This is a genomic window from Arthrobacter bambusae (assembly GCF_022606295.1).
Taxonomy (GTDB): Bacteria; Actinomycetota; Actinomycetes; order Actinomycetales; family Micrococcaceae; genus Arthrobacter; species Arthrobacter bambusae_A.
This window is the reverse complement of record NZ_JAHHZS010000034.1, coordinates 1-45284: the sequence shown is the minus strand read 5'-3', so window position 1 is coordinate 45284 and position 45284 is coordinate 1. Positions and strand designations below refer to the sequence as shown.

Sequence of the window (45284 nt, the reverse complement as noted above, 5' to 3'; positions counted from 1 at the left end):
GAAAGGCCGCGAAATCCCCGCGCACCTCGCCCACATCGCCGAAGGCATCCAAGACTCCGGCACCACCCGCCAGGAAGCCCGCACCCTCCTCGCACACCACGCATAGCACGTCGGCAAAAGCACGGTCAAAGGACCGGATCCCGGACAAATCCGGCGTCCGGTCCTTTGGCATAAATCACGTAGAATTAAGGCACTATGGCGAAATCCCCTGATTCCAGCAACTCGACAACATCGGCTGCCGACGCTCCCAAGCGCGGCTTGTTTTCCCGCAAGCCCAAGGAAGCCAAGGCCAAGAAGCCGAGCCAGCTGAAGCAGATCGGCGAGGTCTTCAAGATGACCCGCCGGAACGACCCCATCGTCGTGTGGCTCATGCTGCTGGCGTTCCTCGGCGTCGTTGCTGTCAGCCTCATCGTCGGGCTCCTCCTGAACAACTGGATCACTGGCTTGATCATCGGCATCCCCTTGGGCCTGCTGGCAGCTGTCTTCATCCTCTCGCGCCGCGCGGAACGGGCTGCCTTCGCGCAGATCGAGAACCAGCCCGGAGCATCCGGTGCGGCGCTGGGGACCCTGCGCCGCGGCTGGATCACGGAAGACCAGCCGGTCGCCGTCAACCCGCGCACCCAGGACGCCGTCTTCCGCGCCATCGGCCGTCCCGGCGTCGTGCTGGTCAGCGAAGGACCTTCGCACCGCGTCAAGCCGCTGGTCGACGCCGAGCGCAAGAAGCTCTCCCGCATTCTGCCGAATGTCACCATTCACGTGATCGAAAGCGGCCGAGGCGAAGGCCAAGTGCCGATCAGCCAGATCGCAAAGACGATGAACAGGTACAAGAACGAGCTCACCAAGGTTGAGGTCGGCGCTGTCAGCAAGCGGATCTCTTCGCTGGGCAACCGCCTGCCGATCCCCAAGGGAATCGACCCCTACAAGGCACGCCCTGACCGCAAGGCAGCACGCGGACGCTAACTACAACGCCAGCCGCCCGTTCCTGGAATCCCCAGGAACGGGCGGCTTTATCGTCTGCTGTTATTCTTTGTCGCCGTAAAAGTTACATCCGAATGAGGATGGTATTCATGGCCCGGTCGTGGAGGCCGCGTTGGTCGGGGTCGAAAACGACCGCAGGAATCACCAGGCACAGGAGGACCGTCCTGACGAAGGCGGCCAAGGGCCCCGCTTGTGATCCTCCGAGCCGTACGACGTGGATCCCGGCCACCCGGTGCCCGATGCTGTAGCCCAGCGTGCCGATGAGAAGGATCTGCTCCACCGCAAACACTGCAAGCGTTGCCCATTGGTTGCCGCTGAAGGCAAAGTTGCTGATCGCCAGGGCAATGACCCAGTCAATGCAGATCGCCAGGATGCGGCGACCGGCCCGGGCCATGGAGCCGGGACCGGACTCGGGCAGGCCGAGCCGCGCTCCCGGGTACTTGGAAATTCCGGACGTGTCCGGCCCTGTGAGCCAAGAACCAATATCTTTACGATCAACCACACGTCAAGCTTACGGCTTCACTGCCCGATGCCCGGCGGCGGGGGCCGCGGGCAGTGGATCGTTCACGGTGCTCACAAGGAAACGGACACACGGACGAAAGACATAGACTGGCACTGCAGTAGACAAGTAGCGTTTACACGGCAGGCAGTTCTGTAACCTGCTCGAAACAATACTGACACTCCGGGGAAATCCCATTTCCCTATGGTTGGAGAAGTTGCTAGCCGCCGCTTCGGGGATACTTTTTTGTTTCCCTGCTTTCGGTTTGCGCTGGATCAGACGGCCCAAGGGCCTGTTACCTGTATGCGTTAGGAGCATAGATGTTCAAGACTGCGGACGAAGTCCTCAAGTTCATCAAAGACGAAGACGTAAAGTTCGTCGATATCCGCTTCACCGATCTTCCGGGCGTCCAGCAGCACTTCAATGTGCCGGCCAAGAGCGTCGACGCTGACTTCTTTGTCAACGGCCAGCTCTTTGACGGATCTTCCATCCGCGGTTTCCAGGGCATCGCCGAGTCCGATATGCAGCTCATCCCGGACGTCACGACGGCCTTCATCGACTCCTTCCGCATCGAGAAGACCCTCGCGTTGAACTTCTCCATCGTGAACCCGCGCACTGGCGACCCGTACCACCGCGACCCTCGAGGCGTTGCCGAAAAGGCCGAAGCGTACCTGGCCTCCACGGGCATTGCCGACACGGCATTCTTTGCCCCCGAAGCCGAGTTCTACGTCTTCGACAACGTCCAGTTCGAATCCTCCCCGCAGGGTTCCTTCTACAAGGTCGACTCGATTGAAGCCCCGTGGAACACGAGCCGCGAAGAAGAAGGCGGCAACCTCGGTTACAAGACCCCGTTCAAGGGCGGCTACTTCCCGGTTGCGCCGGTTGACCACCAGGCCGACCTCCGCGACGCCATGTGCATCGCCCTGGACGAAGCAGGCCTCGAAGTCGAGCGCTCCCACCACGAGGTCGGTGCCGCCGGCCAGGCAGAGATCAACTACAAGTTCACCACGCTGGTGCACGCAGCCGACGACCTGCAGAAGTTCAAGTACGTCATCAAGAACACCGCATGGGAGTACGGCAAGTCCGTAACCTTCATGCCGAAGCCGATTTTCGGTGACAACGGCTCGGGCATGCACTGCCACCAGTCGCTGTGGAGCAACGGCGATCCGCTGTTCTACGACGAGAAGGGCTACGCCGGCCTCTCCGACACCGCGCGCTGGTACATCGGCGGTCTGCTGAAGCACTCCTCTGCCGTGCTCGCGTTCACCAACCCGACGGTCAACTCCTACCGCCGCCTGGTCAAGGGCTTCGAAGCTCCGGTCAACATGGTCTACTCGCAGGGCAACCGCTCCGCCGGTATCCGCATCCCGATCACGGGTTCCAACCCGAAGGCCAAGCGCATCGAGTTCCGCGCTCCGGACGCCGCGTCCAACCCGTACCTGGCGTTCTCCGCCCAGCTCATGGCCGGCATCGACGGCATCCGCAACCGCATCGAGCCCCCGGCTCCGATCGACAAGGACCTGTACGAACTGCCTGCCGAGGAAGCCAAGGACATCCCCAAGGCTCCGGGCTCCCTTGAGGAAGCGCTTGAGGCCCTGCGCGAGGACAACGAGTTCCTGCAGGCCGGTGGCGTGTTCACCCAGGACCTGATCGACACCTGGATCGAGTACAAGTACGAGAACGAGATCCGCCCGCTGTCGCTGCGCCCGAACCCTTACGAGTTTGAGCTCTACTACGGCGTCTAGCCGGATCACGCGGCGAAATCGGGCATAGTCCGCAGACAGTCCGCAAGAATCCGCACACAGAAAAGCCGGCCTCAGGTTTCATCACCTGGGGCCGGCTTTTTCGTATGTCGGGGCTCGTTCGGACCACCTCGACGTTCCCGCCTGGAGCGCCGCCCACGGCTCCTTCCCCCACGTGCCTTGGGAGCAGCGTGACGACTCTGGAAGCCGTGCATGCCAGACGGCCTGTGGCGCATGAGTCTTGCTCTACGATGCATCCATGACTCAACAACTCTGGCGCCGCTACATGGAGTGGCCGCTCATTGTGGCAGCCCTGGTTTTCCTCGCGGCCTACTCCGTCCAAGTCATCGGCAACCTTCAAGAACGCGCATCCGGCGTGGTGGACACGATCGTCTGGCTTACGTGGGTGCTGTTCGTTGTGGACTATCTGGCAAACCTGGTCCTCGCGCCGCAGAGGGGACGGTGGTTCATCAGGAACCTTCATGAGCTCTTGATCCTCGCACTGCCTGTCCTGCGTCCTTTGCGCCTACTCCGGCTGGTGACCTTGTTGCGGGTGCTCCGAAAGACTGCCGGGACCGCGCTGAGGGGACGGATCGTCACCTTCGTGCTCGGAGCCGCCCTGCTCCTGACCTATTGCGGAGCGCTGGCTGTTCTCGATGTCGAAGAAAACGCTGACGGTGCAAATATCCGTAATTTCGGAGATGCCCTGTGGTGGGCGCTGGTCACAATTACCACTGTTGGGTATGGGGACCACTATCCGGTCACGTTCACGGGTCGATGCGTGGCGGCCGGCCTCATGGTCTGCGGCATCGCGGTCCTCGGAGTGGTCACAGCATCGGTCGCATCATGGCTGGTGGAGCAGGTTTCCCAAGGGGCGGCAAGTGCAACGGCAAAGGCGGAAGAACCCCTTCGACTCGAAGTCCGGCGGCTTTCCGAGCAGGTGGAACGGCTCGCCGCCCTCATCGAGACAGAAGGCGCGGCGCCGTCGGATCATCCGCGTCCATAGCTGCTTTGGTCAAAAAGAAGAACGGCTGTGTCCGTTAAGACACAGCCGTCCTTGCCGTAAAGACCCCGGATCGCCGGGGCCGGACCCCAAATTTTTCCTACACCCGCCGGCGCCCGCTAATCAACCTGAAGAGGAAGACGATAATCGCCAAGACGATCAGTATCGGGGCGATCCACAGAAGGAATCCCAGGGCCTTTACGGTTCCGCCAATGATAAAGAAAACGATCGCGATGACCGCGACGATTCCGAGGATGACATTCATGATGTACCTTCCGTTTCAGTCGTAAACATTCTGATGATTGCCTTTATCGTTGTGCAAACCTCAGCAACCTTACTGTAAGTATGCTTATTATTCTAATCCGGCAAGACCCTTTGACCCGATTGACGGCATAGGTGAGCGGGGGTCCGGCCAAACACCCGCATAGGTGAGCGAGCGTCCGGTTCTGCCAATCCGACGGCACTGTCGCCGCTGAGGACACCGTGGTACGTTCGGCATGATCAGGATGCTCAAGAGAGTCCTCATCCCTTCCGGCTCCTGGCGAAACCACTCAAAGCGGAGGCATACGATGACAACCTTGGTGATCTTCCATGAGGTCGACGACGTTGAGCACTGGCTGGGCTCACCGAAAAGGCAAGAGATCTTCGGACCCATGGGCTTCACGGTCCGCACGTTCGTGGATCCGGCAAAAACCAACCGGGTCGGGCTGATCGTCGAAGTCCCGGACATGGAAACGTTCCAACGAATGATGGAGTCCGACGCTGCGGCCGAGGCGATGAAGTACGACGGCGTGCGCCCGGACACAATCGTGACGCTCGTCGAGTCCTAGATACGGCCTAGTCGCCGAAACCCCGGTACATGGTCCATTGCGGGCCGGCGGATCCGCCCAAGTACCTGCCCGCTTCGACAAAACCGGCCTTTGCGTAGGCAGCCTTGGCGGCGGGATTGCGTTCGTTGACGGAAAGCACGACGCCGGCCTGCCCGCCGCCCAGCCTCGCGGTCAGCTTCTGTGCTTCCCGGGCAGCGGCCGCAGCCGACAGGGCGCCCAGCCCCCTGCCTTGGTGCGGCCGGTCGATCAGGAAGCCACGCAAGAGCCAGGCCGAGTGGTCGTCGGGCCATCCAGCCAAGGTTGCGGCACACGCCTGCAAGGTGAAGACTCCTACGGCGGCACCGGCCGCTTCGATCACGTACGGCAGGCGGCTTTCGTCCTCCAGACCCATGATCATCATCGTGAACGGGTCCCCGACGAAGTCTTCCTGTCCCGCAGCCAGTTCCATGGTGGCGACGTCGCCCAGCGTGACGGCGCGGGCGTCGTCGTCGAGGTCCTTCAGGGGAATGAGCCACACGGTTTCCGGCATCCTTCGAGCTTAGCCGTCGCAGCGCACTCCACGGCGCGGCCCAGGCCGGCGCTCACTGGCCGTAGAAGTCCTTCTCAAAAACGGCCCGGGTCCGCCGACTCAGGCGCAGATAGTCTTCTTCGAACACCGCGGCTTGCCCTGGAGCGTAACCACACCATCTCGCGACGGCCTCCAGATCCCTGCGGGAGGCCGGGAGGAGATCGGAAGCGCGCCCGGTGCAGATCACATTCGCGGAGCGGATACGGCTCGCGAGGCGCCAGGCTTTGCGAAGCAACACGATGTCACCCTTGGCGATCAAGTCCAACGACTCGATCGCGTCGAGGGCCTGAAGGGTGGATGTAGTCCGGAGTTGCGGCTGCTTCCCTGCGTGTTGGAGTTGCAGCAGCTGCACAAGCCATTCGACGTCGCTGAGTCCGCCCCTGCCGAGCTTGACGTGCCTGGCCGGGTCGGCGCCCCTGGGGAGCCTTTCCGACTCAACCCGTGCCTTCACGCGCCGGATCTCCCGCACATCCGTCTCAGGGAGCGATTCCGGGTAACGGATCGGGTTGATCAGCCGGACGAACTCGGCAGCCAATTCGTCGTTGCCTGCCATGGGTTGCGCCCGCAACAACGCTTGTGCTTCCCAGATGAGGGACCAGCGACGGTAATACTCGGCGTATGACTCCAGGGACCGGACCATGGCCCCGTTCTTCCCCTCGGGGCGAAGATCGGCGTCGACGGCGAGGACCCGCTCGGCCAGGATGGCCGGTTTGAGGGGTTGGGTCAGCAAGGTGGAAATATGTCCCACAATGGCAAGGGCTTGTTGCTGGGCCTCGGCTTCAGTCGCACCGGGAAGTGCGCGATGGACGTACATGACGTCGGCGTCCGAGCCGTAGCCAATCTCCCGCCCGCCCTGCCTGCCCATGGCAACCACGAGCACCTGTGTCTTGAGGGGCCCGTCGGAACCCACGATGGCCTCGGCGACATGCAGCGCGCCCAAAACGGCGGCCCGGTCGGCATCGGCCAATGCCGCGCCCACTGCGTCTTGCTCCAGGAGGCCCGCACTGTCCGCGATGGCTATCCGGAGGATTTCCCGGCGCCTGATGAGCCGGATCAGCCGCATCGCGTTCGCGGGATCGGCATGGCGCGACATCTTGGACTGGATTTCCTGCCACTGGGCTTCGAAGCTGAGCGGCAGGAGTTCCTTGTCGGCGCCAAGCCAGGCAACGGATTCCGGGGACACCTCCAGCAGATCGGCGATCAACCGTGAGTTGGAGAGCACATGGCAGAGCCGCTCAGCTGCCGCTTGGGAATCCCGGAGCATCCCGAGGTACCAGTGGGTGGTTCCGAGGGCTTCGCTGACGCGCCGGAAGGCGAGCAATCCGGCGTCGGGGTCTACGCCTTCGGCGAGCCAGCCGAGCAGGATGGGAAGCAGTTGCCGCTGCAGGGCGGCACGGCGGCTGACCCCCGCAGTGAGGGCCTCGATATGGCGCATGGCGCCTTGCGGGTCGCGATAGCCGAGCGCCGCAAGCCTTCCTTGGGCGGCTTCCGGAGTGAGGCGGGCATCTTCGGTGCTCAACTTCGCGGCCGTGTTGAGGAGCGGCCGGTAGAAGATGCGGTCGTGCAGTTCTCGAACAGAGCGTTTTGTCTTCTGCCAGGTTTCGATCAGGGCGTCCGGATGTGGCCGCCCCGTGGAAAAGGGCCCCAGGACCGCCTTCGCAAGGAAACGGAGGGACTCTTGGCTCGTAGGCATGAGGTGGGTACGGCGCATCTGGAACAACTGGATGCGGTGCTCGAGAACGCGCAGGTAACGGTAGGCGGCGTCGAAGGCAGCGGCATCGACCCGTCCGATGTAGCCGCCCGCGGACAGCGCGGCTATCGCCGAGGTCGTATCCCGGCAGCGGAGCGTTTCGTCGGACTTTCCGTGGACGAGTTGCAGGAGCTGGACCGTGAACTCCACATCGCGCAGGCCGCCGGGACCCAGCTTGATCTGGCGCTGTTCTTCCGCGGGCGCAATGTTGTTCGTCACCCTCCGGCGCATCGCCTGCACCGATTCCACGAAGCCTTCCCGCCCGGCCGAAGCCCACACGAGCGGCTGGACGGCTTTCTCGTAACGCGAACCCAGATCCCGGTCCCCTGCGATGGTCCGGGCCTTGAGGAGGGCCTGGAACTCCCAGCTTTCGGCCCACTTCGCGTAGTAACTCAAATGCGAGGGCAACGTCCGGACGAGGGGTCCCGATTTCCCCTCGGGCCGGAGGTTCGCGTCCACTTCCCACAAACCGGGTTCGGTCCCCGTGGACGAAATGGCGCGGGAGATCCCGGCGGCCAGGGCAGTCCCGATCGTCGCGGCCTCGGCGTCCTCCAGGTCCGGCGCCTCAATCACGTAGATGACGTCGACGTCGGAAATGTAGTTGAGCTCCCGGGCACCGCATTTGCCCATTCCGATGACGGCCAGCCCGACGCCGGCAATATCGGCGGGGTCGAAAGTCGCCGCGGCTTCTGCCCTGGCAACCGCCAAGGCCGCTTCTATCGCCGCACCGGCGAGGTCCGCTAGTTCGGCGCCGACGGCGGGCATGAAGTCCTGGGGACTGGCTGCGCAAAGGTCCTTGATGGCCAGTTCGGTGAGCCCGCGCCGGTAGGCCGTCCGGAGGGCGGCATAGGCGGAGGCTCCCGTCGTCGCGGCAACGGGCCTGGGCGAGTTGGGATCTGCCTTCACCGATCGGAGAAGCTTCCTCCGCAGCTCACCCGCATCGGCGGACAAAGGTTCCGGGCTGACGCGGACATCGAAGACGTCCAGGTGTTCCGGATGCCTGATCAGGAACTCCCCCAAGGCCTCGGATGCCCCCAGCAAGCGGTAAAGCGGCTCACTGCGATCCGGGTGCTCCCCCGCGAGCTGCCTGAGCGAGGGATGCTTCTCAATCAACCGGACGAGCGACTGGAGCGCGGTGTCAGGGTTCGCGCTCAGGTGCAGACCGGCAAAGATCGTTTCCTGGTCGATGCCGTCGAGTTCACGCGCGGCAAGGAAACGTTCACCTTTCTCAAGATCGCTGAAGCCGGCCGAGATGAGCCGGCGGGCCAGGCTCACACTCACGGCTTAGAGAATGCCGAGATTGCGCTTGAGCTCGTAAGGCGTGACCTGGAGCCGGTAGTCCTGCCATTCCGCACGCTTGTTGCGCAGGAAGTGGTCAAAGACCTGTTCGCCGAGGATGTCAGCTACGAGTTCCGAATCCTCCATGGCGCGGATGGCATCGTGCAGGCTTGCCGGCAGCGGAGTGTGACCCATCGCCTTGCGCTCGGCCGAGGTCAGCGACCAGACGTCGTCTTCCGCGGCGGCCGGAAGGTCGTAGCCTCCTTCGATACCCTTGAGTCCTGCCCCGAGCAACACGGCGTAGGCGAGGTAAGGGTTGGTGGCGGAGTCAATCCCGCGGTATTCGATCCGTGCGGACTGGCCCTTGCCCGGCTTGTACAGCGGGACGCGAACCAGGGCAGAACGGTTGTTGTGGCCCCAGCTCAGGTAGCTGGGCGCTTCGCCGCCGCCCCAGAGACGCTTGTACGAATTGACGAACTGGTTGGTGACGGCGGTGAATTCCGGAGCGTGGCGCAGGATGCCGGCGATGAACTGGCGTGCCGTCTTGGACAACTGGAATTCGGCGCCGGCTTCGTAGAAAGCGTTCGTGTCACCCTCGAACAGCGAGAAGTGCGTGTGCATGCCCGAGCCAGGGTGGTCGGTGAACGGCTTCGGCATGAACGTGGCGTAGGTGCCCTGCTGCAGGGCCACTTCCTTGATGACCGTGCGGAAAGTCATGATGTTGTCCGCCGTCTGGAGGGCGTCCGCGTACCGGAGATCGATCTCGTTCTGGCCGGGTCCACCTTCGTGGTGGCTGAACTCCACGGAGATTCCCACGGATTCAAGCATGGTGACGGCCGTGCGGCGGAAGTCCTGTGCCACGCCGCCCGGCACGTGGTCGAAGTAGCCGCCCTCGTCAACGGGAACAGGGACGCCGTTGGCGTCGAGGTCCTGGGACTTGAGGAGGTAGAACTCGATCTCAGGATGCGTGTAGCAGGTGAAGCCCATGTCCGCTGCCTTGGCGAGGGTCCGCTTGAGCACGTTCCGGGGGTCGGCGGCCGACGGCTCGCCGTCGGGGGTCAGGATGTCGCAGAACATCCTCGAGGTCTGCTCGGTTTCACCGCGCCACGGCAGGATCTGGAAGGTGGAGGGGTCGGGCTGCGCCAGCATGTCGGACTCGAAAACCCTCGCGAGGCCCTCGATCGCCGAGCCATCGAAACCCAGGCCTTCTTCGAAGGCGCCTTCCACTTCTGCCGGCGCAAGAGCCACCGATTTCAGGGAACCGACGACGTCGGTAAACCACAAGCGTACGAAGCGCACATCACGCTCTTCGATAGTTCGCAGAACGAACTCTTGCTGGCGGTCCATGGGGCCTCATTTCCGGGTCAACGTCCATGCCGCGGATTCGGAATTCGAAGCCGACGACAACTCAGCATTCACTCTACTAAGCATTGGCCCGGATTGGCTGCACCCCTGGTTCGCGTAACACAGCGTTTACAAATGTGAGGCTCCCCATGCGCCGGTGGCTAGGACGGCCGGTACCGCATACGCTCTATTCATGGCCCCAAGCAACAGTTCCGATTCCAGCATGCCCGCCGAAATTCCTGCTCCTTACGGAACGGGACCTGCCGCTGCAGGTTCCGGGGCTTCAGCGGATGCTTCGACGCCGAAGCCCGCCGCAAGGATCCGCACCCATCACCTTCAACAGGCCAAGGCCAAGGGTGAGCGCTTTGCGATGTTGACTGCCTACGAGCAGTACACGGCAGAGATTTTCGACCAGGCCGGCATCGAGGTCCTGCTGATCGGCGATTCGGCTTCCAATAACGTCTTCGGGAACGAAACCAGCCTCCCCGTGACTGTCGACGAACTCCTCCCCTTGTGCCGCGCGGTGGCCCGATCCGCCAAGCGTGCCTTGGTCGTGGCCGATCTGCCCTTTGGCAGCTACGAAGTGTCACCCGAGCAGGCAGTGGCAACAGGCGTCCGCTTCCTGAAGGAAGGCTTGGCGCACGCTGTCAAGATCGAAGGCGGCGCGTTCTACGCCGGAACGGTGCGGGCCATGGTCCAGGCCGGCATTCCCGTCATGGCACACATCGGCTTCACTCCGCAGAGCGAACACTCACTGGGCGGCTACCGCGTCCAGGGCCGGGGCGAAGACTCCTCGCGCCTGGTCGAAGACGCCGTTGCCCTTGCAAATGCCGGAGCATTCTGTGTGCTCATGGAGATGGTCCCCGCGGACACGGCTGCCGCCGTCGACGCCGCGATCGAGGTTCCCACCATCGGAATCGGCGCAGGCAACGCGACCACGGGACAGGTTCTGGTGTGGCAGGACATGGCCGGGCTCCGCGGCGGCAAGATGGCCAAGTTCGTCAAGCAATATGCGGACCTGCGCACCACGCTGAGCGACGCTGCGAAGGCCTACGCCGACGACGTCAGGTCCGGCCAGTTTCCCGGCCCGGAGCACTCTTTCTAGGACCGGAACCGGCCCTCGTCGCCGCTAGTCCTCGTCGTCTTTGTCCCAGGCTTCGTTGCGGGCCTTGACCTTTTCGAGCGCGTGCTCCGCTTCTTCCCGGGTCTTGTAGGGACCGATCAGCTGGGACCAGTCGGACATCGCGTCCTCTTCGATTTGGTGCGTCTGAACGTTGTACCAGAACTCCGCCACTGTTTCTCCTTTGCGATTCCCGCCGTAACCCCGGCGGGCCGATTGCCCGTCGAACGGGCCGATATTTAGCTACTTAGTTACTTGCGTCTCGTGCGTCCCTTATATGATCAATCTATGCCTTCTCCCGCTCTGACCGCACCCATCGGCACGCTCACCCGTGGAACCGTCAGCCCGCAGCTGCCCGTACCGGCGTCCATCCCGCGCCCGGAGTATGTCGGCAAGCCAGGACCCGCGAAGTTCACCGGGTCGGAGGTCAAATCGGCGGAAACCATCGAGAAGATCCGCATCGCCAGCAAAATCGCGGCGCAGGCGATCGTCGAGGTCGGCAAGCACATCGAGCCCGGCATCACAACGGACCAGTTGGACCGGATCGGCCACGAGTTCATTCTGGACCACCATGCCTACCCGTCGACTCTTGGCTACCGCGGCTTCCCCAAGTCCCTGTGCTCCTCGCTCAACGAGGTCATCTGCCACGGCATTCCGGACAGCACCGTCGTGCAAGACGGCGACATCCTGAACATCGACATCACGGCCTACATCAACGGAGTCCACGGCGACACGAACTACACCTTCCTGGTGGGCGACGTCGACGACGAGTCCCGGCTGCTGGTTGAACGCACCCAGGAGTCGCTCAACCGGGCCATCAAGGCCGTAGCCCCCGGCCGCGAAATCAACGTGATCGGCCGGGCCATCCAGTCATACGCGAAACGCTTCGGCTACGGCGTGGTCCGTGACTTCACGGGCCATGGCGTCGGCGAGGCCTTCCACACGGGCCTGATCATCCCCCACTACGACGCCGCACCGGCCTACAACACCGTGATCGAAGCCGGCATGGTGTTCACCATTGAGCCCATGCTCACCCTCGGAACGATCGAGTGGGACATGTGGCCCGATGATTGGACGGTAGTCACCCGCGACCACAAGCGGACCGCGCAATTCGAACACACCCTGTTGGTCACCGAGACCGGCGCCGAAATCCTGACTCTTCCTTAAGCTCTCCGGAAGGTCACCTGCAGCCGTTCGTGCTGCGACCTGCCCACCCCTCCTGCCATGAACGGAAACGCATTGACCAAGAAGGATGAGAAGATCCACAAGAACGGCCCGCTGATCGGCATCGACGTCGGAGGCACCGGCATCAAGGGCGGCATCGTCGACCTCAAGAAGGGCAAGCTGCTCGGGGACCGCCTCCGTATTCCGACGCCGCAGCCCGCCACACCCGAAGCTGTCGCCGAAGTGATCGCACAGATCGTCGAGGAGTTGTCGGCACGCGAGGATGCTCCGGCCCAGGGTTCACCCGTGGGAGTCACCTTCCCCGGAATCATCCAGCACGGCGTGGTCCGCTCCGCCGCGAATGTGGACAAGTCCTGGCTCGACACGGACATTGATTCACTGCTCACCAAGCGTCTGGACCGTCCCGTCGAGGTAATCAACGACGCGGATGCAGCCGGACTCGCAGAAGCCCGCTACGGCGCAGGCGAAGGGGTCGACGGCACGGTCCTGGTGATCACGCTCGGTACGGGCATCGGCTCAGCCTTCATCTTCAACGGGCACCTGGTTCCCAATGCCGAGCTCGGCCACCTCGAGGTGGACGGCCACGACGCCGAAACGAAGGCATCCGCCGTCGCGCGCGAACGGGACGGCTTGAGCTGGGAAGAATACAGCGTGCTCCTGCAGCGCTATCTCTCCCACGTCGAGTTCCTGTTCTCCCCGGAACTCTTCATCATCGGCGGCGGCATTTCGAAGCGCTCGGACGAATACTTCCCCCACTTGGATCTGCGGACCCGCATCGTGACGGCGGAACTGAAGAACGACGCCGGGATCGTGGGGGCCGCGCTCGACGTCGCCCTCCACCACAAGCTGGCCAAGTAGGGTGGTGCCGGTGGTGGCTGCGGCTTCCCCTCCGCTGCCACCACCGGAGCTAAATGGGGCTCTTCTCGGAGCTCTTGCCCTTGGCGCTCTTCGCTGCATTCTCCGCCGCGACGCTTTCGGCCTCGTGCCGGAGCAGCGCAATGGCTGATTCGAAGTCCTCAAGCGATTCGAAGGCCTGATAGACGCTGGCAAAACGAAGGTAGGCGACTTCGTCCAGTTTCTGGAGTGGCCCAAGGATCGCCAAGCCGACCTCGTGGGCGTCGATTTCCGCCGCACCGGAAGATCGGATGTTCTCCTCGACTTCCTGGGCGAGCATCGCAAGGTCGTCCTCAGTCACGGGACGGCCCTGGCAGGCCTTGCGAACGCCGTTGATGATCTTGATCCGGCTGAAGGGCTCTCCCACGCCTGAGCGTTTGATGACGGAAAGGCTGGTGGTTTCCACGGTGGTGAAACGGCGTCCGCACTCGGGGCACTGGCGCCGGCGGCGGATGGCTGAGCCGTCGTCGGCCATCCGGCTGTCCACGACGCGGGAGTCGGGGTTTCGGCAGAACGGACAATACACGCTGGGCCTCCCCGCTTCGGTTCCGGCACGCTGTCCGCCGGGCGTGTGCCGGAAACGCAAAAGGTGCCGGAAGTTTGACTTCCGGCACCAGTTTACGGCTACATGAGTCCTAATGACAACACTGTAATTACTATATGTAGTGGTTGTGACCCATACATGTAGTGGTTCAGGCCCCCGCGAAACGAATCTTGACCGCGTCGCCGTGGCCAGGAAGGTCCTCGGCATCCGCGAGGCTCACGATGTGCCTGCTGACCTGTTCCAAGGCAGCCTTGTCGTAGTTGATCACTTGGACGGCACGCAGGAACGTTGTCACGTTCAGGCCGGAAGAGAAGGCTGCGGTGCCGCTCGTGGGCAAGACGTGGTTGGAGCCGGCACAGTAGTCTCCGAGGCTGACGGGGCTGTAGTCCCCCACGAAAATCGCCCCGGCGTTGCGGATCCGCGCGGCGACCGCGGCTGCGTCCGCCGTCATGATTTCCAAGTGCTCGGCCGCGTACGCATCGCAGACGGCGATGCCCTGCCCGAGGTCGTCTACCAGCACCACGCCCGACTGCGGGCCCGACAACGCCGTGGCAACCCGCTCGCCGTGCTTCGTGGTTCCGGCCTGCAGCGCCAGTTCCCGCTGCACCGCCGAGGCGAGTTCCTCCGAGTCGGTGATCAGGACCGACGCCGCCTTCGGGTCGTGCTCGGCCTGGCTGATGAGGTCGGCGGCGACGAGCGCGGGCCGGGCCGAAGCGTCGGCCAAGATGGCGATCTCGGTGGTGCCGGCCTCGGAGTCGATCCCCACGACGCCTTTCACAAGCCGCTTGGCGGTGGCCACGAAGATGTTTCCGGGGCCGGTCACGACGTCCACGGGCTCGATGGGCTGGTCCTCGCCGGTCCCGGGGATGCCGTACGCGAAGGATACGATCGCCTGGGCACCCCCGATGGCGTAGACCTCGTCGATTCCCAGCAGGGCGGCCGCGGCCAGGATGGTGGGGTGGGGCAAGCCGCCAAAGTCCTTCTGGGGCGGGGAAGCCAACGCGATCGAGGCGACGCCGGCAGCCAGCGCCGGAACAACGTTCATGATCACCGAGGACGGGTAGACGGCCAGTCCGCCCGGAACGTACAGTCCCACTCGCCCCACCGGTACCCAGTTCTGGCTCACGACGGCGCCGTCCCCCAGTTCCACATCGACGTTCGCCGGCCGCTGGCCGTCCGCAAAGCGCCGGGCACGCCTGATGGATTCCTCCAGGGCCGCCCGGACGGACGGGTCGAGGTTTTCAAGGGCTTCGGCAAGGGCCGTGGCAGGTACTCGGGGGTGGGATTGTTCCACGCCGTCGAACGCCAACGCGAACTCACCCAGGGCTTCGAAGCCGCGGGAGCGGACCGCCGCAATGATGTCCACGACCTTTTGCTCGGCGTCCGCCATGGTCTGATGCTTCGCCCGGGGCACCACGGCCCGCAGTTCCGCCAAGGTCAGGGACCGTCCGCGCAAGTCAATGCGGCGGAAGTCCAGGGACTGGGAAGCGGTGTCGGCAGGGTTCTCCGGAGAAATGGTCACCAGATCATTTTACGGGGCGAGCGGCGGTGCCTCGGGCTGCTTTCCCATCAAGCCGAAAAGAGTAAGGAGGAATGTCACGAGGGCGGTTGCTCCCGGCCACAGCAAGAGTGCCGACGCCGCCCGCAATGAGAAGCCTTCACCGCCGCTTGAGGCTGGACCCCACCACTGCGCGGCCAACAGGCCCACCTGCCAGGCCACGAGTGCCCCCACCGCGCCACCCAGGACCGCCAGGAAGGTGCGAATGCCGTGCCCCGGTTTCCGGACCTTGCTGTCGAGCAGGACTGCCGTGAAGCAGCCGGAAAGCAACAGCAGCCCGGCCAGGACCAGGTCCCTCGGAAGCCTGCCGGCCGAGGCTGTCGGATCGGCGAGGGCGGGATTTCCGGAGATCACGTTCAGGCCACCCGGAGCCAACAGCCACCACACCAGGCCAAGCCCAAGGCCGGAGGCGGCAGGCACGGCGAGCCAAAGCCACAATTTGCGGTCCCGACTGCCGGTGTCCGTGCCGGTGTCCGGATCCGTGTCCCGCGCGGGACCGGAGTCGAGAAGGTTCGATGTTGGCTTGGTCATGACACAAACATTAACAAACGTTTCTGGATGCTCAACAAGCAAGCGCCCAGGCGGGCAGCGGAATACGCTGAATCCACCAGCGTTATTACCAATAGCTCACTCAGGAGATCGGCAAAGTGGCTTCGGACAATTCGGCTTTTGAAGGAACATTCAAACAAATGTTCCGCCGGCATGCCGCCGGGGTGGCCATCATCACTGCCGACCTCAACGGCAAGCCTTTCGGCTTCACCGCGACGTCCGTGGCTTCGCTGTCCGCCGAGCCGCCACGCTTCACCTTCAACATGTCCCGCAGTTCCAGCTCCTGGCCGGCCGTGGCGAATTCGACGTATATCGGACTGCACATGCTCGGCCTCGAGAACCAGGCCCTCGCAGACCGCTTCGCCCGCACCCAGGAACGGTTTGAAGGCGACCACTGGGAACCAGGCCCCTTCGATGTCCCCATCCTGAAGAACGTGGCCGGCTGGTTGATCGGCAAGATCCAGATGCGCCTGTCCTTCGAAAACAACGCGATCGTCGTGGTGGAGGTTGTCGATGGGCTTGTCGGCGAGGATGACACCCCGCTGCTGTACCACTCGGGCTCCTACGGCCAGCCGGTCCCGCTCGACTATGAGATCTAGTTAGCTGTCCAGGCAGGTCGGGCCGAGCAGTACCTTGAGGTCGCCGAAAAGCGACGGTGTGGGGTTCACGCGCAAGTGCACCGGCAGGCCCATGACCTCGACCTTGGAGTCGCCCTGCAGGTGGAGCCTGACTTCGGAGTTTCCCCGGTGCGTTGTCAGGACATCGCGAAGATCGGTGACGACGGCCTCGGTTGCCTTGTAGGTGGGCATCGTGATGACCAACGGGCCGTTGGTACCCTCGCTGAGGTCCGGAACCGAAAGCTCCATGCAGTTCAAGGTGACCGCACCGTCGTCGCGCCGCTGCAAGCGCCCCTTGACCACGACGATCAGGTCCTCCGCGAGGACCGAAGCGATGGGGCCGTAGACCTGGCCGAAGAACATGACCTCGATGGAGGCACCAAGGTCTTCGATCTCGGCCCGCGCATAGGCGTTGCCGCTTGCTTTGGCGATCCTGCGGCTGAGCGAGGTGATCATGCCCGCGATGGTGACGATGGCGCCGTCGTGCGGTCCGTCTTCTCCCAGGATCGAGGTGATCGACTGCTCGGCATGCTGGCTCAGCACGCCCTCAAGCCCTTGCAGGGGGTGGTCCGAGACATAGAGCCCAAGCATGTCCCGCTCGAAAGCGAGCTTGTCCTTCTTCTCCCATTCCGGCAGGTCCGGGATCTCGGTACTCAAGGAGGCTTGCGGCTCCTGGTCCTCGAATCCGGCGAAGAGATCGAACTGGCCGATCGCCTCATTGCGCTTGAGCGTGATGACGGAATCGATCGCTTCTTCGTGGACCATGGCCAATGCACGGCGGTGGTGGCCAAGCGAGTCGAAGGCGCCGGCCTTGATGAGGGACTCGATGGTGCGCTTGTTGCAGACGACCGCCGGAACCTTCATGAGGAAGTCCTTGAAGGAGGTGTAATTGCCTTCGCTCCCCCGGGCGGCCACCATGGCTTCCACCACGTTGACGCCGACGTTGCGGATGGCCCCCATCCCGAAGCGGATGTCGGTTCCCACAGGGGTGAAGTTGAGGCTTGACTCGTTGACGTCCGGCGGCAGGACCGTAATGCCCATGCGCCGGCATTCATTGAGGTAGATGGCCGATTTATCCTTGTCGTCGCCCACGGACGTGAGCAGGGCCGCCATGTATTCGGGAGCGTAGTGGGCCTTCAGGTACGCGGTCCAGTAGGAGATGACCCCGTATGCGGCGGAGTGGGCCTTATTGAAGGCGTAGTCGGAGAACGGGAGCAGGATGTCCCACAAGGTCTTGACGGCATCCATGGAGTAGCCGTTGTCCTGCATGCCCTGGGAGAAGCCGGCGAACTGCTTGTCCAGTTCGGATTTCTTCTTCTTGCCCATGGCGCGCCGGAGGATATCGGCCTGGCCCAGAGAGTAGCCGGCAAGCTTCTGGGCTACGGCCATGACCTGCTCCTGGTACACGATCAGGCCATACGTTCCGCCGAGGATTTCGGATAGGGGTTCCTCGAGTTCCGGATGGATCGGGATGACCTCCTGGATCTTGTTCTTGCGGAGCGCGTAGTCAGTGTGCGCGTTGGCGCCCATGGGGCCGGGCCGGTACAGCGCCAATACGGCGGAGATGTCTTCGAAGTTGTCAGGCTTCATGAGCTTGAGCAGGGACCGCATGGGCCCGCCGTCGAGCTGGAAGACGCCCAACGTGTCGCCGCGCGCCAGCAACTCGTACGACGCCGGATCGTCCAACGCCAGGTGCTCGAGATCCAGGTCGATGCCGCGGTTCATCTTGATGTTTTCCAGTGCGTCGGAAATGATCGTCAGGTTCCTCAGGCCGAGGAAGTCCATCTTGATCAGGCCAAGGCCTTCGGACGTCGGGTAGTCGAACTGGGTGATGACCTGGCCGTCCTGGATGCGGCGCATGACAGGAATGACGTCGATGATGGGGTCCGAGGACATGATGACGCCTGCAGCGTGCACACCCCACTGCCGCTTCAGCCCCTCGATGCCCAGCGCGGTCTCGAAGACCTTGGCGGCCTCCGGGTCCGTGCTGATGAGCTGGCGGAAGTCTCCCGCCTCCCCATAGCGCTTGGCCTCCGGGTTCTGGATGTCCGCCAGCGGGATGTCCTTGGCCATCACCGCCGGCGGCAGGGCCTTGGTGAGCTGCTCACCCATGCTGAACGGGTAGCCGAGCACGCGGGAGGAGTCCTTGAGCGCCTGCTTGGTCTTGATGGTGCCGTAGGTGACGATCATGGCCACGCGCTCGTCGCCGTACTTCCGGGTGACGTAGTCGATGACCTCGGAGCGGCGCCGATCATCGAAGTCGACGTCGAAGTCGGGCATGGACACGCGGTCCGGGTTGAGGAAGCGCTCGAAGATCAGGCCGTGTGCCAGGGGGTCAAGGTCGGTGATGCGCATGGCGTACGCCACCATGGAGCCCGCACCCGAGCCACGGCCCGGACCCACCCGGATCCCGTTGTTCTTGGCCCAGTTGATGAAGTCGGCCACCACGAGGAAGTAACCGGGGAAGCCCATGGACGTGATGACGTCAAGCTCATAGTCGGCTTGCTTGCGCACCTTGTCCGGGACGCCATCCGGGTAGCGGTAATCGAGTCCCGTGGCCACTTCCTTGACGAGCCAGGAGGTCTCGTCCTCGCCGGGAGGACAAGGGAACCGCGGCATGTAGTTCGCGCCTGTGTTGAAGGACACTTCGCAGCGCTCTGCGATCAGCAGGGTGTTGTCGCAGGCTTCAGGATGGTCACGGAAGAGCTCGCGCATCTCCTGCGGCGACTTCAGGTAGTAGCCGCTGCCGGAGAAAGCGAATCGCGAGCCGCCGTTGTCATAGGTGGGCTCAAGCAGCGTGGAGCCCGACTGGATCGCCAACAAAGCCTCGTGGGCCTTCGCGTCATGCTCATGCGTGTAGTGGAGGTCATTGGTGGCAACGAGCGGAAGCTTCAGTTCCTTCGCCAGACGCAGCAGGTCGCCAGTGACCCGCCGCTCGATGTCCAGGCCGTGGTCCATCAGTTCGCAGAAGTAGTTTTCCGCACCGAAGATGTCCCGGAATTCGGAAGCCGCGGCCAGCGCCTCCCGGTATTGCCCCAGCCGAAGGCGGGTCTGGACTTCACCGGAAGGGCAGCCGGTGGTGGCGATCAGGCCTTCGGAATAGGTGTTGAGCAACTCCCGGTCGAGGCGTGGCCATTTACCGAACACGGAGTCGAGGGAAGCAATCGAGGATGCCCGGAACAGATTGCGCATGCCGACGTTGTTGTAGCTCAACAACGTCATATGGGTGTAGGAACCACCACCGGAGACGTCATCCTTGCGCTGGCTCTCCTCGCCCCAACGGACGCGCTCCTTGTCGCCGCGCGCCGTGCCGGGGGTGACATAGGCTTCGACGCCGATGATCGGCTTGATGCCTTTGTCAGTGGCCTTCTTCCAGAAATCGAAGGCCCCGAACAGGTAACCGTGGTCCGTGGTCGCCAGCGCAGGCATCCCCAGCCGCTCGGTCTCATCGAACAGCTCGGTGAGACGGGCCGCACCATCCAGCATGGAATATTCGGTGTGGGTGTGCAGATGGACGAACGAGTCATTGCTGGAAGTCACCACGACAGTCTACCGGCAGGGATCCCGCAGGTGGAGTGGCGCGCTGGAAGCGTGGATCGCGCTACGCGTTGCCGCTTTCAAGGAGTTCCAGGGCGTACCGCAGGTCCGCCGGATACTCGCTGGTGACTTCCACCCATTCGCCCGTCCGGGGGTGGTTGAAGCCAAGCCGCCGTGCGTGCAGCCACTGCCGGGTAAGTCCCAGATTGGCGGCCAATCGCGGGTCGGCTCCATAGGTCAGGTCGCCCGCGCAGGGGTGCCTGAGGGCCGAAAAGTGGACCCGGATCTGGTGGGTCCTGCCCGTCTCGAGGTGAATCTCCACGAGGGTGGCCTTGCCATAGGCCTCGAGAACTTCGTAGTGCGTCACCGAGGGACGGCCGTCCTCGATCACCGCAAATCGCCAGTCATGCCCAGGGTGGCGCCCGATGGGCGCGTCGATGGTGCCCGCGAGCGGGTCCGGCAGCCCCTGGACCACTGCGTGGTACACCTTGTCCACGGTGCGCTCCTTGAAGGCCCGCTTGAGTACCGTGTACGCGTGTTCACTCTTTGCCACGATCATGACGCCGGAGGTTCCGACGTCGAGACGATGGACGATGCCGGCACGCTCAGGCGCGCCGGACGTCGAAATCCGGTATCCCGCACCCGCGAGACCGCCAACCACGGTGGGGCCCACCCAACCCGGCGACGGGTGCGCAGCCACGCCAACAGGCTTGTCGATGACGACAAAGTCGTCATCGTCCAACAGGATATTCAGGCCTTCCACGACTTCCTCCACGACTTCCAAGGGATCCCGGCGTTCGGGAACGGTGACTTCCAACACGGAACCGGCAACGAGCTTCGCCGATTTTCCCACCGTGCCGGCGGAGCCGGTCACGTTGCCCTCGGCGATCAGCAAAGCAGCCGCGGACCGGGAAATATCCATGAGTTTCGCCAAGCCCGCGTCGGCCCTGGCCCCGCCCAATTCTTCCGGCACCACGAAGTGCTCAGACATCGCCCGGAGCCTCTTCTTCCGTCGGGCCGGACTTTGCCGGCGCGGAATCGGCGGAGTGATGACGGGAACCGTCGAGTCCGATCCCCCGTATGGTCAGCAGGCAGATGATCACGACGCCGGAAACCACTGCCGAGTCGGCGATGTTGAAGATGGCAAAGTTGGGCAACTGGATGAAGTCCACCACGTGGCCCATGGCAAACGAGGGTTCGCGGAACAGTCGATCTGTCAGGTTGCCGAGTGCGCCGCCCAGCAGCAGGCCAAGTGCCAGGGACCACCAGGCCGAGCCCAACCGGCGCACTTGGAACAGGATCACCACTGAAACGGCCGCCATCACGATGGTGAACACCCATGTGACGTTTTCACCGATGGAGAACGCGGCACCGGAGTTTCGGATGTAGTACCAATGCAGGAGCGGAGGAAGGACGGGGATCCGCTCGCCTTCAACCATGGTGCTGGTGACCCAGAGTTTGGTCAGTTGGTCGAAGGCGTAGGCGAACACGGCGAAGCCTGCAAAGACCCAAAGCAGTGCAGGACGCCACGTGTGGGCTTTGATGCGGACCGGCTCCGTGGTGCCGTCAGTTTGTTCGTCGCTCATAGTACTTTCATTCGGTAACTGTGGCTGCTGGCGCCTTAACAGGAGAAAGCCGGTGGCCGAGGAATCCCCAGCCACCGGCTTTCAGAATACTTGCTAGACCTCTGCGGCGGCTTCGCCGACCTCGGGGGCCGCAACTGAGCCGCGGGCATCCAGGTCACGCAGCTGGCCTTCGATGTAGGCCTTCAGGCGGGAGCGGTAGTCGCGCTCGAAGCCGCGGAGCTGCTCCACCTTGCGTTCGAGGACGCTGCGCTGCTGCTCAAGGGCACCGAGGATCTTGCGGGACTTGTCCTGGGCGTCGTTGACAAGGCTGGAGGCTTCGATCTGCGCCTCGGCGATGATCTTTTCCTTCTGCTGCTCGCCATCGGCCACGTGCTTGTCGTGCATCTGCTGCGCCATGGCCAGCAGGCCGGCTGCGGACTCAGCCGAAGGAGAACCGGCCGAAGGTGCGACCGGGGCAGGAGCCGCGGCAACGGCCGGCTCCTTCTTCTTCTCGGCTTCGGCAGCCTTGGCTTCGGCTTCCGCCTTGGCCTGGGCGTCCTTGTCGGCCTTCACCGGCGCGGGCACCTTCTCGACCACGGGTGCCGATGCTGCGCTGGCCGGGACCGCGTTTCCGCCTTCGCCGAGCTTCTTGCGCAGCTCGTCGTTCTCCTGGTTCAAGCGCCTCAGCTCGACGACGATTTCGTCGAGGAAGTCGTCGACCTCGTCCTGGTCGTAGCCTTCGCGGAACTTGGTCGGCTGAAAGCGCTTGTTGACAACGTCTTCTGGCGTCAAAGCCATCTGGTCACCTCGTTGGTCTAGTTAGTCAGTAGGCCTTCCGGCCGTTCAAAACTACGGTACCTAAATATCATCTGATTCCCCCAATTCAACACCATCGTGTTGGGTCGGAGGATTTGCAGTCCACACGCCAAGGAAACAGATCGACGGCACATGGACTGCGGAAGAGCTACGCCAGCGAGTAGACGAATCCCATCGCGATGCTGACGACAATAAACACGATCAAAAATGCCAGGTCAAGGGATACCCCGCCAAGCTGCAGCGGCGGGATCAGCCGGCGGATCCGCTTCAGGGGCGGATCAGTCACCGAATAGACCACATGCGCGGCCACCAGCGCGGCGCCACGGGGGCGCCACTGGCGCGCAAACATCTGCACCAGATCAAAAACGAGCCTGATGATGAGGGTGACCAGGAACAGCAGCAATGCAATGTACAAAAGGCCGAAAACTATGCCCACGGGTTAGCTCAGATCTCCTAGTTCGCCACTTTTCTCGGTCAGTCCCTCTATTGCAACACAGATGCCAGGCAGATCGCTCTGCCTGGCATCCGTGATGACTGTGCTAGCTCTGGTTGAAGAACGTTGCTTGGGCTTCGCTGACCTTCTTGTCGTCGCCAAGAACTTCGACGTACGACGGCGACAACAGGAAAACCTTGCTGGTAACGCGCTCGATGCTGCCATGGAGTCCGAAGACCAGCCCGGCGGAGAAGTCAACGAGGCGCTTGGCATCTCCCTCACCCATGTCGGTGACATTCATGATCACGGGGATGCCGTCCCGGAAACTTTCGCCGATGATCTTGGCGTCGTTATAGGAGCGGGGGTGGACGGTGGTGATCTGCCTCAGTCCGGAGGCGTCTTCGCGGCTCGATGCCGCACGCTTGATAGGTGTCACGGGTGCGCGGTATTCCTCTTCGGCGACAGGGGGGACTTCACGAACTACTTCACGTACAGGTGCAGGGGCGCGGCGCTCTTCACGATTGTGGTCGACAGACCGGTCTTCGTCCGTGTGCTGCACGTGCTGCTCAGACTCGTAGTGTTCATCGCCATCGGCGAGCCCAAGATAAACCATTGTCTTGCGCAGTGCGCCAGCCATGCTGGACTCCTATCGTGTCTGCAGTAGGCGGGCCGCCCATGACTTGACATAGCTGAAATCCCGGCCCGTCGCTTCCAATACTTTGACGCTACCCCACCCGCGGACGCGAACCGAGAATATCCGAGCCAATTCGCAGGTGTGTCGCGCCAAATTGCACGGCAGCTTCGAGGTCCTGGCTCATCCCGGCCGATATCCCCGCAGCGTCCGGATGCAGCTTCCGCAGATCCGTTGAAATGGCTGCGAGCTTCTCGAACGCCGCCTCCGGGGGCGCTCCGAGCGGCGCGACGGCCATCACGCCGGCCAGGCGCAGACCGGAAGCGGTGGCGATGGACCCGGCGAGGCGTTCGACGTCGGACGGGGCGGCGCCGCCGCGGTGGGCGCCGCCGTCGTGCTCAAGATTGACCTGGATGTAGCAATCAAGGTCCGGCCTGCCCGTCTCGGACTGTTGCCGCGCGACAGCCTTGGCCAAGGCCTCGGCGAGTTGAGGGCGGTCGATTGACTGCACGGAAAACGCGTATTTCGCCACGGACTTGGCCTTGTTGCTTTGCAGTTGACCGATGAAGTGCCAACGCACCGGGAGTCCGGCCAGCTCGGCGAACTTCGCGGATGCTTCCTGGTCCCTGTTTTCACCGACGTCCGTGACGCCAAGTGCCGCCAACCGGGCTACATCCGCCGCTGGATGGAACTTGCTGACGACTATCAGTTGCGGCTCTTCGCTTCGCCCGGCGGCGGTGGTTGCCGCGGATATCCGCCGGCGGACCACGGCGAGCCGTTCGCGCAGTTCAGCGGTCCGCGAGTCGTCCGGCCTGCTTTCAGCCGTTGGAAAAACCTCACTCATGGGTCCACACCAAACCTGCGAAGCGGCCAGTCTGCTGACTGCGCCGGTAGGAGTAAAGCTTCGCGGTCTCCAGCGTGCACTCTCCCGAGTACTCGACCGTGACGCCGAGGGCTTTCAGCTGGGCACGCACACCGGCAGGCAGGTCCAGCGCGGGACTGCCCCACGAGGTTGTCGACCAGGTTTCCGGGACGGCGGCAGCTACCTCGGACCGCAGCTCCTCGGGAACTTCGTAGCATTCGCCGCAGATGGAAGGTCCAACCCAGGCGCTGATGGTCGCGGCACCGCGGTGTCGCATATCCACCACGGTGGCGGAAACGATATCCGCAGCAACGCCGGGCCGCCCGGCGTGGACCACCGCAAGGACGGGGTCGGCTTCGTTGCGCACTTCGCCCAACAGGACGATGGGGACGCAGTCGGCCACCATCACCGCGAGGGGCTGCCCCCTGGACACCATGGCGTCGGCCGTCGGTCCGTCCCCGTGCGCGGAAATGAATTCGACGGCTTTCCCGTGGACCTGGTTCATGAATTGGAAACGGCGTTCGCCGAGCCCCGCTGCTGCTTCCAGCCGGGCCCGGCGCGCCATGACATCGTCAGGGTTGTCCGCCACGTGCAGTGCAAGGTTGCCCGCATCGTCATCGGAGAAGGCGACCGATATCCCCGGTCGCACTTCTTTTCGCCACCAAAACACTACTGGCTGACTCTCCTGGGTGGGTTTGAACGGACTGGCTACTTCAGGAAGTCCGGAACATCGAGGTCGTCGGTGCGGCTTCCCGAAAGGTCCGGTTCGACGACGGCCGGGAGGTCGACGTCGAAGCCCGAGTCGGCGGGCAAGGCCGACGGGCGCTGCTGTCCCCAGTTGCTCAAGCCCGAAGCCCCGACGCCGGCGGACACGTGCTGCGGCGCCGAATAGGCCGGGGCAGCTGACGGTGCGGGACGGTCCGGCGCCGCAGGGGCCTGGTGCTGGCCGGGCTGCTGGGCAGCGGACTGGTTCATTGACGGGGACGTCGCCTTGAGGTCGTCAAAACCGGCGGCGATGACCGTGACGCGTGCTTCGTCGCCCAGGGCGTCGTCGATGACGGCACCGAAGATGATGTTGGCCTCGGGGTGGGCCACTTCCTGCACGAGCCGCGCGGCCTCGTTGATTTCGAACAGACCCAAGTCGGAGCCGCCCTGGATGGAGAGCAGGACGCCGTGCGCACCGTCGATCGACGCTTCCAGGAGCGGCGAAGCGATGGCGAGCTCTGCCGCCTTGACCGCGCGGTCCTCGCCGCGGGCCGAGCCGATGCCCATCAGCGCGGAGCCCGCACCCTGCATGACCGACTTCACGTCGGCGAAGTCAAGGTTGATCAGGCCGGGAGTGGTGATGAGGTCGGTGATGCCCTGGACACCGGACAGGAGTACTTGGTCAGCGGAGCGGAAAGCGTCCAGGACGGAGACGTTACGGTCGCTGATGGAGAGCAGACGGTCGTTCGGGATGACGATGAGGGTATCGACTTCGTCGCGCAGGGCGTCGATTCCGGCCTCGGCCGAACCGGCGCGTCGGCGGCCTTCGAAGGTGAAGGGCCGGGTGACGACGCCGATGGTCAGGGCACCGAGCGAGCGGGCGATCCGGGCCACGACGGGGGCGCCGCCGGTTCCGGTTCCGCCGCCTTCGCCTGCGGTGACGAACACCATGTCCGCTCCGCGGATGACCTCTTCGATCTCGTCGGCGTGGTCCTCGGCGGCCTGGCGACCGACGTCGGGGTTGGCGCCGGCTCCCAGGCCTCGCGTGAGCTCGCGTCCGACGTCAAGCTTGACGTCCGCGTCGCTCATGAGGAGAGCCTGGGCATCGGTGTTGATGGCGATGAACTCGACGCCGCGGAGGCCGACTTCGATCATTCGGTTAACTGCATTCACGCCACCGCCGCCGATGCCGACGACCTTGATGACGGCCAAGTAATTCTGCGGTGCTGCCACGTTTCGTGCCCCTTGCTTGTGTCCTATAGCGAAACAGATCGAGTCCAACTTGAATTCTTGGACCTTAACCCTCTAGTTGAAGGTTATAGTTATGTCAAGTAACTCTTATGTGACGGTATGGGCTATGAATCCGACATTCAATGACCGCCTCCGCGTGTCGTGTGAAAGTCCGAAAAATAGCCCTGTGCGTCAGGCGAGATTACTTCGTGAAATGGCCTATTTGGTAAACGGATGCCTCGGCGTGCTGACATCGTAAACGTTCACAGGAACTTTTGGATTGACGGGAGCCTTGAGCAACGCCTCGAGGACGCGCGCCTTCAGCTCCTTCTCGTCCGCATTCCCCCAGACAACAGTCTTGCCGTCCGTCAGCTTGAGCTCGACGGCGTCCGGCGAGGTGGCCGACGCGCTGGCCATCTTCGCCAGAACATCCGCCGGCAGCGTCGCAAGTACAGCCGTGATCGCCTTGAAGAGACTCTGGTTGGCTCCCTGCCCATCGATGAGGGGCAAGGCAACCGATGCGGGATCCGCGGTTGATCCAAGCTGTACGCCATCGACGTCAACCAGTGAATAGTTGTCACCGCTCTTGACTAGCGCCACGGGCACCCGCTCCACGACGTGGACCAAAAGTTCCGACGGCGGGCGGGCCTCGGTGCTGACGGAACGAACCTGGACGAGGGGCTTGAGCAGCGCGGCGATGTCGGCGTCGTTGATTTGCGGAAGGGGTTTCCCCTTCACCGGCTCAAGGGCCTTCTGGACGCTCCCTGCCTGGAGCAGCTTGGTGCCGTCGACAGTCACTGTGCGCACGGCGAACACCGGCGAATAGACCGCCGCAACGATGATTCCGGCGACCAGCGCGACGACGATGGCCAGCACCGTGAGCACCGTCCGCCGCCGCTTGCGTCCCTTGGGCTCCGGAAAGGCGAGCACATTGCTGTCCTTGACGCCCGCGGCTTCCGAAGGGCCTCCGGCGGGATCGTCGAGGCTGCGTTCGGCACTGACGACGCCGGGCTTGCCTGCCTGCGGCTTGAAAGTGGGTTTCCGGGTGTCAGCCACCCAACAACTCCACGATCCGGGGCCCGTAGGCCGTCACGTCGCCGGCTCCGACGGTCAGGACGATGTCGCCCTCGCCGGCCGCGGCGAGAACCGCGTCCAGTGCTTCCTGTCCGCCGGCCACGAGCCTGCCACTCTTCAGGCGGCCCGTGATCAAGGTACTCGTGACTCCGGGTATGGGATCCTCGCGGGCAGGATAGATGTCCAGCACGAGGGCGGTGTCCGCCTCGCCAAGCGCTTCCGCAAACTGCTCCGCGAATTCGCGGGTGCGCGAAAACAGGTGCGGCTGGAAAAGCACATGCACCTTGTTGCCGCCTGCCACCGAGCGGGCCGCCGCCAAGGCCGCCCGGACCTCCGTGGGGTGGTGGGCGTAGTCGTCGTAGACACGCACGCCCCTCCCCTCCCCCTTGAACTCGAATCGCCGCGAGGCTCCGGTGAAACGGCCAAGGGCGGCCGAGGCAGCTTCGGGCGCGACGCCGAGCTCGGCGGCGACGGCGAACGCTGCCGCCGCGTTCAAGGCGTTGTGCCGCCCGGGCACTTGGAGGTCAAGCGCGTATTCCTGTCCATCGATAGAGACCCGGACATCGCCGGGTCCCCGGTCGTCGAGGCGGATATCGGCATCCTCCGAGGTCCCGTAGCTCAGCACCCGGGTATTGCCCGCCTCGCGGGTCCGTTCCGCAAGGGCCCGGGCACCGTCGTCGTCCGCGCAGGCAAAAAGGACCCCGTTGGCGGGCAACAGCGCAGCGAAACTATCGAAGGAGGCATGGACCGCCTCCGGCGTGCCGTAGTAGTCCAGGTGGTCGGCTTCGACGTTGGTGACGACGGCAATAAGGGGCCGGTAGTTCAGGAAGGAGCCGTCCGATTCGTCGGCTTCGGCAACGAAGATGTCCGAGGTGCCGTGCGCCGCGTTCACCCCGAGAGCGGGTACGTTGGCGCCGATGGCGAACGAGGGATCGAGGCCCGCTTCCTTGAGCAAGACAGCCACCATTGACGTCGTGGTGGACTTGCCATGCGTGCCGGCCACGGTCACCACCCGGTCCGTGCCCATGGTTGCGGCGAGGGCTTCCGAACGGTGCAGCACCGGCAGGCCGGCGGCCCGGGCCGCCTCCAGTTCCGGGTTGTCGGCTTTGATGGCCGAACCGGCGACGACGGTCTGTGCGTCCCCAAGGTTTTCCGCGGCGTAGCCAACTGCGATCCGTGCCCCGGCGGACCGGAGGTCATGCATGACGGGCAGGTCCTTCGCGTCCGAACCGCTCACGGGTACGCCCCGGGCCACCATGATGCGTGCGACGGCTGACATGCCCACGCCGCCGATGCCGATGAAGTGGACCCGGCCAAGGGAGCCAATGTCTGCGAGGGGCTGGGTCATTCGCTTACCGCTTCCAAGACGAGACCAGCCATCCGCTGATCAGCATTTCTGATGCCAAGTCCTTTTGCCTTGCTGGCCATGTCCTCGAGGCGGGCCTGATCCGTGAGCAAAGGAATCACCTCGGCTTTGAGCCATTCCGCGGTCAGTTCCCCGTCGTCGACCAGAAGCGCCGCCCCGGCCTTGACCAAGGCGGAGGCGTTCAGTGCCTGCTCGCCGTTTCCGATGGGCAGCGGAACGAATACCGCGGGGAGCCCGACGGCGGCCACCTCACTGACCGTTGCCGCGCCGGACCGGGCAAGGAGGACGTCCGCTGCCGCGTAGACATTCTCCATGCCGTCCACGTATTCCACCTGGTGGTAGCCGTCGGCCGCCAGGGGGGCGCCGTCGTCATTGGTCACCGCCTTGCCCCGGCCCGTGATGTGCAGCGTCTGGATGCCGGCTTCCGCCAAAGCGGCGACCGCGCCGGCGATGGTGCGGTTGATGCTCTGGGCACCGGAAGAACCACCCGTCACGATGAGTGCGGGCTGTCCGGCGTCCAGGCCCAGGGACTGTCTGGCCTCCGCACGCCAGGCCTCACGGTCCAGACCGGCGATGGCCTTGCGCATGGGCATCCCCACGTGGCGGGCATGCCGCAGCCGGGTCTCGGGGAAGGCCACCCCCACATGCTTCGTGAACATGGCTCCCACCCGGTTGGCTAGCCCGGCGCGCGTGTTGGCCTCGTGGATGACGATGGGGATCCTGCGACGCCAGGCCGCGAGGTACATGGGAGTGCAGACATAGCCGCCGACGCCGAGGAGGACGTCGGCGTGTGCGTCGTCCAGGATTCGGCCGGCTTGCTTGACCGCCGCCGCCAGCCTGCCGGGCAGTTTGAGCAGATCCGCGGAAGGCTTCCGGGGAAAGGGAACCCGATCGATCGTTGCCAACTCGTAGCCGGCGGCCGGAACGAGCCGCGTTTCCATGCCGTGGGGCGTGCCGACGGCAAGGATCCTGGCGTCCGGCCGCAGCGACGTGATCGCGTCGGCAATGGCGAGCAACGGGCTGATGTGTCCGGCGGTCCCGCCGCCGGCGAGGACCACGGAGAGGGGTTTGGGCTGGGAATCCTTGGTTTGGGAATTCATGGAGTGCTATGTACGCTTTCGTGCAGTTTTCGCAAGTCGCCAGCGCGGCTTGGAACGGCTGGCAGGAGCCATTTGGGCGCGGGCCAAAGACAACACTACGCCCACGCCGCATAGGGACATCACCAATGCTGAACCGCCATAGGAAATGAAAGGCAGGGGAACGCCGATCACCGGCAGCAGGCCGGCCACCATGGCCATGTTGATCGCGGCCTGACCAAGCATCCACGCCATGATTGAGCCGCCGAGCACGCGGGCGAACAAGTCTTCCTGGTGGCTGACAACCCGGTAGATGGCAACGGCAAGCAGCGCGAAAAGCACCAGGACCACGATGGTCCCCACGAGGCCAAGCTCCTCCCCGATGACAGCGAAGATGAAGTCGTTGTGGGCTTCGGGAATCCACTGGTATTTTTGCCGGCTCTGGCCAAGGCCAACTCCGAACCAGCTGCCTGAGGCAAGGGCGCTGAGCCCTTGTTCGCTCTGGAAGCCGATGTCACTCGCCCCGGCGCAGCTCTGCCCCATCCACGAGGTGATCCGGCACATCCGGTTTCCACTGGTCACCGCAAGTACCAGTGCTACCGCGGCGGCAACACCCCCCGCCCCGGCGAAGAGCTTCAGGTTGACGCCGCCGAAAAACAGGCCGGCCGCCATGATCAACATGACCACCAACGACGTTCCAAGGTCGTGCCCCAGGACAATCAAGGTAATGATCACGCCGGAGACCGGAACGATCGGGATCAGTGCATGCGTCCACTTGTCCAGGAGCTTGGCCTTGACGGAAAGGACCGTGGCCATCCAGAGCACCAGCGCGAACTTGGCGAATTCCGATGGCTGGAAGGTGAAGCCTCCGATCTCGATCCAGTTCTGGTTGCCCAGCACGCGCTTGCCGATAATGAGGACCAGCACCAACAAGGCGCCGGCAAGAATGATCGAGGGCCACGCGAATCTCTTCAGCCACAGGACGTTGACCCGTGAAAGCACCAGCATCGCAACGATGCCGATGGCGGCGAACATGCCTTGCTTGGTGGCGATCGAGTAGGGAGACTCGCCGGCCGCAATCGCTTCGACACTGGACGCCGAAAGGACCATGATGATCCCGATTGCCGTGAGCGCGAGCGATGCGCCGAGAATCAGGTAGTACGTGGACCCGTTCCTGGATTTGCCGCTTCCCTCAAGCGTTGACCAGAAACCAGCTATCCCGGAACGAATGCGGAATAGCAGGGAGGCTCGGGCAACGCCGGCCGCGCCTCGAGCGGGGTCTGGGTTCCCGGCCCGGGTCCGCCCGGGACCGCTGCGCGTGGGCGTGCTGACCATTGTTACTCCTCGGTGGTCTGTGCCTGGCCTTCCACAAGCTCGCGCACTGCCCGGATGAAAGCATCGCCACGGTGAGCGTAGGAAGAGAACTGGTCCATGGAGGCAGCCGCCGGGGCCATCAGCACAGTATCGCCGGACGCGGCGATACCTGCTGCCGACTCGACAGCATGGGCCATCACGGTGTCGCCGAAGATCGGAGACGGTTCCGCGGCGGCACCAGCTGAATCGGCGGACTGCACCATTTCAGTGTCGCCCTTGGGCTGCCCGATTACGGGCACATCCGGCGCGTGTCGCTTGAGGGACGCTTCCAGGTCAGTGGTGTCCGAGCCGATCAGCACCACCGCCTTGAGCCTGGGCGCGTTGCTTTTGACCAGCTCGTCGTAGTTGACGCCCTTGGACAAACCGCCCGCAATCCAGACGACCTTGGTGAACGCCGACAGGGCCGCTGACGCGGCGTGCGGATTGGTCGCCTTGGAGTCGTTGACCCAGAGCACGCCGTTCTGCTTGGCCACGGGCTGGATGCGGTGGTCTCCCGGAAGATAGTTCCTGAGCCCCTGGCGCACTGCGGACGGTTCGACGCCGTAGGCCCGCACCAGCGCGGCCGCGGCCAGCGCGTTGGCAACCATGTGGCGCGGCGCAGCGGGACCCAGATCAGCCATGGACGCAAGTTCCTCTGCCGAACTCTTGCGTTCTTCGATGAACGCGCGGTCCACGAGCAAGCCCTCGACGACGCCGAGCATGCTGACGGCCGGCGTCAAGGTGGTGAAACCGATTGCCCGGCAACCTTCGACCACGTCCGCGTTTTCCACCATGCGTTCGGTCTCGATCTGTTCAGCGTTGTAGATGCACGCCTTCTGGGTGTTCTCGAAGATCCTTGCCTTGTCGGCAAGGTAGGAGTCGTAGGAACCATGCCAGTCGACGTGGTCCTCGGCGACGTTGAGGCAGACGCTGGCCACAGGGGAAAGGGATTCGATCCAATGCAACTGGAAGCTGGAAAGTTCAACCGCGAAAGCGTCATACTCCACGGGGTCGCGGAGCGCGTCCAGGATGGGAGTGCCCACATTCCCCACGGCGATTGCTTTGAGCCCGGCTGCCTGCAGCATGGCTTCGGTCATGCCCACCGTCGTGGTCTTGCCGTTGGTGCCCGTGATCGTGAGCCAGTCCGCCGTCTTGCGGCCCTTGCGTTCGCGGACCCGCCACGCGAGTTCAACGTCGCCCCACACCGGCACGTGGGCCCGCTTGGCCGCTGCCAGGAGGGACTGGTCCGGCCGCCAGCCGGGAGACGTCACGACGAGTTCGGCCTTTTCGCCGTCCACGCGGGGCAGCGTTGTGACGGCGTCCTGGCCAAGGAGGACGTCGGCTGCGCCGACGATCTTCAAGGTGTCAGCCTGGGCGAGGGCTTTTGCGCTGGTGGCCGCGTCAACCACCACCACCCGTGCGCCGAGTTCGATCAAGGTATCGGCGGCCGCGAAACCGGAGACGCCAATGCCTGTCACGACGACGCGCAGGCCCTTCCAGTCGGAATCCCAACTGACGAGGTTCCGGAGCCGATCATTCGCCGATGGCTTGGTTTGAGGACTTGCGCTCACAGCAGCACCACCCATTCAGCGTAGAAAATCCCCAGGCCCGCGGCCACGAACAGGCCGCAAAGAATCCAGAATCGGACAACCACCGTGATTTCGGCCCAGCCCTTGAGTTCGAAGTGATGCTGGAGGGGGGCCATCTTGAAGACCCGCTTGCCCTTGGTGACCTTGAAGTAGCCCACCTGGATGATGACCGACAGCGTGATGAGGACGAAGAGTCCGCCGATGATGCCCAGGAGGAGTTCGGTGCGGGAGAGGATCGCAAACCCGGCGACTGCGCCGCCGATGGCCAGGGAACCGGTGTCTCCCATGAAGATCTTCGCCGGAGACGTGTTCCACCACAGGAAGCCCACCAGGGCGGCACTGCAAATGGCCGCCAAGAGCGCCAGGTCGAGCGGGTCGCGGACCGAATAGCAGCCGCTGCCCGCCTCGCGGGGTGAACCGCAGGCCTGGTTGTTCTGCCAGATCCCCATGAGCGTGTAGGCCCCGAAGACCATGATGGAGGCACCGGCCGCAAGGCCGTCCAGCCCGTCCGTGAGGTTGACGCCGTTGGTTGCGGCCGTGACGATCAGGTTCGACCAGATGACGAACAGGATGGCCCCAAGGACCGTCCCCCCAAAGGCCAGGTTCAGCCAGGGAATGTCCCGCACGAGGGAAATGTGCGTGGAGGCCGGCGTGATTCCCTGCGAGTCGGGGAAGTTCAGGACCAACACTGCGAAGACAATGCCGACGAAGGCCTGGAGGATCAACTTGGCTTTGGCATTGAGTCCGAGGCTGCGTTGCTTGGAGATCTTGATGAAATCGTCGAGGAAGCCCACGAATCCCATCCCGACCATGAGGAACAGCAAGAGCAGGCCCGAAGCCGACGGGCCCGCTGATCGTGGATTCATCATCCACATGATCAGGTGGGTCAACCCATAGCTGATGAGCACCGCGGCCACGACGACGGTACCGCCCATGGTGGGAGTACCGCGCTTGGTGTGGTGGGACGTGGGTCCGTCGTCGCGGATGAACTGGCCGTAGCCCTTCGTGACGAGGAACCGGATGAAGAGTGGCGTACCGACCAAAGCCACCAGGAGGGCGACGCCCGCGCCGATCAACAGTGCAATCACAGCAGCTCGTTCCCTTCATTTGCGGCAGTTGCAGCCGCGGTGTTCGCACTCGTTCCGGCCTGTGGGGGTAATGCTATCCGATCCCCCAAATACCGTAGGCCGACCCCGTTCGAGGACTTGAAAAGCACCAGGTCACCGGGTGCGAGCTCGGCCTGCAGCAGTTCGTAGGCCTCGTCGGCCGTTTCGGTGAAACTGCATTCCTCGCCCCAGGAGCCCTCCTGGATCGCGGAAATGTACAGCGCCCGGGCTTCGCGGCCAACCACGACGAGCCTGGAAATGTTCAAGCGGACCACTTGCGTGCCCACTGCCGTGTGTTCGCGGATGGAGTCTTCGCCAAGCTCCAGCATCGCGCCCAACACCGCCCAGGTACGGCGTCCCTGGCCGAGGTCGGCGAGGGTGCGCAAGGCTGCACGCATGGATTCCGGATTCGCGTTGTAGGCGTCGTTGATGATGGTAACGCCGTCTGCCCGCTCAGTGCGTTCCATTCGCCATCGGCTGGCCGGCGACTGCTCGCTCAGCGAGTCGGCAATCGCGGCGGCAGGGAGGCCCGCAGCGAACGCTGCGGCCGCGGCAGCCAGCAAGTTGGTGATGTGGTGCGCACCGATGAGCTTGCTGTGGACGCGGTGCGGCATCCCGCCGTCGGGCAGGTGGAGTTCGAATTCGGGGTGGCCGTCGCCGTCGATATCGGCGTTCCTCGCTTCGACCGCGGAACCGGATACGCCCGTGGCCGTGGTACCCAGCACTGTGGCCCGGGTGCGGGAGGCCATCGCCGCGACCCGCGCGTCGTCGAGGTTGATGACGGCGGTTCCATCGAGACCCAGCGCTTCGACGAGTTCGCCCTTGGCCTTGGCGATGTTCTCCACGCCACCGAACTCGCCGGCGTGCGCGCTGCCTACGCACAGAACGACGCCGATGTCCGGTTTGACCATCTCGGCAAGGTACGTGATGTGGCCCACGCCGGTGGCGCCCATTTCGATCACGAGGTAGCGGGTGCCGGCATCGGCTCCGAACACGGTGAGCGGCACGCCGACCTCACCGTTGTACGAACCTTGCGGTGCCACCGTGGCTCCGGCCCGGGAAAGAACGCCCGCGAGCAGGTCCTTGGTAGTGGTCTTGCCCGCCGAGCCCGTGATGCCGATGACAGTGAACGGCTCCCCCTGGGCGGCACGTGCGGCACGGATGCGGCGCACCGACTCTGCGGCCAGGGCACCCATCGCGATCACGGCGTCATCGACGACGACGGCGGGGTAGGGCCGTCCGTCGTCGTCGGAAACGTCGCGCTCGGTCAGCGCCAGAACGGCACCGCGCTCAAACGCGGCGCCCACGTAGGCATGGCCGTCGGCGTTCTCTCCGGGCTTGGCCACGTACAACGATCCGGCAGCCGCCTCACGGGAATCGGTAACGACGGACACCGGGACAATGCCCGGGTCCGCTGCCAATCGGCCATTGGTAATATCGGCGATCTCCGCCGCAGTAAGTGCAATCATCTCGGTCTAGGACTCTATCCGCTCGTCCGTGGAAACCTTGAATCCCCTGGCTGTCAAGGCCGCCCGGAGCTCCACCCGGTCATCGAGGGCAAGGTTGACGCCCTTCACTTCCTGCCAGACTTCATGGCCGCGCCCTGCGATCAGGATGGTGTCAGCTTCAGTGGCCAGGTCCACGGCTTGGCGGATGGCAGCGTCCCGGGGGAACGCCTCGATGATTTCGCACGCAACGTCCTCTGATGCGCGGGCGGCACGCGCCCCGGCGAGGACTTCCGCACGGATCGTCGTGGCGTCTTCGTCATGGGGATCGTCGTCGCTGACAATCACGACGTCGGCGAGCCGGGCGGCGATGGCGCCCATGGTCGGCCGTTTGCCCTGGTCACGCTGTCCTGTGGCCCCGAAAACGACAATCACGCGGGATCCGGGTGCTTGCGAACGTACGGCCTTCAGCGCCCTCGCGAGGGCGTCCGGGTTGTGCGCGAAATCGACAACGGAAGCCGGGGCTTCGGAGATCAGCTGCATCCTGCCCGGCACGGAAACGGTGAAGGGGTCGTGCCTGTCCAGGGCCGCCTGCAGGGCATGCGGGTCGATGCCGGAGTCGAGCACCATGATGGTGGCCAGGGCCGCGTTGGCGACGTTGAAGTCCCCCGGCAGCCCTGTATGGACACTCAGGACCGTTCCATCCCGGTGGCGCAATTCGAAGTCAGTTCCAAGCCCGCGTTGCTTGACCGACTCCACCGTCCAGTCAGCGTCGCCCCCAGGCGTGGCCGACAGCGTGGTCACGGGAATTCCTGCCTCGTCGGCCAGCAAGCGCCCCCAGGGGTCGTCCACGGTCACTACGGCACGCCGTGCGTGCGCGCTCGTGAAGAGTTCCGCCTTGGTCCGGAAGTACTCGTCCATGCTTCCGTGCAGGTCGAGGTGGTCTTGTGTCAGGTTGGTGAAACCGGCAACATCGAACGTCACCGAGTCGACCCTGTGGAATGACAGGGCGTGGGAGGACACTTCCATGGATGCCGCGTCGAGACCACGTTCACGCATGAGGGCGAGCAAGGCGTGGACATCCGTGGACTCGGGCGTCGTCAGCAGGCTCGGGATGGCTTCACCCCCGGCAAGGATTTCAATCGTCCCGATGAGGCCGGGGTTCATGCCCAGGGCGCGCAGGAGGGAGTTGATGAAATACGTCGTGGTGGTTTTGCCGTTCGTTCCGGTCACTCCGAAAAGTGTGGGCGAATCCCCGTCGAGCGGCTGGCTGCGGTATATGAGGGCGGCGAGGGTCCCGACGGCGGCCCGGGGGTTCCCGACGATCAGCACCGGAACGGCAAGGTCGTCAAGTGCCAATTGCCGGGCGCCCTCTTCATCGCTCAGGACCGCCACGGCACCGGCAGCCACCGCTTGGGCGACGAAGTCGGCCCCGTGACGGGTGGCTCCGGGCAGGGCCAAGTACAGATCCCCCGGCTCGACAGTGCGCGAGTTGAGGGATACACCGGTCACCGAGGTGCCGCCCGTGTCCGGGGGCAGCGCGATTCCAAGGGAGGCGGCAATGGCCTCGAGGGGAACAGGCGCCACGACGGCTGGACGGAAGCCGGGGTTGTCCGTAGCCGGCGGGTTCCCTGGAGGGATCGATACGGCGTCATTCTGCTCTGACAAGGTGGTCTCCGTTGGTACTCGTAATACTGGCCGCGGGAGAATCATGGGACTCCCGGAACGGCATGGGTGGATCGTAAAGTGGCCGGACAGATGCCCAACAAGCTTACTTGGCGAAACTGGGCTACTTGCCGTACTGGCGTGATGTGCCGTGCCGGCTACTTGCCGTATTGCGGGAACCGCGCCGGAGTGCCGGTGGACGGCGGGACGTTGTAGGTGCGCAGCACCTGGCCCATGACCGAGCGGAAGATCGGTCCTTGGGTGATGCCGTAGATGTTCCCTTTGGGGCGCTGGACAACCACCTCGACAATGAACCGTGGATTCTCCATGGGAGCCATTCCGATAATGGACGCGGTGTAGCCGTCGAATCCGGGCAGGCCATCTTCGCGGGGCGCTTCGGAGGTTCCGGTCTTGGCACCCACCCGGTATCCGTCGATGCCGGCGTCTTTCACTTCGCCCATCGTGACGTTGCTCTCGAGGATGTCACGGACCTGTTGGGCCGTGTCCGGGGTGACAACCTGCCGGGAATCCTTGGCGGGCACCTTGTTCTCCACACCGTCGGCTCCCACGTAGCCATCGATGAGCCGCGGTTGGATCATCACGCCGCCGTTGGCCACGCCTTGGTAGGCCCGGACGGTCTGGAGCGTGGACTGGGACACACCTTGGCCGAACAACACGGTGTATTGCTGCCGGTCGTCCCATTGATCCGGCTTGGCGAGAATGCCGGTCGATTCGGCGGGAAGCCCGATGTCCGGGGCTTCGCCGATGCCGAAGCGGGTGAGGTAGTCGTAACGCTGCTGCTTGCTCAGGCGGCTGCCGATCATCACGGTACCGGTGTTCATTGAATAGCCGAGGATACCGGCGAGGGTCCTCTGCTCAGTACCGTGCACGAAGGCATCAGTGAACGTCTGACCGTCAATGGTCAGGGCCGGTGGAATCGTGACGGTGTCCAGCGGGCTGGACTTCCCTTCGTTGATGGCGGCCGATGCCGTGATCATCTTCTCGACGGAACCAGGCTCGTAGGCCGCCGTCACGGACCGCACGCCGCGGTCCGCGGCCGCGACCTTCCCTGGGTCGTTGGGGTCGGGAGCGTTCGTGTCCGCCATCGCGATGATGTTGCCGGTCTTGACGTCCTCGACGACAATCGATCCCCACTCGGCATTGAGCTGGTTGACCTGGGTCTGGATCGCTTGCTGCGCAAAGTACTGGATGTCCGTGTTGAGGGTCAGTTTGACGTCCTGGCCGTTCACGGCGGGTGTCAGCAGGTCGGTCGCCACGGGAATGCGAAGCCCGTCGGCGCCGATCTCGAAGACCCGCTTGCCGTCCTTGCCGCGCAGGAGGGCGTCCTGGGTCTGCTCAAGGCCGGCCTGGCCCGTGGTGCCGTCCTTGAGGAAGCCGATGACGCCCCCGGCGACGCTCCCGTTGGGATAGACACGCTTGCTGACGCCTTCCGAAACCACCCCCGGGATGTGCAGCTGTGAAATCCGGTCTTCGACGTCCGGCTTCACTTCCTTGGCCACGACGTTGTATTTCTTGACGCCGGTCACCGCCTGGGTGACCTGGTTGACGTCCATCCCCAAGGCGCTGGCAAGTTCTGCAATGCCCTGGGACCTGGAGATCGTGTCTATGGCCTGGGTCTGGGTGTTGAAACGAGGAAACTGATCGGTGTTCGTATTGACCGTTTGGTCCACCACGATGTCGTAGCGGATCACACTGCTGGCGAGGACGGTGCCGTTGGCGTCAAGGATCTTGCCGCGTTCGGCGGGCAGGATGGTGGTTGTCAGCCTGTTGTTATAGGCCGCCTCGGCCAGGCCTCCGACGTCGAGGCCCTGGACCAGGAACAACTTGCCCCCGATCACCAGCAACAGCGTCAGCATGATTCCGAGCCCGATGCGCAGGCGCTTCTTCGCCACCGGCGTTCTCTTGTTCTTCGGTTTGCCGGTTTTCTGCACCACGTCGATTCCTTGCTGCTTGCCTTGCTGTTTACCTGACATCAGGTCGGCTGGACGCTACTGCCCGGGTACCTTCTGCTGTGGAACCGGGACCGAACCACCGTGAAGGTCCACCACCGGCGGCTTGGGTGCCGCAGGAACCACGGGCGCCTGCGGTTTGGCCGGCGTCGGGTCGGCCGTCCCGCTGGGTTTGCGGCTGTCGAGCGAATCATTCTTGGCGGGCGCGGAAGGTTGCACGCTGGACTGGCCTGCAACCGCAGGGGCGGCGATGACGGCACCGGGATTCTGTCCCTTGGTTGCCGGCGTGGCTTTACCTGTGACTGTCAGAGTGTCCAGATCGATCTGGCCCGTGGCAGTGGAAGCTACCATTCCCAATTCTGCGGCCTTCGCGGCCAGATTCTGGGGAGCTTGGTAGTTCTGCACCTGCTGTGTCAGATCCTGGTTCTGCTTGTTCAGGGACGCATCGTCGTTCCTGAGCTTCACCAAGTCGTATTGGGCCGTGGAAACCGAGATGTTCAGCACAAGGACCGTCATCAAGGCCGCCGCCAGCACGCCGAAGCAAAAGACGACGAAGGGAGTCCGCCTTCGTCCGGGAACACTCTGCACGAGAGAGAGCGGGGTCCGCGCCTTGCGGGTCGCGTCGCGCTCCGGTCCTCGGGCGGGCAGGGCACGCGCGGTGTTGCCCACAGTGGTCGGCAGGATCTTCGCGGCAGCGGTGCTCATGCTGTTCTCCTCGCTTTGATGCGTTCCACGGCCCGCAGGCGGGCAGATGCCGCACGCGGGTTTTCGGCGATTTCTTCGGGTGTCGGCACTTCCGTGCCCTTGGTCAAGGTTTTGAATTCCGGTTTGTGCTCCTCCAGCTCCACCGGGAAACCGAGCGGGGCCGATGACTTGGACCGGGACTGGAAGACGGACTTGACGATCTTGTCCTCGAGGGAGTGGTATGACATCACCACTACCCGTCCCCCCATCGCTGAGGCTGAGAGAGCGGCAGGAACTGCTCTCTCCAGGACATCGAGTTCCTCGTTGACTTCAATCCGCAAGGCCTGGAAAGTCCGCTTGGCCGGGTGCCCACCGGATTTCGCAGCCGCCGCGGGAACAACCCCGCGGATCTGCTCGACGAGTTCGCCGGTGGTGGCGAATGGCTTGGAGGCCCTCGCCGTGACGATGCGGTTGGCGATCCTGCCCGCAAACTTCTCTTCGCCCCACTTGCGGATGATCCGGACCAGGTCTTCTTCGGAGTAGTTGTTGACGACGTCAGCGGCCGTCTGGCCGCGGCTGGTATCCATCCGCATGTCCAGGGGCGCGTCGTAGGAGTAGGCAAAGCCGCGCTCCCGCTCGTCCAGTTGGAGGGACGACACACCAAGATCCATGAGGATCCCGTGCACTTCGGGGATGCCAAGGTCGGTAAGGACATCTTCGATCTCGTCGTAGACCGCATGGACGAGGTCAGTGCGGGCCGAAAACGGTTGCAGTCGCTCTCCGGCGAGGGCGAGGGCCTCTTCGTCCCGGTCTATCCCGACAAGGTGCAGGTCGGGGAACCGCTGCAGCATCGCTTCGGAGTGGCCGCCCATTCCCAACGTGGCGTCGATGGCCACGGGCGTTTCGCCGCGGCTGCGGGCCGCTTCAAAACCGGGGGCCAACAAATTGATGCACCGGTCCTTCAGGACCGGTACATGTCGCTCCGAGGTTGGTTTTGGGGCGTCTTGCTCCTCCATGCGGCCTCCTCAGAGCTGAATTGTTCGTCTGTCAGTCGGGTGGGTCGCTTCTTGAGCCGGATCCCCATCCGCGCCTATCGCAGCGTCTGCCTGGCTCCGGGGAAGGTGAGCCAGGAAAACAATGTGATGGGCGGCTGGAGATCCCGTCCAAGAAGCATTGCTGTTTCCTGTCCCGGTTTCTAAATGAACCCGGGAAGGTTGTCGTCGTCGGTCTCCGAGAAGGCGGCTTCCTTCTCGGCCAGGTACTCGTCCCAAGCCTGGGCATCCCAGATCTCTGCGCGGGTTCCGGCGCCGATGACCGCCAATTCCCGCTCGAGACCTGCGTAGCTCCGGAGCGCCGGCGGAATCGTCACGCGCCCCTGCTTGTCAGGTACCTCGTCAGAGGCTCCGGACAGGAAAACCCGGATGTAGTCACGCGACTGCTTGGAGGAGATAGGGGCCTCCCGCATGGATTCGTGAATACGTTCGAATTCCCGCTGGCTGAAGACGTAGATGCAACGCTCCTGGCCCCTTGTGAGCACCAAGCCGTCAGCAAGTTCCTCGCGGAACTTGGCGGGAAGGATGATCCGGCCCTTTTCGTCCAGACGGGGAGAATGCGTGCCAAGAAACACTGGCCCACCGCCCCCATCCGAAAAGGTGCCCGTACCTGCCCCACGCCGCCACTACCCTCTTACTTGCTCCACTTTACTCCACAAGCCCCCACAGTCAACGCAATCCGGCGTGTTTCTACCCCACTTTCGAATGCTGGAGCCTGAAAACACAGGGATTCCAGAGGTGGTTGGCAGTGGAGGAGGCTTGGCGCGGCGCTGCGGGCAGCCGCACGACGGCGGCTTCAGGGTCGCGTAGGCAGGCTCGCGAGGCGCGGCCAACCTGGGGTTAAATGCGAAAAGACCCGGTTTTCGGGTCTTTTCGCAATCAGGCCGGAGCCTGGTGGTGCAATGTGGAGGACTCGTCATCCGTGAACGACAAGCCTCCGGATGGAGCGCTCTTACTCCTCGCCGCGGCGGCGCTCGTCCCAGCGTTCCTCGAGGTTGCTCATGAAGGAGTTCCGCGCCTTACCCGGCTTGGCACTCTTCGATTTGCCGCCGGCTGCCCTTCTCAGGGTGGCGAAGTACACGCCGGCGCCCATGACAATGAAGCCCAACACCCCAAGGAAGATGTTCTGCAAGGACACACCTACCAACAACAAGAGAATCCCGGCGATAGTGCCTAGAACGCCAATAACGATGTGCCTGGTCGACCATGAGCGAATGGGGTCAGAGCCCATTGAATTGGCAAACTTCGGATCGTCCTCATGCAGTTGCTTCTCGAGTTGCTCGAGGAGCTTCTGTTCGTGCTCCGATAGGGGCATCGCGACCTCCTTTAGTCGGCCAGCGCCTGGATACGCCGCGGCCGTTGCCTTTGTTCCCTAGAAACGGATGAACCCAAAAAAGGGTTCCCGAAGACCGGGTCTTGTGAACACGGTCTCACGGAACAGACACAACAGAGCAATTTATCCAGACGGTCTAAATCTGTGTATCTCTAGGATAGTTTGTTGGCCGCTGTTCTGAAAGACACGCCGGAGGCACGCGGGAGGCTCATCGCCGCCTAGGGAGAGCCCTCCCCGTCAGTCTCCGCATGCGGTTCCAGAAGTGCAGCCGGAAGGACGGTTTTGTTGCCGAATCGCTCGGCGACACGGTCAAGCGCCTGCTCGGCGGCACGCCAGTTGTCGTCCCTGCGATCGAGGCTCAACTGCAGCGAGGCATGCTCGGCAGGCTCGAGCTGCTCGGCCCGGACTCCAACAAGGCGCACGCTCATGGGCCGCTCCCCCAAGGACGCCAGCAACTGGCTCGCCACCTGATAGATCAGCTGGGCGCTGTCCACCGGCGTATGCATTGTCTTGCTGCGGGTGATGGTCGAAAAATCCGCATACCGCAGCTTCAGCGCTATGGTCCTGGCCACCATTCCCGCAGTCCGCAGCCGTGACGCGGTTCGATGGGAGAGCCTGAGCAACTCACGGTGCAGGAGAGCATCATCCGGGGTGTCCATAGCGAACGTTTCCTCGGAGCCGATGCTCTTTTCGAGGCGCGTGGGCGTGACTGGCCGCGGGTCCAGGCCCATCGACAACCGGTGGACATGCTCTCCCGAAGCGCCGAGGACCTTTTTCAAGGATGAAGGCGGCGTGGCCGCAACATCGGCCACGGTCCGGATGCCCAATCTCGCGAGCACATCGGCGGTCTTCGCCCCGACGCCCCACAAGGCGTTCACGGGCAGGCTGTGCAGATAGGCCACGGTCTGTCCCGCCTCGATAAGCAGCAATCCGTCGGGTTTGCAGCGTGTAGAGGCAATTTTGGCAACGAACTTATTGGCGGCAATACCCACCGACGCAGTGATTCCCAGCTCTGAGGCAACGCGGCGCCGGATCAAATGGCCGATCTGGAGGGGCGGACCAAGCCTCCTGATGGCGCCGCCGACGTCCAGGAAGGCTTCGTCCACGCTCAACGGTTCCACGAGGTCCGTTATTGATTCGAATATTCCCATCAACTGCCGGGACACCTCGTAGTAGAGGCTGTGGCGGGGCTCGATGATGACCGCCCGGGGGCACATCCGCATGGCGTTGGCCATGGGCATCGCGGACTTCACGCCCAACGCGCGCGCTTCGTAGGAAGCGGACAGGACAACCGAGCGATCCACCGGGAACCCCACAATGACGGGCTTTCCCTTGAGTTCGGGCCGGGTGCGCAATTCCACTGAGACAAAAAAGGCATCCATGTCCACGTGGAGGATGCTGGTGCGCCTCAGTTCCCGCAGAGCAGCGGGATCCGGAGCGACTTCCTGGCGGGGGCCCCGCCCGTTGTCCTCTGCTTGTGGTCTCACAGGGAAATCCTATGCCGCGGCGCTGGTTACTGGACGCCGCGTCCGGCGTCCTAAACTGGAGGCAGCATCCGGCGTCGTCCCCAGGAGGAAATCCCTGTGAAGCTCTTTGGAAAGCCTCAACCCGTCAGCCTGGCCCTGTTGGCCACGGGCGTCGCGTTGACCATATCGGCTTGCGGGTCGTCCCCGGCAAGCACGGCATCCCAAGGGGCGGCGCCAGCATCGTCAGGGGCGGTCACTGCCTCGGCAAGTCCGGCGCCGGCTACCACGTCCACACCCGCGGCCGGAGCTGCGGCGAAAGTCGGCGCCCTGGTCCCTGGATTCCCGCAGCAACTGATTCCGTTGATGCCCCAGGCGGCGGTCGAATCCAGCAGCTTCGACAAGAACTCCTCCCCGGCGTCGGTGGCCTTGGTCGGCACTGTTTCGTCCCCGTCGGACGCAGTCGTGGCCTTTTATACCTCTGCGCTCACCGCGCAGGGCTTCAAGGAAGTTCCCGGCAACACTGTGGGAAGTATCAAATCAAAGGACTTCCTCCGTGGCGACAATGAAACGGTGAATATCTCGGTGGTGGAAACCGCGGGCAAATCCACGTTCACCATCGGTGCCAACGTGGCCGCCGGGTCGATCAAGTGACCACGGAGAACCTCGGCTCGGAACAAAGCCGTTTCGTGGCCGATGTCGCCGCCAAACTCAACGGCTTCCTCGGTATGCAACAGGAAACCATGGCCACCATCTCCCCCGACGTGGCTCCCCTCATGGGTTCGATCACAAGCCTTGTGACAGGTGGCAAACGGCTCCGGGCCCTGATGTGCTACTGGGGGTGGCGAGGCGCTGGAGGCGAGTCCGCGCATCCGGACATCATCACTGCCGGCTGCGCCTTGGAACTCTTCCAGGCGGCAGCCCTGATCCACGATGACATCATCGACCGCTCTGATACGCGGCGTGGAGGCCCCAGCGTCCACAAGCGGTTCAGCCAGCTCCATGAGGGCGAAGGCTGGGCCTTGGACAGCGAACGGTTCGGTCATGCGGCGGCGATTCTCACCGGAGACCTGTGCCTGTCCTTCAGCGAGGAGGCCTTCACGGAGATTGGCGGCCGGGCCGCCTCCGGTACACCCGCGCGACGGATCTTCAACCTGATGCGCGCCGAGGTCATGGCCGGCCAGTACCTGGACATCCTGGAGGAAGTCGCCGGCCCGGTCAGGGACCGCGCAGGCGCCGTCCACCGTGCCCAGTCCATCATCCGTTTCAAGTCGGCGAAGTATTCGACGGAACACCCCTTGGCACTTGGAGGCGCCCTGGCCGGTGCCAGCGAGGAACTCCTGCAAGGCTACTCAGCCTTCGCGTTGCCATTGGGTGAGGCCTTCCAGCTGCGCGACGACGTCCTGGGAGTATTCGGAGACCCCGGAACCACCGGGAAGCCCGCGGGAGATGACCTCCGCGAAGGCAAGCGGACCGTGCTGGTGGGCTTCGCCATCAACCAGGCCGGTGCCGCGGATTCGAAGTACATCGATACCATGCTCGGAAGGCAGGACCTTGGCGAGGCCGAGGTTGCCGAGATCAGGCGGATCATAGTGGATTGCGGAGCGCTCGAAGCCACGGAATCAATGATCGAGGAACTGAGCAACGAGGCTTTCGAGGCCTTGGAACGCCTCCCCCTGGCTGAGCTCCCGCTTACCGCACTCAGGCAATTGGCCGAAGCCGCCGTCAGCCGCGCCGCGTGAACTCTTGGATAAATCCAGGTTAAGGTCAGCTTAAATACCCGCCTTAAATACAGTGGTGGGGGGGGGGGGGGGGGGGGGGGGGGCGGGGGGGGGGGGGGGGGGGGTGGGGGGGGGGTGGGGGGGGGGTG

Annotated in this window: 42 protein-coding genes and 1 pseudogene; 11 read left to right on the top strand and 32 right to left on the bottom strand. The window is 63.8% G+C overall.

The window, feature by feature from the left end; all coding sequences use genetic code 11:
- A pseudogene (locus KNN17_RS18610) lies at nucleotides 1–106 on the top strand (lipoyl synthase); the annotation flags it as partial.
- A gap of 89 nt (nucleotides 107–195) precedes the next feature.
- Nucleotides 196–960 (top strand): DUF4191 domain-containing protein, encoded by a 765-nt coding sequence (locus KNN17_RS18605; protein WP_241710371.1) that lies wholly within the window; start codon nucleotides 196–198, stop codon nucleotides 958–960.
- Between the two features lie 82 nt (nucleotides 961–1042).
- Here the strand turns inward: KNN17_RS18605 and KNN17_RS18600 are convergent, their stop codons facing one another.
- The gene (locus KNN17_RS18600; RefSeq protein ID WP_241710370.1) at nucleotides 1043–1480 is read right to left on the bottom strand and encodes an RDD family protein; all 438 of its coding nucleotides are present in this window, start codon (nucleotides 1478–1480) and stop codon (nucleotides 1043–1045) included.
- Between the two features lie 317 nt (nucleotides 1481–1797).
- Here KNN17_RS18600 and glnA point away from each other — a divergent pair, with 317 nt between their 5' ends.
- Together glnA and KNN17_RS18590 are read left to right on the top strand one after the other, a co-directional pair.
- On the top strand, nucleotides 1798–3222 hold the full coding sequence (gene glnA / locus KNN17_RS18595; protein ID WP_078105547.1) for a type I glutamate--ammonia ligase: 1425 nt from the start codon (nucleotides 1798–1800) through the stop codon (nucleotides 3220–3222).
- A 256-nt stretch (nucleotides 3223–3478) separates the two neighbouring features.
- Complete coding sequence (locus KNN17_RS18590; protein WP_241710369.1) at nucleotides 3479–4225, top strand: potassium channel family protein; 747 nt, start codon at nucleotides 3479–3481, stop codon at nucleotides 4223–4225.
- A gap of 97 nt (nucleotides 4226–4322) precedes the next feature.
- Here KNN17_RS18590 and KNN17_RS18585 read toward each other — a convergent pair whose 3' ends face one another.
- On the bottom strand, nucleotides 4323–4487 hold the full coding sequence (locus tag KNN17_RS18585) for a DUF2207 domain-containing protein (RefSeq protein ID WP_139359516.1): 165 nt from the start codon (nucleotides 4485–4487) through the stop codon (nucleotides 4323–4325).
- Nucleotides 4488–4791: 304 nt separating this feature from the next.
- On the opposite strand from KNN17_RS18585, the gene KNN17_RS18580 reads away from it, so the two are divergent.
- Nucleotides 4792–5052 carry a hypothetical protein gene (locus KNN17_RS18580; protein WP_241710368.1) on the top strand — a complete coding sequence of 87 codons (261 nt, stop codon included), beginning with the start codon at nucleotides 4792–4794 and terminating at the stop codon, nucleotides 5050–5052.
- Nucleotides 5053–5059: 7 nt separating this feature from the next.
- Here KNN17_RS18580 and KNN17_RS18575 read toward each other — a convergent pair whose 3' ends face one another.
- The 3 genes from KNN17_RS18575 to KNN17_RS18565 are packed head-to-tail and all read right to left on the bottom strand — an operon-like array spanning nucleotide 5060 to nucleotide 9995.
- Complete coding sequence (locus KNN17_RS18575; RefSeq protein ID WP_241710367.1) at nucleotides 5060–5581, bottom strand: GNAT family N-acetyltransferase; 522 nt, start codon at nucleotides 5579–5581, stop codon at nucleotides 5060–5062.
- Between the two features lie 52 nt (nucleotides 5582–5633).
- Nucleotides 5634–8645, bottom strand: a complete 3012-nt coding sequence (locus KNN17_RS18570) for a bifunctional [glutamine synthetase] adenylyltransferase/[glutamine synthetase]-adenylyl-L-tyrosine phosphorylase (protein WP_241710375.1) — start codon at nucleotides 8643–8645, stop codon at nucleotides 5634–5636.
- A gap of 9 nt (nucleotides 8646–8654) precedes the next feature.
- On the bottom strand, nucleotides 8655–9995 hold the full coding sequence (locus KNN17_RS18565; protein WP_241710366.1) for a glutamine synthetase family protein: 1341 nt from the start codon (nucleotides 9993–9995) through the stop codon (nucleotides 8655–8657).
- 190 nt (nucleotides 9996–10185) lie between these two features.
- Here KNN17_RS18565 and panB point away from each other — a divergent pair, with 190 nt between their 5' ends.
- Complete coding sequence (panB, locus tag KNN17_RS18560) at nucleotides 10186–11097, top strand: 3-methyl-2-oxobutanoate hydroxymethyltransferase (protein ID WP_078105552.1); 912 nt, start codon at nucleotides 10186–10188, stop codon at nucleotides 11095–11097.
- Between the two features lie 24 nt (nucleotides 11098–11121).
- Here panB and KNN17_RS18555 read toward each other — a convergent pair whose 3' ends face one another.
- Nucleotides 11122–11286 carry an SPOR domain-containing protein gene (locus KNN17_RS18555; protein ID WP_139359517.1) on the bottom strand — a complete coding sequence of 55 codons (165 nt, stop codon included), beginning with the start codon at nucleotides 11284–11286 and terminating at the stop codon, nucleotides 11122–11124.
- A gap of 114 nt (nucleotides 11287–11400) precedes the next feature.
- On the opposite strand from KNN17_RS18555, the gene map reads away from it, so the two are divergent.
- Nucleotides 11401–12279, top strand: coding sequence for a type I methionyl aminopeptidase (gene map, locus KNN17_RS18550; RefSeq protein WP_078105553.1), 879 nt, complete (start codon nucleotides 11401–11403; stop codon nucleotides 12277–12279).
- A gap of 72 nt (nucleotides 12280–12351) precedes the next feature.
- On the top strand, nucleotides 12352–13155 hold the full coding sequence (gene ppgK / locus KNN17_RS18545) for a polyphosphate--glucose phosphotransferase (RefSeq protein ID WP_078105554.1): 804 nt from the start codon (nucleotides 12352–12354) through the stop codon (nucleotides 13153–13155).
- Nucleotides 13156–13204: 49 nt separating this feature from the next.
- Here the strand turns inward: ppgK and nrdR are convergent, their stop codons facing one another.
- The 3 genes from nrdR to KNN17_RS18530 form a co-directional block, all read right to left on the bottom strand.
- Nucleotides 13205–13717, bottom strand: coding sequence for a transcriptional regulator NrdR (nrdR, locus tag KNN17_RS18540; RefSeq protein WP_241710365.1), 513 nt, complete (start codon nucleotides 13715–13717; stop codon nucleotides 13205–13207).
- Between the two features lie 166 nt (nucleotides 13718–13883).
- On the bottom strand, nucleotides 13884–15257 hold the full coding sequence (hisD, locus tag KNN17_RS18535) for a histidinol dehydrogenase (RefSeq protein ID WP_241710364.1): 1374 nt from the start codon (nucleotides 15255–15257) through the stop codon (nucleotides 13884–13886).
- A 9-nt stretch (nucleotides 15258–15266) separates the two neighbouring features.
- Nucleotides 15267–15824, bottom strand: coding sequence for a hypothetical protein (locus KNN17_RS18530; RefSeq protein WP_078105557.1), 558 nt, complete (start codon nucleotides 15822–15824; stop codon nucleotides 15267–15269).
- 158 nt (nucleotides 15825–15982) lie between these two features.
- Between KNN17_RS18530 and KNN17_RS18525 the strand changes: the two genes are divergently transcribed.
- Nucleotides 15983–16441 (top strand): flavin reductase family protein, encoded by a 459-nt coding sequence (locus tag KNN17_RS18525; protein ID WP_113990687.1) that lies wholly within the window; start codon nucleotides 15983–15985, stop codon nucleotides 16439–16441.
- Here the strand turns inward: KNN17_RS18525 and dnaE are convergent, their stop codons facing one another.
- The 23 genes from dnaE to dinB all read right to left on the bottom strand — a co-directional run bounded on the left by dnaE (nucleotide 16442) and on the right by dinB (nucleotide 43372).
- The gene (gene dnaE / locus KNN17_RS18520) at nucleotides 16442–19999 is read right to left on the bottom strand and encodes a DNA polymerase III subunit alpha (RefSeq protein WP_241710363.1); all 3558 of its coding nucleotides are present in this window, start codon (nucleotides 19997–19999) and stop codon (nucleotides 16442–16444) included.
- A 61-nt stretch (nucleotides 20000–20060) separates the two neighbouring features.
- Nucleotides 20061–20987 (bottom strand): RluA family pseudouridine synthase, encoded by a 927-nt coding sequence (locus KNN17_RS18515; RefSeq protein ID WP_241710362.1) that lies wholly within the window; start codon nucleotides 20985–20987, stop codon nucleotides 20061–20063.
- Nucleotides 20980–21582 (bottom strand): signal peptidase II, encoded by a 603-nt coding sequence (gene lspA, locus KNN17_RS18510; protein ID WP_241710361.1) that lies wholly within the window; start codon nucleotides 21580–21582, stop codon nucleotides 20980–20982. The genes KNN17_RS18515 and lspA overlap by 8 nt, the downstream gene beginning before the upstream one ends.
- Before the next feature lie 93 nt (nucleotides 21583–21675).
- On the bottom strand, nucleotides 21676–22359 hold the full coding sequence (locus KNN17_RS18505) for a DivIVA domain-containing protein (protein WP_241710360.1): 684 nt from the start codon (nucleotides 22357–22359) through the stop codon (nucleotides 21676–21678).
- 166 nt (nucleotides 22360–22525) lie between these two features.
- Nucleotides 22526–22813 (bottom strand): YggT family protein, encoded by a 288-nt coding sequence (locus KNN17_RS18500; protein ID WP_078105562.1) that lies wholly within the window; start codon nucleotides 22811–22813, stop codon nucleotides 22526–22528.
- A 103-nt stretch (nucleotides 22814–22916) separates the two neighbouring features.
- Nucleotides 22917–23447 (bottom strand): cell division protein SepF, encoded by a 531-nt coding sequence (locus KNN17_RS18495; RefSeq protein WP_078105563.1) that lies wholly within the window; start codon nucleotides 23445–23447, stop codon nucleotides 22917–22919.
- 88 nt (nucleotides 23448–23535) lie between these two features.
- Nucleotides 23536–24285 carry a YggS family pyridoxal phosphate-dependent enzyme gene (locus KNN17_RS18490; RefSeq protein WP_241710359.1) on the bottom strand — a complete coding sequence of 250 codons (750 nt, stop codon included), beginning with the start codon at nucleotides 24283–24285 and terminating at the stop codon, nucleotides 23536–23538.
- Entirely contained in the window at nucleotides 24278–24973 is a 696-nt protein-coding gene (locus KNN17_RS18485; RefSeq protein ID WP_241710358.1) for a polyphenol oxidase family protein, read from the bottom strand. Before KNN17_RS18485 ends, KNN17_RS18490 begins: the two co-directional genes overlap by 8 nt.
- 38 nt (nucleotides 24974–25011) lie before the next feature.
- On the bottom strand, nucleotides 25012–26241 hold the full coding sequence (ftsZ, locus tag KNN17_RS18480; protein ID WP_241710357.1) for a cell division protein FtsZ: 1230 nt from the start codon (nucleotides 26239–26241) through the stop codon (nucleotides 25012–25014).
- 216 nt (nucleotides 26242–26457) lie between these two features.
- Nucleotides 26458–27294 (bottom strand): cell division protein FtsQ/DivIB, encoded by an 837-nt coding sequence (locus KNN17_RS18475; RefSeq protein ID WP_241710356.1) that lies wholly within the window; start codon nucleotides 27292–27294, stop codon nucleotides 26458–26460.
- Nucleotides 27287–28660: a UDP-N-acetylmuramate--L-alanine ligase gene (gene murC / locus KNN17_RS18470; protein WP_241710355.1), complete on the bottom strand. Its 1374-nt coding sequence runs from the start codon at nucleotides 28658–28660 to the stop codon at nucleotides 27287–27289. The genes KNN17_RS18475 and murC overlap by 8 nt, the downstream gene beginning before the upstream one ends.
- Complete coding sequence (gene murG, locus KNN17_RS18465) at nucleotides 28657–29778, bottom strand: undecaprenyldiphospho-muramoylpentapeptide beta-N-acetylglucosaminyltransferase (protein WP_241710354.1); 1122 nt, start codon at nucleotides 29776–29778, stop codon at nucleotides 28657–28659. Before murG ends, murC begins: the two co-directional genes overlap by 4 nt.
- Before the next feature lie 6 nt (nucleotides 29779–29784).
- Entirely contained in the window at nucleotides 29785–31089 is a 1305-nt protein-coding gene (ftsW, locus tag KNN17_RS18460) for a putative lipid II flippase FtsW (protein WP_241710353.1), read from the bottom strand.
- Between the two features lie 2 nt (nucleotides 31090–31091).
- The gene (murD, locus tag KNN17_RS18455) at nucleotides 31092–32693 is read right to left on the bottom strand and encodes a UDP-N-acetylmuramoyl-L-alanine--D-glutamate ligase (protein ID WP_241710352.1); all 1602 of its coding nucleotides are present in this window, start codon (nucleotides 32691–32693) and stop codon (nucleotides 31092–31094) included.
- Entirely contained in the window at nucleotides 32675–33784 is a 1110-nt protein-coding gene (gene mraY / locus KNN17_RS18450; protein ID WP_078105572.1) for a phospho-N-acetylmuramoyl-pentapeptide-transferase, read from the bottom strand. The genes murD and mraY overlap by 19 nt, the downstream gene beginning before the upstream one ends.
- Complete coding sequence (locus tag KNN17_RS18445) at nucleotides 33781–35271, bottom strand: UDP-N-acetylmuramoyl-tripeptide--D-alanyl-D-alanine ligase (RefSeq protein WP_241710351.1); 1491 nt, start codon at nucleotides 35269–35271, stop codon at nucleotides 33781–33783. Before KNN17_RS18445 ends, mraY begins: the two co-directional genes overlap by 4 nt.
- A gap of 6 nt (nucleotides 35272–35277) precedes the next feature.
- Complete coding sequence (locus KNN17_RS18440; RefSeq protein ID WP_242598978.1) at nucleotides 35278–36915, bottom strand: UDP-N-acetylmuramoyl-L-alanyl-D-glutamate--2,6-diaminopimelate ligase; 1638 nt, start codon at nucleotides 36913–36915, stop codon at nucleotides 35278–35280.
- A 155-nt stretch (nucleotides 36916–37070) separates the two neighbouring features.
- Nucleotides 37071–38867, bottom strand: coding sequence for a peptidoglycan D,D-transpeptidase FtsI family protein (locus KNN17_RS18435; protein WP_372489700.1), 1797 nt, complete (start codon nucleotides 38865–38867; stop codon nucleotides 37071–37073).
- A 54-nt stretch (nucleotides 38868–38921) separates the two neighbouring features.
- On the bottom strand, nucleotides 38922–39587 hold the full coding sequence (locus tag KNN17_RS18430) for a hypothetical protein (protein WP_241710349.1): 666 nt from the start codon (nucleotides 39585–39587) through the stop codon (nucleotides 38922–38924).
- Nucleotides 39584–40582 (bottom strand): 16S rRNA (cytosine(1402)-N(4))-methyltransferase RsmH, encoded by a 999-nt coding sequence (gene rsmH, locus KNN17_RS18425; protein ID WP_241710348.1) that lies wholly within the window; start codon nucleotides 40580–40582, stop codon nucleotides 39584–39586. The genes KNN17_RS18430 and rsmH overlap by 4 nt, the downstream gene beginning before the upstream one ends.
- 179 nt (nucleotides 40583–40761) lie before the next feature.
- Complete coding sequence (gene mraZ, locus KNN17_RS18420; protein WP_059389147.1) at nucleotides 40762–41193, bottom strand: division/cell wall cluster transcriptional repressor MraZ; 432 nt, start codon at nucleotides 41191–41193, stop codon at nucleotides 40762–40764.
- Between the two features lie 377 nt (nucleotides 41194–41570).
- Nucleotides 41571–41933 (bottom strand): DUF3040 domain-containing protein, encoded by a 363-nt coding sequence (locus KNN17_RS18415; RefSeq protein WP_241710347.1) that lies wholly within the window; start codon nucleotides 41931–41933, stop codon nucleotides 41571–41573.
- A gap of 236 nt (nucleotides 41934–42169) precedes the next feature.
- Nucleotides 42170–43372, bottom strand: coding sequence for a DNA polymerase IV (dinB, locus tag KNN17_RS18410; RefSeq protein WP_241710373.1), 1203 nt, complete (start codon nucleotides 43370–43372; stop codon nucleotides 42170–42172).
- A gap of 162 nt (nucleotides 43373–43534) precedes the next feature.
- On the opposite strand from dinB, the gene KNN17_RS18405 reads away from it, so the two are divergent.
- The gene (locus tag KNN17_RS18405) at nucleotides 43535–44068 is read left to right on the top strand and encodes a hypothetical protein (protein ID WP_241710346.1); all 534 of its coding nucleotides are present in this window, start codon (nucleotides 43535–43537) and stop codon (nucleotides 44066–44068) included.
- A gap of 74 nt (nucleotides 44069–44142) precedes the next feature.
- Entirely contained in the window at nucleotides 44143–45156 is a 1014-nt protein-coding gene (locus KNN17_RS18400) for a polyprenyl synthetase family protein (RefSeq protein ID WP_241710372.1), read from the top strand.
- The last annotated feature ends 128 nt before the right edge of the window (nucleotides 45157–45284 follow it).

Excerpts from the sequence above, each read along its gene's own strand:
- KNN17_RS18605 (WP_241710371.1), top strand. The coding sequence starts at position 196 with ATGGCGAAATCCCCTGATTCCAGCAACTCGACAACATCGGCTGCCGAC.
- glnA (WP_078105547.1), top strand. The coding sequence starts at position 1,798 with ATGTTCAAGACTGCGGACGAAGTCCTCAAGTTCATCAAAGACGAAGAC.
- KNN17_RS18590 (WP_241710369.1), top strand. The coding sequence starts at position 3,479 with ATGACTCAACAACTCTGGCGCCGCTACATGGAGTGGCCGCTCATTGTG.
- KNN17_RS18585 (WP_139359516.1), bottom strand. The coding sequence starts at position 4,487 with ATGAATGTCATCCTCGGAATCGTCGCGGTCATCGCGATCGTTTTCTTT.
- KNN17_RS18580 (WP_241710368.1), top strand. The coding sequence starts at position 4,792 with ATGACAACCTTGGTGATCTTCCATGAGGTCGACGACGTTGAGCACTGG.
- KNN17_RS18575 (WP_241710367.1), bottom strand. The coding sequence starts at position 5,581 with ATGCCGGAAACCGTGTGGCTCATTCCCCTGAAGGACCTCGACGACGAC.
- KNN17_RS18565 (WP_241710366.1), bottom strand. The coding sequence starts at position 9,995 with ATGGACCGCCAGCAAGAGTTCGTTCTGCGAACTATCGAAGAGCGTGAT.
- panB (WP_078105552.1), top strand. The coding sequence starts at position 10,186 with ATGGCCCCAAGCAACAGTTCCGATTCCAGCATGCCCGCCGAAATTCCT.
- map (WP_078105553.1), top strand. The coding sequence starts at position 11,401 with ATGCCTTCTCCCGCTCTGACCGCACCCATCGGCACGCTCACCCGTGGA.
- KNN17_RS18530 (WP_078105557.1), bottom strand. The coding sequence starts at position 15,824 with ATGACCAAGCCAACATCGAACCTTCTCGACTCCGGTCCCGCGCGGGAC.
- KNN17_RS18525 (WP_113990687.1), top strand. The coding sequence starts at position 15,983 with ATGTTCCGCCGGCATGCCGCCGGGGTGGCCATCATCACTGCCGACCTC.
- KNN17_RS18515 (WP_241710362.1), bottom strand. The coding sequence starts at position 20,987 with ATGTCTGAGCACTTCGTGGTGCCGGAAGAATTGGGCGGGGCCAGGGCC.
- lspA (WP_241710361.1), bottom strand. The coding sequence starts at position 21,582 with ATGAGCGACGAACAAACTGACGGCACCACGGAGCCGGTCCGCATCAAA.
- KNN17_RS18505 (WP_241710360.1), bottom strand. The coding sequence starts at position 22,359 with ATGGCTTTGACGCCAGAAGACGTTGTCAACAAGCGCTTTCAGCCGACC.
- KNN17_RS18495 (WP_078105563.1), bottom strand. The coding sequence starts at position 23,447 with ATGGCTGGCGCACTGCGCAAGACAATGGTTTATCTTGGGCTCGCCGAT.
- KNN17_RS18490 (WP_241710359.1), bottom strand. The coding sequence starts at position 24,285 with ATGAGTGAGGTTTTTCCAACGGCTGAAAGCAGGCCGGACGACTCGCGG.
- murC (WP_241710355.1), bottom strand. The coding sequence starts at position 28,660 with ATGACCCAGCCCCTCGCAGACATTGGCTCCCTTGGCCGGGTCCACTTC.
- murG (WP_241710354.1), bottom strand. The coding sequence starts at position 29,778 with ATGAATTCCCAAACCAAGGATTCCCAGCCCAAACCCCTCTCCGTGGTC.
- ftsW (WP_241710353.1), bottom strand. The coding sequence starts at position 31,089 with ATGGTCAGCACGCCCACGCGCAGCGGTCCCGGGCGGACCCGGGCCGGG.
- murD (WP_241710352.1), bottom strand. The coding sequence starts at position 32,693 with ATGGGTGGTGCTGCTGTGAGCGCAAGTCCTCAAACCAAGCCATCGGCG.
- KNN17_RS18445 (WP_241710351.1), bottom strand. The coding sequence starts at position 35,271 with ATGATTGCACTTACTGCGGCGGAGATCGCCGATATTACCAATGGCCGA.
- KNN17_RS18430 (WP_241710349.1), bottom strand. The coding sequence starts at position 39,587 with ATGAGCACCGCTGCCGCGAAGATCCTGCCGACCACTGTGGGCAACACC.
- rsmH (WP_241710348.1), bottom strand. The coding sequence starts at position 40,582 with ATGGAGGAGCAAGACGCCCCAAAACCAACCTCGGAGCGACATGTACCG.
- KNN17_RS18415 (WP_241710347.1), bottom strand. The coding sequence starts at position 41,933 with ATGCCCCTATCGGAGCACGAACAGAAGCTCCTCGAGCAACTCGAGAAG.
- KNN17_RS18400 (WP_241710372.1), top strand. The coding sequence starts at position 44,143 with ATGCAACAGGAAACCATGGCCACCATCTCCCCCGACGTGGCTCCCCTC.